53 protein-coding genes, 1 tRNA gene and 2 pseudogenes are annotated in these 55745 nt (G+C 39.6%); 18 read left to right on the top strand and 38 right to left on the bottom strand.

Translation table 11 applies throughout. From position 1 onward, the window contains the following. Positions 1 to 260: 260 nt before the first annotated feature. The 3 genes from CYP26_RS01865 to CYP26_RS01855 all read right to left on the bottom strand — a co-directional run bounded on the left by CYP26_RS01865 (position 261) and on the right by CYP26_RS01855 (position 2150). A complete protein-coding gene (locus CYP26_RS01865) occupies positions 261 to 1151 on the bottom strand; it encodes a glutamate--tRNA ligase family protein (protein ID WP_103630154.1) in 891 nt (296 codons plus the stop codon). After that, complete coding sequence (locus tag CYP26_RS01860) at positions 1129 to 1374, bottom strand: RNA recognition motif domain-containing protein (RefSeq protein WP_035142802.1); 246 nt, start codon at positions 1372 to 1374, stop codon at positions 1129 to 1131. Before CYP26_RS01860 ends, CYP26_RS01865 begins: the two co-directional genes overlap by 23 nt. 224 nt (positions 1375 to 1598) lie before the next feature. After that, a complete protein-coding gene (locus CYP26_RS01855) occupies positions 1599 to 2150 on the bottom strand; it encodes a DJ-1 family glyoxalase III (protein ID WP_103630153.1) in 552 nt (183 codons plus the stop codon). An 81-nt stretch (positions 2151 to 2231) separates the two neighbouring features. On the opposite strand from CYP26_RS01855, the gene CYP26_RS01850 reads away from it, so the two are divergent. Next, positions 2232 to 2489 (top strand): SelT/SelW/SelH family (seleno)protein, encoded by a 258-nt coding sequence (locus tag CYP26_RS01850; protein ID WP_257639680.1) that lies wholly within the window; start codon positions 2232 to 2234, stop codon positions 2487 to 2489. 44 nt (positions 2490 to 2533) lie between these two features. Here CYP26_RS01850 and CYP26_RS01845 read toward each other — a convergent pair whose 3' ends face one another. The 9 genes from CYP26_RS01845 to pheS all read right to left on the bottom strand — a co-directional run bounded on the left by CYP26_RS01845 (position 2534) and on the right by pheS (position 12993). Further along, a complete protein-coding gene (locus tag CYP26_RS01845; protein WP_103630152.1) occupies positions 2534 to 3145 on the bottom strand; it encodes a DUF4304 domain-containing protein in 612 nt (203 codons plus the stop codon). 24 nt (positions 3146 to 3169) lie between these two features. Further along, entirely contained in the window at positions 3170 to 3736 is a 567-nt protein-coding gene (gene efp, locus CYP26_RS01840; RefSeq protein WP_103630151.1) for an elongation factor P, read from the bottom strand. A gap of 21 nt (positions 3737 to 3757) precedes the next feature. After that, a complete protein-coding gene (gene serA, locus CYP26_RS01835) occupies positions 3758 to 5338 on the bottom strand; it encodes a phosphoglycerate dehydrogenase (protein ID WP_258031367.1) in 1581 nt (526 codons plus the stop codon). Further along, a complete protein-coding gene (locus tag CYP26_RS01830; RefSeq protein ID WP_103630149.1) occupies positions 5332 to 5814 on the bottom strand; it encodes a hypothetical protein in 483 nt (160 codons plus the stop codon). Before CYP26_RS01830 ends, serA begins: the two co-directional genes overlap by 7 nt. Before the next feature lie 5 nt (positions 5815 to 5819). Continuing rightward, positions 5820 to 7496 carry a 30S ribosomal protein S1 gene (locus CYP26_RS01825; protein ID WP_103630148.1) on the bottom strand — a complete coding sequence of 559 codons (1677 nt, stop codon included), beginning with the start codon at positions 7494 to 7496 and terminating at the stop codon, positions 5820 to 5822. Positions 7497 to 7576: 80 nt separating this feature from the next. Continuing rightward, the gene (locus tag CYP26_RS01820) at positions 7577 to 8401 is read right to left on the bottom strand and encodes a 4-hydroxy-3-methylbut-2-enyl diphosphate reductase (protein WP_103630147.1); all 825 of its coding nucleotides are present in this window, start codon (positions 8399 to 8401) and stop codon (positions 7577 to 7579) included. Then, complete coding sequence (gene aroA / locus CYP26_RS01815) at positions 8382 to 9668, bottom strand: 3-phosphoshikimate 1-carboxyvinyltransferase (protein ID WP_103630146.1); 1287 nt, start codon at positions 9666 to 9668, stop codon at positions 8382 to 8384. Before aroA ends, CYP26_RS01820 begins: the two co-directional genes overlap by 20 nt. Continuing rightward, positions 9665 to 12001: a phenylalanine--tRNA ligase subunit beta gene (pheT, locus tag CYP26_RS01810; protein ID WP_103630145.1), complete on the bottom strand. Its 2337-nt coding sequence runs from the start codon at positions 11999 to 12001 to the stop codon at positions 9665 to 9667. Before pheT ends, aroA begins: the two co-directional genes overlap by 4 nt. Beyond that, positions 11998 to 12993: a phenylalanine--tRNA ligase subunit alpha gene (gene pheS, locus CYP26_RS01805; RefSeq protein ID WP_103630144.1), complete on the bottom strand. Its 996-nt coding sequence runs from the start codon at positions 12991 to 12993 to the stop codon at positions 11998 to 12000. The genes pheT and pheS overlap by 4 nt, the downstream gene beginning before the upstream one ends. A gap of 118 nt (positions 12994 to 13111) precedes the next feature. Between pheS and CYP26_RS01800 the strand changes: the two genes are divergently transcribed. Further along, complete coding sequence (locus CYP26_RS01800) at positions 13112 to 13465, top strand: histidine triad nucleotide-binding protein (protein ID WP_004317216.1); 354 nt, start codon at positions 13112 to 13114, stop codon at positions 13463 to 13465. 72 nt (positions 13466 to 13537) lie between these two features. On the opposite strand, the gene CYP26_RS10645 is transcribed toward CYP26_RS01800, so the two are convergent. From CYP26_RS10645 to argH, 3 genes and pseudogenes are all read right to left on the bottom strand, one after another. After that, the gene (locus CYP26_RS10645) at positions 13538 to 13846 is read right to left on the bottom strand and encodes a CZB domain-containing protein (protein WP_430747071.1); all 309 of its coding nucleotides are present in this window, start codon (positions 13844 to 13846) and stop codon (positions 13538 to 13540) included. 54 nt (positions 13847 to 13900) lie between these two features. After that, positions 13901 to 14212: pseudogene (locus tag CYP26_RS10640) on the bottom strand (methyl-accepting chemotaxis protein); the annotation flags it as partial. A 454-nt stretch (positions 14213 to 14666) separates the two neighbouring features. Continuing rightward, positions 14667 to 16067, bottom strand: a complete 1401-nt coding sequence (gene argH, locus CYP26_RS01790; protein ID WP_103630142.1) for an argininosuccinate lyase — start codon at positions 16065 to 16067, stop codon at positions 14667 to 14669. 269 nt (positions 16068 to 16336) lie between these two features. On the opposite strand from argH, the gene CYP26_RS01785 reads away from it, so the two are divergent. Further along, positions 16337 to 16726: a hypothetical protein gene (locus tag CYP26_RS01785; protein WP_103630141.1), complete on the top strand. Its 390-nt coding sequence runs from the start codon at positions 16337 to 16339 to the stop codon at positions 16724 to 16726. Positions 16727 to 16729: 3 nt separating this feature from the next. Here CYP26_RS01785 and CYP26_RS01780 read toward each other — a convergent pair whose 3' ends face one another. Genes CYP26_RS01780 through CYP26_RS01765 form a run of 4 tightly spaced genes read right to left on the bottom strand, consistent with a single transcriptional unit; the run spans position 16730 to position 20205 of the window. Beyond that, positions 16730 to 17269: an oxidoreductase gene (locus tag CYP26_RS01780; RefSeq protein ID WP_103630140.1), complete on the bottom strand. Its 540-nt coding sequence runs from the start codon at positions 17267 to 17269 to the stop codon at positions 16730 to 16732. A gap of 2 nt (positions 17270 to 17271) precedes the next feature. Next, positions 17272 to 19449: a heavy metal translocating P-type ATPase gene (locus CYP26_RS01775; protein ID WP_103630139.1), complete on the bottom strand. Its 2178-nt coding sequence runs from the start codon at positions 19447 to 19449 to the stop codon at positions 17272 to 17274. A gap of 1 nt (position 19450) precedes the next feature. After that, entirely contained in the window at positions 19451 to 19654 is a 204-nt protein-coding gene (locus tag CYP26_RS01770) for a heavy-metal-associated domain-containing protein (RefSeq protein WP_004317198.1), read from the bottom strand. Then, positions 19651 to 20205 carry a GNAT family N-acetyltransferase gene (locus CYP26_RS01765; protein ID WP_103630138.1) on the bottom strand — a complete coding sequence of 185 codons (555 nt, stop codon included), beginning with the start codon at positions 20203 to 20205 and terminating at the stop codon, positions 19651 to 19653. The genes CYP26_RS01770 and CYP26_RS01765 overlap by 4 nt, the downstream gene beginning before the upstream one ends. A gap of 151 nt (positions 20206 to 20356) precedes the next feature. Between CYP26_RS01765 and CYP26_RS01760 the strand changes: the two genes are divergently transcribed. The 4 genes from CYP26_RS01760 (at position 20357) to CYP26_RS01745 (ending at position 23792) form a co-directional block, all read left to right on the top strand. Further along, positions 20357 to 21064, top strand: coding sequence for a YebC/PmpR family DNA-binding transcriptional regulator (locus tag CYP26_RS01760; RefSeq protein WP_021093135.1), 708 nt, complete (start codon positions 20357 to 20359; stop codon positions 21062 to 21064). 10 nt (positions 21065 to 21074) lie between these two features. Further along, entirely contained in the window at positions 21075 to 21569 is a 495-nt protein-coding gene (locus CYP26_RS01755) for a peptidylprolyl isomerase (protein WP_103630137.1), read from the top strand. 11 nt (positions 21570 to 21580) lie between these two features. Next, positions 21581 to 22936, top strand: a complete 1356-nt coding sequence (locus tag CYP26_RS01750) for a cation:dicarboxylate symporter family transporter (protein WP_103630136.1) — start codon at positions 21581 to 21583, stop codon at positions 22934 to 22936. 163 nt (positions 22937 to 23099) lie between these two features. Then, positions 23100 to 23792 carry an aspartate/glutamate racemase family protein gene (locus tag CYP26_RS01745; RefSeq protein WP_103630135.1) on the top strand — a complete coding sequence of 231 codons (693 nt, stop codon included), beginning with the start codon at positions 23100 to 23102 and terminating at the stop codon, positions 23790 to 23792. Between the two features lie 621 nt (positions 23793 to 24413). Here CYP26_RS01745 and pckA read toward each other — a convergent pair. The 7 genes from pckA to CYP26_RS01710 form a co-directional block, all read right to left on the bottom strand. Further along, on the bottom strand, positions 24414 to 25988 hold the full coding sequence (pckA, locus tag CYP26_RS01740) for a phosphoenolpyruvate carboxykinase (ATP) (protein ID WP_181000839.1): 1575 nt from the start codon (positions 25986 to 25988) through the stop codon (positions 24414 to 24416). A gap of 105 nt (positions 25989 to 26093) precedes the next feature. After that, complete coding sequence (locus CYP26_RS01735) at positions 26094 to 27896, bottom strand: biotin/lipoyl-containing protein (protein ID WP_103630133.1); 1803 nt, start codon at positions 27894 to 27896, stop codon at positions 26094 to 26096. 122 nt (positions 27897 to 28018) lie between these two features. Beyond that, positions 28019 to 29407 carry a TRAP transporter large permease gene (locus tag CYP26_RS01730; RefSeq protein ID WP_103598946.1) on the bottom strand — a complete coding sequence of 463 codons (1389 nt, stop codon included), beginning with the start codon at positions 29405 to 29407 and terminating at the stop codon, positions 28019 to 28021. After that, positions 29395 to 29916 carry a TRAP transporter small permease subunit gene (locus tag CYP26_RS01725; protein ID WP_021085810.1) on the bottom strand — a complete coding sequence of 174 codons (522 nt, stop codon included), beginning with the start codon at positions 29914 to 29916 and terminating at the stop codon, positions 29395 to 29397. The genes CYP26_RS01730 and CYP26_RS01725 overlap by 13 nt, the downstream gene beginning before the upstream one ends. Next, a complete protein-coding gene (locus CYP26_RS01720) occupies positions 29909 to 31261 on the bottom strand; it encodes a sodium-dependent transporter (protein WP_103630132.1) in 1353 nt (450 codons plus the stop codon). Before CYP26_RS01720 ends, CYP26_RS01725 begins: the two co-directional genes overlap by 8 nt. After that, on the bottom strand, positions 31261 to 32592 hold the full coding sequence (locus tag CYP26_RS01715; RefSeq protein WP_103630131.1) for a sodium-dependent transporter: 1332 nt from the start codon (positions 32590 to 32592) through the stop codon (positions 31261 to 31263). Before CYP26_RS01715 ends, CYP26_RS01720 begins: the two co-directional genes overlap by 1 nt. Then, positions 32592 to 33935, bottom strand: coding sequence for a sodium-dependent transporter (locus CYP26_RS01710; RefSeq protein ID WP_103630130.1), 1344 nt, complete (start codon positions 33933 to 33935; stop codon positions 32592 to 32594). The genes CYP26_RS01715 and CYP26_RS01710 overlap by 1 nt, the downstream gene beginning before the upstream one ends. Before the next feature lie 206 nt (positions 33936 to 34141). Here CYP26_RS01710 and CYP26_RS01705 point away from each other — a divergent pair, with 206 nt between their 5' ends. The 3 genes from CYP26_RS01705 (at position 34142) to CYP26_RS01695 (ending at position 35500) form a co-directional block, all read left to right on the top strand. Continuing rightward, the gene (locus CYP26_RS01705) at positions 34142 to 34444 is read left to right on the top strand and encodes a F0F1 ATP synthase subunit C (RefSeq protein WP_004317263.1); all 303 of its coding nucleotides are present in this window, start codon (positions 34142 to 34144) and stop codon (positions 34442 to 34444) included. Between the two features lie 48 nt (positions 34445 to 34492). After that, a tRNA-Leu gene (locus tag CYP26_RS01700) sits at positions 34493 to 34577 on the top strand. A gap of 59 nt (positions 34578 to 34636) precedes the next feature. After that, a complete protein-coding gene (locus CYP26_RS01695) occupies positions 34637 to 35500 on the top strand; it encodes a VIT1/CCC1 transporter family protein (protein ID WP_103630129.1) in 864 nt (287 codons plus the stop codon). On the opposite strand, the gene ribD is transcribed toward CYP26_RS01695, so the two are convergent. The 10 genes from ribD to CYP26_RS01640 form a co-directional block, all read right to left on the bottom strand. Further along, complete coding sequence (ribD, locus tag CYP26_RS01690; protein WP_103630128.1) at positions 35497 to 36558, bottom strand: bifunctional diaminohydroxyphosphoribosylaminopyrimidine deaminase/5-amino-6-(5-phosphoribosylamino)uracil reductase RibD; 1062 nt, start codon at positions 36556 to 36558, stop codon at positions 35497 to 35499. The genes CYP26_RS01695 and ribD overlap by 4 nt on opposite strands. Before the next feature lie 53 nt (positions 36559 to 36611). Beyond that, entirely contained in the window at positions 36612 to 38261 is a 1650-nt protein-coding gene (locus CYP26_RS01685) for a formate--tetrahydrofolate ligase (protein WP_103630127.1), read from the bottom strand. Position 38262: 1 nt separating this feature from the next. Then, the gene (gene rimP / locus CYP26_RS01680; RefSeq protein ID WP_103624995.1) at positions 38263 to 38679 is read right to left on the bottom strand and encodes a ribosome maturation factor RimP; all 417 of its coding nucleotides are present in this window, start codon (positions 38677 to 38679) and stop codon (positions 38263 to 38265) included. Further along, complete coding sequence (gene rbfA / locus CYP26_RS01675; RefSeq protein ID WP_004317240.1) at positions 38672 to 39037, bottom strand: 30S ribosome-binding factor RbfA; 366 nt, start codon at positions 39035 to 39037, stop codon at positions 38672 to 38674. Before rbfA ends, rimP begins: the two co-directional genes overlap by 8 nt. Beyond that, positions 39034 to 41691: a translation initiation factor IF-2 gene (infB, locus tag CYP26_RS01670; protein ID WP_103630126.1), complete on the bottom strand. Its 2658-nt coding sequence runs from the start codon at positions 41689 to 41691 to the stop codon at positions 39034 to 39036. Before infB ends, rbfA begins: the two co-directional genes overlap by 4 nt. A 262-nt stretch (positions 41692 to 41953) precedes the next feature. Next, a complete protein-coding gene (gene thrB, locus CYP26_RS01660) occupies positions 41954 to 42838 on the bottom strand; it encodes a homoserine kinase (protein ID WP_103630125.1) in 885 nt (294 codons plus the stop codon). 8 nt (positions 42839 to 42846) lie between these two features. Next, a complete protein-coding gene (locus tag CYP26_RS01655) occupies positions 42847 to 43209 on the bottom strand; it encodes a glycoprotease (protein WP_087582679.1) in 363 nt (120 codons plus the stop codon). Between the two features lie 80 nt (positions 43210 to 43289). After that, positions 43290 to 44174, bottom strand: coding sequence for a UDP-3-O-acyl-N-acetylglucosamine deacetylase (gene lpxC, locus CYP26_RS01650; protein ID WP_004317248.1), 885 nt, complete (start codon positions 44172 to 44174; stop codon positions 43290 to 43292). 60 nt (positions 44175 to 44234) lie between these two features. Beyond that, a complete protein-coding gene (locus CYP26_RS01645; RefSeq protein WP_004317224.1) occupies positions 44235 to 45605 on the bottom strand; it encodes a M23 family metallopeptidase in 1371 nt (456 codons plus the stop codon). Positions 45606 to 45666: 61 nt separating this feature from the next. Beyond that, positions 45667 to 46497, bottom strand: a complete 831-nt coding sequence (locus CYP26_RS01640; protein ID WP_103630124.1) for a prephenate dehydrogenase — start codon at positions 46495 to 46497, stop codon at positions 45667 to 45669. 89 nt (positions 46498 to 46586) lie between these two features. Between CYP26_RS01640 and bamA the strand changes: the two genes are divergently transcribed. From bamA to recO, 7 genes are all read left to right on the top strand, one after another. Further along, complete coding sequence (gene bamA, locus CYP26_RS01635; protein ID WP_021087566.1) at positions 46587 to 48842, top strand: outer membrane protein assembly factor BamA; 2256 nt, start codon at positions 46587 to 46589, stop codon at positions 48840 to 48842. A 129-nt stretch (positions 48843 to 48971) separates the two neighbouring features. Beyond that, the gene (gene accD, locus CYP26_RS01630) at positions 48972 to 49889 is read left to right on the top strand and encodes an acetyl-CoA carboxylase, carboxyltransferase subunit beta (protein ID WP_103630155.1); all 918 of its coding nucleotides are present in this window, start codon (positions 48972 to 48974) and stop codon (positions 49887 to 49889) included. A gap of 2 nt (positions 49890 to 49891) precedes the next feature. Further along, positions 49892 to 50347 carry a 23S rRNA (pseudouridine(1915)-N(3))-methyltransferase RlmH gene (locus tag CYP26_RS01625; protein WP_009294328.1) on the top strand — a complete coding sequence of 152 codons (456 nt, stop codon included), beginning with the start codon at positions 49892 to 49894 and terminating at the stop codon, positions 50345 to 50347. A gap of 11 nt (positions 50348 to 50358) precedes the next feature. After that, positions 50359 to 50715, top strand: coding sequence for an RNA polymerase-binding protein DksA (gene dksA, locus CYP26_RS01620; RefSeq protein WP_103630123.1), 357 nt, complete (start codon positions 50359 to 50361; stop codon positions 50713 to 50715). Positions 50716 to 50724: 9 nt separating this feature from the next. Beyond that, positions 50725 to 51723, top strand: a complete 999-nt coding sequence (locus CYP26_RS01615) for a uroporphyrinogen III synthase HEM4 (protein WP_103599559.1) — start codon at positions 50725 to 50727, stop codon at positions 51721 to 51723. After that, the gene (locus tag CYP26_RS01610; protein WP_103630122.1) at positions 51720 to 52643 is read left to right on the top strand and encodes a tRNA dihydrouridine synthase; all 924 of its coding nucleotides are present in this window, start codon (positions 51720 to 51722) and stop codon (positions 52641 to 52643) included. The genes CYP26_RS01615 and CYP26_RS01610 overlap by 4 nt, the downstream gene beginning before the upstream one ends. Next, positions 52644 to 53258: a recombination protein RecO gene (gene recO / locus CYP26_RS01605; protein ID WP_103630121.1), complete on the top strand. Its 615-nt coding sequence runs from the start codon at positions 52644 to 52646 to the stop codon at positions 53256 to 53258. Here recO and CYP26_RS01600 read toward each other — a convergent pair. Then, on the bottom strand, positions 53255 to 54403 hold the full coding sequence (locus CYP26_RS01600; RefSeq protein WP_103630120.1) for a Cj0814 family flagellar-dependent secreted protein: 1149 nt from the start codon (positions 54401 to 54403) through the stop codon (positions 53255 to 53257). The two genes, recO and CYP26_RS01600, sit on opposite strands and share 4 nt — an antisense overlap. A 135-nt stretch (positions 54404 to 54538) precedes the next feature. Here CYP26_RS01600 and CYP26_RS01595 point away from each other — a divergent pair, with 135 nt between their 5' ends. Next, positions 54539 to 55582 carry a Cj0814 family flagellar-dependent secreted protein gene (locus CYP26_RS01595; protein WP_103630119.1) on the top strand — a complete coding sequence of 348 codons (1044 nt, stop codon included), beginning with the start codon at positions 54539 to 54541 and terminating at the stop codon, positions 55580 to 55582. A 34-nt stretch (positions 55583 to 55616) separates the two neighbouring features. Here CYP26_RS01595 and CYP26_RS10405 read toward each other — a convergent pair. Next, positions 55617 to 55745: pseudogene (locus CYP26_RS10405) on the bottom strand (cell surface protein); the annotation flags it as partial.

The raw sequence follows: 55745 nt of genomic DNA, 5'->3' as shown, positions 1-55745 counted from the left end.
GCTTTAAATTTAATAATCAAAAAGCTTAAACAAAAATGCATGCAGTGCTTTAGTACAATTGCATGCGTTTTGTGTAATAGAAAGTCAGGCAAATTTTAAAATTTCATGAACGAGTAATTTCGGCTCTAAAATTTGAGCTAAACTGTAAGTAAAGTCAAATTTTAGTAGTCAATTCTTAGGGGTGAATAGAATTTTAAAACTTGTAAAATAGTGCAAACAATAGCACCAATACACTACATAACTAAATTTTCTATCAAATTTTAAGAGCCTATCAACCTCTCGGCTATATTTTTAAGCCTAAATTCATAAAGCAGGTTTGAAATTTTATCTGCTGAGTTTAAATTTAGTCCAAGATCATTTGCTAACATTTTGTAATAAATTTGAGGATTTTGGCTTAGATCAATAGGTGGCGATTTCGAACTTTTAGAAAGCTTTTTGGCTCCGTCTAAAAGTAGCTTGTGGTGGATAAATTTAGCATTTAAAAAGCCAAAATTTAGCCTTTTTGCAAGGTATCTTTGAGCTAGCGCGCAAGACAGCAAGTCCTTGCCTCTAACAACCAAATTTACCCCCATATCCTCATCATCAATGACGCTTGCGAAGTTGTAAGCTGGGGTAAAATCCTTTTTATAAATGACAAAATCGCCCATCTGCGCTGCCACGATCCTGCCAAGTTCATCGTTTTCATCCACGCTTAGTCTAATAGCGGTTTTATCTTTTATAAATTTTAGCTTTTTATCTTTGCAAATTTTAGTGTAAATGCCGTTTTCATAGGCATCTTTCGTGGCTCTTGTGCATTCACAAATGTAAATTTCGCCCACCTTTTCAAGTGCGTTTTCATATCTTTTGGCTCTTGTTTTAAAGCTAAAATTATGCTCAAAGTCGCTAACGCTTGTAGCGCCTTTATCGTAGCAAAGCCCCAGAAATTCTAACACATCAAAGATATTTTGAACAAAATCGCGCCGGTATCTGCCAAGATCATAATCATCAATCCTTAAGTGCAAAACGCCGCCCAGCGAGCGCGTCAAAAGATAAGTCAAGATGAAGTTGTAGGCGTTGCCAGCGTGTAGATAGCCGCTTGGCGTCGGAGCTATGCGAGAGACCATGCCACCAGATGGTGGCAAATAGTCATTAATCTCTTGGTCTAGCCTCATTTACTCTTAAAGTGCGTCCGCCGAGTTCTTTTTCATTTAGTGCGTCGATCGCCTTTTGGCCCTCGTTCGCATCGTCCATCTCAACAAAGCCAAAGCCCTTTGAGCGGTCTGTCTCTCTATCTTTTACGATCTTTGCGCGCTTTACTTCACCAAATTGTGCAAAAGCTTCCTTCAACTCTGCCTCTGTCGTTCTATACGACAAATTTCCTACATAAATATTCACAGGATTATTCCTTAAAAAAATTATCGATCTGATCGATTAGAGAAATAATAGCTTATTTCCGTCAAAAAGATGTAAAAATCAAGAAAAATATTACAATTTTTTAAAAAATATCCTTAAATGCAACAAATCGCAACAGCAAGGTGTTATAATATCTATCACTAAACAAAATTTATCCTTAAGTTTAAGTAGAATAATTAAATAAAAAATTACAATTTTTTTATAAACTATTTATAAAGTAAATCATTTTTTACTTTATGGTAAGCCTCTTCGCCAAGCAGATTTTTCACTATAAAAAGTGCAAATTCCATAGAAAAAGCAGGTCCCTTGCCAGTTATGATGTTTTGATCTTTTAGCACGTTTTTATCGCTTACGTAGCCTCTTTTATCGCTTCTTACATTTTCTTCAAAGCCAGGGTAGCAAACAAAGCTATCTTTTAGCACCCCAGCTCGCTCAAGCACCATAGGAGCGGCACAAATGGCACAAATTAGCTTGCTCTCTTTATCAAATGCTTGCAAAATTTCTCTTAGTTTGGCGTCATTTGCAAGATTTTCTGCACCAGGCAGACCTCCTGGAAGCACGATCGCATCATAACCTAGCTCCTCCACCTCACGAAGTGTGACATCAGCTTTTACATTTATATTGTGAGCACCTCTGATCTGCGCGTCCTTCAAGCTAGCGATAGATGCTATCGCGCCTGCTCTGCGTAAAACATCGACGGAGGTTAGCGCCTCGATCTCCTCAAAACCATCAGCTAGGATTACGGCTACCTTTTTCATAAAATCGTCCTTTATCGTGTTATCTGTTTGTTAGGATAAATTTTATATAATCAAAGCTTATTTCACAAGAAAGGACAGAGCATGCAAGTAAAAATTATTTACTGCAACTCTTGAAACTATCGTCCGGTAGCTTCTCGTGTAGAAGATGAAATAAAAGCGAACTTTAGTGATGCAAGAGTCGAGTTGGTTGTAGGAGATGGTGGAAATTTCATCGTCGAGGTTGACGGAAACGTTATCTTTTCTAAAAAGGATCGCATCGGAAACGATGAGTCAAGGTTCCCACACGGCGAAGAGATCACAACTCTTATAAACAAATATCTCAAAGAAAAGTCGGCTTAATGCTAACTAGCGGGGCAGGCAACTGCCTCGTTCTTCCATCAAATTTACTCTTTAAAATTTATCTCGTCTTTTTTAAATTTTTTAAGTAGCTCATTTATATGGTTTTGAAATTTACTCCACCTTGCTTCACTGCCATGCTTTGCGAAGAGCCTTTTGGCATGAGAGATCAAAATTTCACTTTTATCTTTTATCAAAAGATATTCGTAGAGCTGATTTATCGCTGCAAGGCCATTTTGTTCAAGCATTAATTCTATTAAATTTGCTTCAGAGCTATTTTGCTCAAAAAATTTAAAAACAAAACCAAGATCATTTGCTACATTTTCATAAATTTTAGCCATGTCACTATCTGGCTCTATCTCGTAGTGTGAAGCAACTGTGCGAGTGATTTCATGTGCTCTAGCTCTAAAATGGCACTCATACTCTTTTGGCTTGCTAAGCGCTTCTTTGCCAAGAGTAGCCTCTATAAAAGGGGCGTAAATGCCGCAATTTATATAAAATCTCGTGCGCTCTAAGCTATTGCCACTACTTTTTTGAAAATTTACAACATAGATAAAATTTGGGGTATTTTTGTAGAAATTTAAAGCGCTCTTACTAAAGCCATTATCCTTAAATAGCGGCTTTAGCAGAGCAATGAGCTCGTCAAATTCCTCTTTCATAAATTTAACGTGCCAAATGTATGGTTATTTATTTGCGCGCTCGATGTACTCGCCACGAACTGTATCAACGCGGATGACCTCGCCTTCTAGTACGTGAAATGGTATCTGAACTACCGCGCCACTCTCAAGGGTAGCTGGCTTTTTGCCACCTTGTGTATCGCCCTTGAAATTTGGTGGAGTTTCAACTATCTTTAGCTCGACTACTTGTGGCACTTCAACGCCGATAGCATTGCCGTTGTGAAATAAAATTTCAACCATCATACCATCGATCATCCATTTTTTAACATCGCCCACATCCTCATCGCTGATCGCAACTTGCTCGTAAGTAGCCGTGTCCATAAACTGGCAAAACTCGCCGTCGTCATAGAGATACTGCATCTCTTTCTCTTCAAGATGCGGCTGCTCGCACTTGTCACCTGCGTGAAAAGTCTTTTCAAGAACCTTTCCATCGACAAAAGATTTGATCTTTGCACGAACAAAAGCTGCACCCTTGCCCGGCTTAACGTGTTGATATTCTACGATTTTATAAGGAACGCCATCGATCTCGATCTTTAGTCCCTTTTTTAGATCGCCCATTGAATATGAAGCCATTTTTTATCCTTTCGTAATTTGTTATATAACTGCGTATTGAGCCCAAACACAAGCTTCAAGTGCGTTTAATCTCTCTAGCGTTTCTGTTTTTATATGTTCATCGACCAAGATGACCGCAAGCGCCATGCCGTGCTCATCTCTGCCAAGACGGAAGTCTGCGATGTTTATCTTCTCATCAGCCAAAATTTTACTGATCTGAGCAATAACGCCCGGTACATCGTGGTTTTTGAAGATGATCATCTTACCTTTTGGCTTGAAGTCAGTCTTAAAGCCATTGACGGTTACGATGCGTTGTTGATTTTCACCAAACACCGTGCCGCCAACGCTTACAATGCCATTTTCAGTAGTAAGACGAACCGTGATCTTATTTTTAAAGATACTATCTCCACCTGTGCTAGTTTCAGTAGTTATGCCTTTTTCGTCGCATAAAAATTTAGCATTTACATAGTTTATCGCATCGCCAAGACTCTCTTTTAGAGCGCCCACTATGGCAAATGTTAGCAGTGAGTTTGCATATTCGCTAATCTGCCCGTGAGTCTCTATACGAATAGCCTTGATGGCACTTTTGTTTATCTGAGCTGCAAGAAATGCCATCTTGCTTGTAAGATCAATATAAGGCTCAACAAACGGCGGTAGATCTTCTGTTTTGATCGGTAAATTTAGAGCGTTTGGATAGCTTATGCCGCGTGCTGCCAAGATAGCTTGCTCGACTGCCTCTACTGCGATGTTGCGCTGCGACTCAAGGGTATTTGCCCCAAGATGTGGCGTGACGCTTACATTATTTAGATCAAGAAGCGGATGACTTGTTGCTGGCTCTTTTGTGAAAACATCGATACCAGCAAAAGCCACCTTGCCGCTTTTTAGCCCCTCATAAAGCGCCTCTTCGTTATAAAGGCCGCCCCTAGCGCAGTTTATAAGTCTTACGCCATCTTTCATCTTTGCTATCTCTTTAGCGCCGATCATATCGGTTGTCTCTTTGGTCTTTGGAGTGTGGATCGTGATGAAGTCACATGCCAAGATGTCATCAAAATTTTTAGTATAAGTGCCGCCCATATCGATGACCTTAGATGGATCGATGTATGGATCGTATGCGATGATATCCATGCCAAAAGCTTTTGCGCGTGCTGCCACTCTTGAGCCGATATTACCAAAGCCGATCACGCCAAGCTTTTTCTTAAATAGCTCAACTCCATACCACTTCTCACGCTTCCAAATTCTATCTAGCTTTAGGTCGTTGTGAGCGTACTCGAGCGATCTTGCAGCCGCTAGCATGTGAGCCATAGTTAGCTCAACCGCTGCGATAGTGTTTGCAGTCGGGACATTCATAGCAATGATGCCTCTTCTTGAACAGCCATCTATATCAACGTTATCCACGCCAACACCGGCTCTAACGATAGCTTTTAGCTTTTTGCCAGAATTTAAAAAGTCCTCATTTACCTCAGTCGAGCTTCTAGTGATCACTACATCGGCCTCACCTAAAATTTTTAAAAGCTCGTCTTTTGGGGTATTAACTGCGTCTATTATATTTATATCTTGCTCTTTTTTTAAAAGCTCAAAACCTACTGGGTGTATTGCGTCGCAAACAATGATAGTTTTCATAATTTTACCTCTCTTACACTTGAGTGGATGTCGTAAACTCTTAGCTGCAGTATGATATTTTGAAGCAACTTTGAGTCTTGAGTATTTAAAAAGATCTGGCTTTTGGCGCCGTCCTTTACAACAGTGAAATCAACCTCGCTACTTCGCAAAGTCTGCATCAAACAGAACATAGAGTAGATATCGTTTTTATCTATCAAAAGTTCGTATGCTGTGATCTTTGGCTTTTCTATCTTAGGTCGGTTGTATTCTATAAAAATTTCATTTACAGGCAATACGTAATCTTTTTTCTTAATAGTTGCCAGCTCGTTGATCCAGTTTTCACTGCCGGCTGTGTTTTTGGTTATATTTTGCTCGTTTGTTATATTGTTTTCTGGGATCTGGCTGAAATTTACACTTGCAAATTTAACAAGATAAATTCCAACCAAACCTAATATCACAAAGAGCAGAACAACTACTGATAAAAGCGTGCGTCTGCCCATTTATACTAGCGTAATTGTTCTTTTATGATGTCGCCAAGTGTTACTTTGTCGTCGTTGTCATTGATCTCATTTAACACTTCACGCTCTTTTTGTTTTGCTAAACGGCGTATGCTTAGGCGAATTCTGTTTTTCTTCTCATCGATAAATGCGATAGCAGCCTCGATCTCATCGCCGATCTTTAACGTGCTAGCATCTACGCTACCTAGATCTTCTTTGCGGATTAGCGCATCGACATTATCACCAAGCTCAACAAATACGCCAAACTCTTTAATGTCACGGATCGTTCCTTTTACGATGTCGCCTACACTAAATTTATTAGCAAATGCCTGAACTGGACTTTGTTTTAGATCTTTTAGGCTTAGAGAAATTTTTTGCTCAGCGCTGTCAATTTTGATGATTTTTACCTCAAGCTCGTCGCCAGCTTTGAACATATCTTTGCATTTGTAGTTTCTATCCCAAGATGCATCTTCGTTGTGTAGCAAGCCCTCAACGCAGCCTACTCTAACAAATGCACCGAAATTTGTGATAGTTGTTACAACGCCTTTTACTACGTCACCCTCTTTAAATTTAGCTTTAAATTCATCAAATGGCTTTGGAAGTAAATTTTTAAGGCTCACTCTTAAACGGTGTCCTTTTGCGTCTATTTCGATAACCTCAACATCGATCTCTTGACCTTCGCTGATGTGATCTTTTGGATTTTTGATATTTTTGTCCCATGAAATTTCAGATATATGTAAAAATCCTTCAATATCATTTCCAAGATCGACAAATGCACCATAAGGCTCTATATTGCTAACTGTTACTTTTATAGTGTCGCCAACTTCTAGGCCGTCGCTTATGATCTCTTCCCAAGGATCTGGAGTAGCTGCCTTGATAGATAGAGATAGGTGGCGTTTTTCGTTGTCATAGCTGATAACTTTAACTAAAACTTTATCGCCTTCTTTGTATAGTGAGCTAGGATTTACCGGACCCTTGTAACTTATTTCGCTGTAATGCACAAGTCCGTCTACACCGCCAACATCAACAAACATACCATAAGTTGTGATTTTCTTAACTGTGCCCTCTATAACGCTATCGTTTTCTACTATGTTTGATAGAGCTTCTTTGCGTTTTTTGCGGTCGTCATCTAAAATTTTCTTTCTTGAGACAACGATGCTGTTCTCTTCTTTATCAACTTTTATAACTCTTACTTTGTATGATTTTCCAACTACGCCCTCAGCGTTTTTAAATCCGCTGTGCGTTCTTGGTAAGAAAAATTCTACGCCATTTGCGTCTTGAGTGATAAAACCACCTTTATTTTTTCCAACTACTTTTACGTCGATTTCGCCAGAATTTTCAGGATCGTAAGCTTCGATGAAAGCTTTAACTTTCTCTTTTCTAAGTGCTTTTTTGTGCGACACTATAGGTCTTCCATTTCTTGATCCAGTTATTACAACTTTGATCGTATCACCAACTTTATGCGTCAGGTTGCCGTTTGCGTCAGTGATCTCAGAAACATTTAAAATGCCTTCTGACTTCTTGCCAACGTCAATTAAAACCTCATCACCATTGATACTGACGATCTTTGCGTCACTATCTTCTTCAGTCTTTTTAAAAGACTCCTCTAACATCGCAGCAAAATCGATATCTTCGATATCTTCGTCTTTTGCTTTTCCTAATTGAACACTTTTGTTCACAGCCATCTTGATCCTTTAAATTTTATTATGCCAATAGAGGCAAATTGGCTTATTATAGTTAATTGTGGCTTTAGCTAGGATAAATTTTATACTTTTTTGATTCTATCAACGACTTTTTGTATGATCCAGTCAGGTGTGCTAGCCCCCGCACTTATACCACACAAATTTTTGCCCTCAAACCATGATCCATCAAGCTCTTCTTCGCTTTCTATTAGGTAGCTATCTTTGCAGAAATTTTTAGATATTAGGTAGAGTTGTTTTGTGTTTGAGCTGTTTTTTCCGCCGATGATTATCATCACATCTGCTCGTTTGGCTAAATTTTTAGCAGCCTCTTGGTTTTCAAATGTCGCGTTGCAGATCGTGTTAAAAACGCGTAGCTCTTTTACATGAAGCATGAGATAGTTTGCGATCTGCATAAATTTCTCAACTTTTCTAGTCGTTTGGCTGACAAGCGCGACCTTTTGCTTAAATTTAATGCCCTCTAGCTCGCTCTCTTCAAGCACGACATAGACGTTGCCCTTAGCATATGACTTCACCCCTTTTACCTCTGGGTGGTGCATGTCGCCAAAGATCACTACATCATAGCCCTCTTCGCTCATTTTTTCACAAATTTGTTGTGGCTTTGTCACAAACGGACAAGTTGCGTCGATCACTTTTATATCAGTTTTTTTTAGCTCCGCAAGGTCGTTTTTAGTGATGCCATGAGTGCGGATGATCGCCTTTTTCTCATCTTTTAGCTCGTCTATGCCCTCAAGCGTCTTTACATTGTAGTTTTTCTCAAGCCTGTTTATCTCTTCATTATTATGTATGAGCGGACCGATAGTTGCGGCATCTCCAGCGTTTTCAGCTATCTTTATCGCCCTTTTTACGCCAAAGCAAAATCCATAACTACTAGCAAGCTCGATCTTCAACTCTAGCTCCCATTTTCTTTAAAATCTCAGCAAAATTTGGAAACGAAGTAGCGATAAATTCACTCTTTTCTATCTGCATGCCACATTTTAGTCCAAGTATGGCAAAGCTCATGGCGATCCTGTGATCTCCATGGCTATCTATCGTGGCAAATTTTGCCTCAGAGCCATTTATAATAAATCCATCTTCAAGCTCACTAGCATCGACACCGCACTGCTTTAGCGCATTTATCGTGACAGCTATCCTGTCGCTCTCTTTTACGCGAAGCTCTTTTGCATTTGTTAGCTTGCTTTGACCCTTAGCGCAGGCAAATGCGATGGCTAAAGCTGGGGCTTCGTCGATGAGCCACGAGATATTTTCACTAACCTCTACACCTTTTAAATTTGGCGAGTACTTGACTTCAATATCGCCGATATCTTCATATTTGCTTGAGGTTTTGTGAAATTTTATCTCAGCGCCCATTTTTTCTAAAACTCTGTAAGCTTCGATACGAGTTTTATTTAACAAGATATTTTTTAAAATGATATGCGAATTTGGGATGATTAAAGCTGCGACTGCGAAGAAAAATGCCGAGCTTGGGTCATTTGGCACGTCTATGTCAAGTGGTGCAAGTGGGCCTTTCATAGGCTCTAGCGTGATCTCTAGGCCGTCACGCTTTATATTAGCTCCCATGCCTGCAAGCATACGCTCAGTGTGGTCTCTGCTTAGCTCTGGCTCGCTAAATTTGCAGCCATTTGAATAAAGAGCCGCTAGCAAGAGCGCGCTTTTTACCTGAGCTGAGGCGATCTTGCTATCAAAACTAAATCTTTCAAATTTAGTCCCTCTTATGCAAAGAGGAGCGTTGTTTGCGTTGTTTGCACCATCTATCTTTGCACCCATATCATTTAGAGGCTTTGCTATTCTAGCCATCGGACGAGAATTTAAGTATTTATCGCCACTTAGCACAAAAAAACCATCCTGTACGGCTAGTAACCCCATAAAAAGCCTCATCGCCGTGCCAGAGTTGCCACACTCCAAAATTTCTTTTGGCTCTTTTATCTTTTGTGGCGGAGTGATCGTTATTTCAGCGCCGTTATCTTCGACATTTGCACCTAAGAGCCCAACGATCTTTAAGGTATTTAGCGTATCGCCTGCTCTTAGGTAGTTTCTAACGCGAGATGGCTTGTCGCTTAAAAGCGAAAACATCGCACATCGATGTGAGATAGACTTATCAGCCGCGATGTCATCGATGGTTAAATTTAGACTTTTTTCTAGTGGATAAATTCTCATCTTATTCCGATATTTAGTTTCTCTTTTAGCTCGCTTAAAATTTTATCCATAAGCGCGTTTATATCGTCATCTTCGAGCGTTTTTTCCATATCTTGGAATGTAAATTTAAGGCTAAGGCTGATCGCGCCGTTTAGTTTCGCATCTTTATAGATATCAACCGGCAAGAACTCTTTTAGCTCTTTTAAATTTAGCCCTCTTATGCACTCATAAATTCGTCCAGCCTCGAAATTTTCAGGTACGATTAGGCTAAGATCCCTTGTAGTGCTTTGGAATTTTGAGTAAGGCACTGCTAAGATCGGCTCAAATTTAAGCTTTGCAAAATCAATCTCGCAGACATAAGTTTTAGGCAAATCCCTTTTTGCCTCTACTCTTACATCAACTCTGCCGATATAGCCGATCTTTTCGCCATTTTGATAGATGTGTGCCTGCTCGTATGGGCTAAGATACGATATCTCACGGCAAGGTTTTAGCTCAAATTTGCCTATGACATTTTGCACCATCGCTGCAAATGCGTAGAAATTTGCCTCTTCGCCCTTTGCGCCGTTTATAAGTGTTGGCTCTTTTAAGAGACCTGATACGACAAAGCCTAAATTTAAGCCTTGGTTTGCATTTTCGTCAAAAACTTCGCCAAGCTCAAAAAGTCTAACTGAGCGTTTTGAGTTTTTGATGTTTTTCTCGCTTGAGCTTAGAAGGTGATTAACAAGTGCTGGTCTAAGCGTGTTTAGCTCGTTGTTTATAGGATTTAGTATCTTGATCTTGCAAGGTTTGAAATTTAGCTCACTTAGCTCATCAAGGCTGTCAAATACGTAGTGCACACTTTCAAAAAAGCCATTGTCGGCTGCACGGTGCCTTAAATTTAAAGCATTTTTATAGTCAAAATATGTCTTATTTAGCCTATTTTTCTCAGAGAAATTTAACGGCGTTGAGGCGATATTGTCGATGCCTATTATCCTTACGATCTCCTCGCAGATATCATGCGAATTTACGATGTCATGGCGAAATAACGGCACTTTTACATTAAAGCTCTCTTGCTCAACATTTACCGCGATCTCAAAGCCAAGTTTCTTTAAAATTTTAACGACATCGTTTCTAGCAACCTCTTGACCGATCATATTTTTAAGCTCGCCAAGCGAGATGCTAAGCGTGATAGGCTCGGTGTTTAGAAGTGATTGCTGTGAGCCAGCAAAAAGACTTAGGCTATCTTTAAAGCCAGCTAGCCTTTTGAAAAGATAGTCCGCCCCGTAAGTTAAATTTGGCTCGCTACCACGGCTTGAGCGATAAACTTGATCGCCTTTTGGTAAATTTTTATTTTCAAAAATGGCTTTTGAGACAACATCTGGTTTTACGTAGCTAGCCTCTACCAAGATCACCTTTGAGCCCTCATCGACCCTAGCCTCATCGCTTTGGTAAATTCCAGCAACGCCTAAATTTCTATCCTCACAAAAGACCACGCACTCGCCATTTTCGCCATTTTTGATGTCAAAAACTGCTTTTTCGCCCTCGCCCACAAGCTTAGCGTGATCATAAGCTCTAAACAAGACGCCCGTGCAAAATGTCGCGTATTCAAGCAGTCTTTCTACTAAATTTGTCTTTTGACAATCAATTAGAGCTAGCCTCAACCTAGTTAGTAAATTTTCGCTTAATGCATTTTTTAGCTCAAAGGCTTTATACAAAAACGAGCCATTTACCTTATCTTCAGTTCGCACAGACGCGATCCTGCCAATGCCTAGTAAATTTTCGCTATCTTCATTTTCGTGGCTATCTTTCATATTTAGATCAAGTGCGGTGCAAATTTCTCTTGCGATGCCGTGTAAATTTTGGCAGTCGCCCCTATTTGCTGTGACATCAACCTCGATGATCACATCTTTGAACGCTTCAAATTCACCAAGACTTGTGCCAAGTTTTAGCTTGCCGATACTATCATCAAGTGGCAAAATGCCGTCATTTGTCTTAGGTAGTCCTAGCTCAGTTGAAGAGCAGATCATACCGCATGACTCGATGCCTCTTAGCTTTGCCTTTTTGATCTCAAGACCATTTGGCATCGTCGTGCCAATGAGCGCAACTGGCACAAACTGACCAGCCTCGACGTTTTTAGCCCCACAAACGATCTGAAGCGTTTCGCTGCCAACATCAACCTGACAAACGCTTAGCTTATCGGCATCTGGGTGCTTTTCTCTACTTTTTACGTAGCCAACTACGATGCTCTTTGGTAAATTTATCTCTTTATAGCTATCAACTTCTAAACCGATAGAGTTTAATGTCTTTGAAAGTGTCTCGCCGCTAACCTCGCTAAGGTCGATCCACTCGTTTAACCAATGCTTTGAAATTATCATTTAAACTGCTCCAACAATCTTAAATCTCCCTCAAAAAGTGACCTTAGATCAGGCACTCTATGAAGCAACATCGCAAATCTCTCAACCCCAAGGCCAAAGGCATATCCGCTTACATTTTTATAGCCAACTGCCTTAAATACATTTGGATCGACGACGCCGCATCCAAGCACCTCGAGCCAAGTAGTCTGCTTGCACACCCTGCAACCCTTGCCGTGGCAGAATATACAACTAATATCAACTTCAGCGCTAGGCTCCGTAAATGGAAAGAAGCTAGGGCGAAAACGCACTTCAACATCGCCAAACATGTGCTTTAAAAAGCCTTCAAGCATTGATTTTAAATTTGCAAAGCTAACTTTCTCAGCGTCCTCCACCACAAGGCCCTCAACCTGATGAAACATCGGTGTATGCGTTAGGTCCATATCGCGTCTAAAGACAGTGCCAGGCGCTATCATGCGGATAGGTGGCTTTTGATTTAACATAGTTCGCACCTGAACTGGGCTCGTATGCGTCCTTAAAAGTCTAAAATCATCTAGGTAAAATGTGTCTTGCATATCCCTTGCTGGGTGGTATTTTGGTAAATTTAGCGCCTCAAAGTTGTGAAAATCATCTTCTATAAGCGGCCCAGTCTCGAGCGAGAAATTTAGAGCTAAAAAGTATTCAATTATCTTATCCATCGTGGCCATCACAGGGTGCAGTGCTCCACTAGCAACAGGCTCGTTAAAGAGCGTGATATCAGCGGCCTCTTTTTTCATCTTATTATCTATCTCTTGCTCGCTAAGCTCGGCTTTTTTAGCTTCTATAAGCGCGCTTAGCTCATCTCTTTGCTTGTTTAAATTTGCTGCAAATTCCTTTTTTTCATCCTCGCCAAGCTCTTTTAGCTTTGCAAAACCTTGCGCCAAGATGCCCTTTTTGCCAAAAATTTCTACCCTGATCTTCTCCAGATCATCAAGAGTTGAAATTTCATTTTTGATTTTATTAATGAAATCTTGCAATTTTTTACCTTTATGAATTTTTGCATCGATTTTATAGAAAAAGAGTTAAAATCAAGATAAAAAGCGCGAAATTTAAGCACACTTTGATATAATTTCTCAAACTTTCAAAGGAGCTAAAATGACCATATTTGAAAAGATCGTTGCTGGTGAAATTCCTTGTAACAAAGTGCTGGAGAGTGAGAAATTTCTAGCTTTTAACGACATCAACCCAAAAGCGCCGATCCACATCCTCATCATCCCTAAAAAACACTACAAAAACTTCCAAGAGATGGACCCAGTTTTGATGGGTGAGATGACTAAATTTATCCAAGAAGTGGCGAGCTTAATGGGCGTTGATAAGAGCGGATACCGCCTCATAACAAACTGCGGTGAAAACGGCGGTCAAGAGGTCATGCACCTACACTTTCACCTACTTGCTGGCGCAAAACTTGGCTGGAGCGAAGGTGTAGCTGATCCACAAAGCACATTTTAAAAACAAAATTTAGACTCTTTTTGAGTCTAAATTCTTTAAATTTTCACTTCAAACATCTAAATTTAAATAAATTTATTTCCTAGCAGCTTTTACCGCTTCAAGTAGCTCTTCAAAGCCAGCTTTGCTTGAGTGTTCGACATCTTTTAGTATCTCAACACCTGCTAAATGTCCCTTATCTTTGTCAGCAAAAATCGCCATAGCCTTATCTAGTCCGTGATGGACATTTTCGTGGTGCGCAGCTATACTTGAGAGGGTTCTTGGATCTTTTATGATGGTATTTTTCACATCTTTTTCATACCACTTGCCAAATCTACACTCATGCACGTCTTGAATTCTATTTATCTCGCCAAGGAGCACGCCTCGATAGCCATTTAGCTTCATGTTGATGTGATCTATCTTGCCGTTACTTACATTTACTTCGTTTGTGACATTTAGAGCTTGGTTTAGGATATTTTGCGTGTTGGCATTTACGCTTGAGATGTTGCCCTCAAAACCGCCTAAAATTTGCATCGCATTTGCTGAAATTTTAGAGAAATTCTCGCTCATTTCGATCATTGTGTTCGCACTTTGTTTAAGGCCATTTATATTTACTTCAACCTCAAGTGTCGCCTTTTGCGTGCGTTCTGCAAGCTTTCTAACCTCATCTGCAACGACCGCAAAACCTCGTCCATGCTCGCCCGCACGAGCCGCCTCGATAGCAGCATTTAGCGCTAGCAAATTTGTCTGATCTGATATGTCTTTTATGAGATTTATGATCTCAACGATAGAATTTACGCTTCCATCAAGCGAAGAGGCATCGTTTGAAAGATCGCCGCTCATCTGGCTTACTTGCTCGATCGAGCTTAAAATTTCAGCCGTTTGAGACTTGAGCTCGCCTGTTTCTTTGAATGTTTTTTCATTTAAATGGTTTATATTTTCAAGCATTTTTAGATTTTCTTCGATGGTTGATTGTAAGAAATTCATACCATCTTGATAGCTAGTAAGCAGCAAATTTACAGCCTCTTGCTTATCCTTAGCTTGCTCTTTTGGCTCGCAAGTTTTGGCATTTTTTAGCTCATTTTTAAGTGCTAAAATCTCAGCCTTTAAAGCTTCATTTTCTCTTTCTAAAGCTTCATTTTTACTACCAAGCTCTTTATTTTTGCTGTCAAAAAACATTTTTCATCCTTTAAAATTTGTAAATTCTGCGTAATTATAACTCTTTTTACTTAAGCCAGTCGTCTAAAATTTTAATTTGCTCTTCAACGCTTTTGTTTGCCGTGCCACCTTTTGAAGTGCGGGCCTCTTTTGAAGCGTGCAGATCTAGAAATTTAATGGCATTTTCATCTAAATTTTCATCGACACTTTTTAGCTGCTCTTTATTAAGCTCACTTAGATCAAGTCCCAAGCTTTCAGCCTTTGCGACAGCCTTGCCGGTGATAAAATGCGCCGTTCTAAATGGGATATTTTTCTCACGTACTAGGTAGTCCGCTAGATCAGTGGCACTTAGATGGCCGGTTTTTGTCGCTTTTAGCATATTTTTTTCATTAAATTTAGCCGTTTTTATCATCTCATTTAGGATAGTAGCCGAGCTTAAAATGGTCGCAACGCTATCAAAAACGCCTTCTTTGTCTTCTTGCATATCTTTGTTGTAAGCAAGTGGCAAGCCCTTCATCGTCGTTAGCAGCGCCACTAAATTTCCATTTACACGCCCAGTTTTACCGCGTATAAGCTCAGCGACGTCTGGGTTTTTCTTTTGAGGCATGATGGAGCTGCCTGTGCTGTAAGCGTCACTAATGCTTACAAAGCCAAATTCTTGCGAGCTCCAGAGTATGAGCTCCTCGCAGAGCCTAGAAGCGTGCGTCATAAAAACGCTAATGTTAAACAAAATCTCCAGCGCATAGTCACGGTCACTCACGCTATCCATCGCATTTTGCGTGCAGCCTGCAAAGCCAAGCTCGCTTGCAACGATAGTTCTATCTATCTTGTGTGGCGTGCCTGCAAGGGCTGCTGAGCCAAGCGGACTTAGGTTGTTTCGCTCGTATGAGCTAACAAATCGCTCAAAATCCCTCTTAAACATAAAGGCATAGGCTAGCAAATGGTAGCTAAGGCTTACTGGCTGAGCGTGCTGAAGGTGCGTGTAGCCTGGCATTAGCGTATCTTTGTGGTTTTTGGCTAAATTTGTAAGCGTGGCGATGAGCTCTTTGATGAGTGATGAAATTTCTAAATTTTTCTTCAAAACATAAAATTTAAAATCAAGCGCAACCTGATCATTTCTACTTCTAGCTGTGTGTAGTCTGCCGCCAAGCTCAGCTCCGATGATCTCGCTAAGGCGCTTTTCAACGGCCATATGGATATCCTCATCTTCTATCTTAAAAGCAAATTTACCAGCTCTTATCTCAGATAAAACCTCATCAAGCCCTTTTATGATCGCCTCTGACTCATCTTTTTTCAAAATTCCGCAAATTCCTAGCATTTTAGCGTGCGCTTTACTGCCAGCGATGTCCTCTTCAAAAAGATTTTTATCAAAATTTATAGAAGCGTTAAATTCCTCGAGCAACTTTGAGCTAGCCTCGCTAAATCTGCCCTCCCACATCTTTTTATGCGCGTTTTCATCTTTTTTCATAGCTTTGCCTTTGATTAGTTTTGCGTGATTTTAACAAAAAGGTGCTTAACTAGGCTTTTACGAGCATTTTAAAAAATAAATTTTTGGTCAAAAAAGTGAAATGTAATATAAAAATTATGCTAGAGTAGTAAAAAAGTTATATATATAATTTACATTTAAGGTTATTAAAATATAATTCGCCCAGCAACTTTTTAAAAACTATTTCAAGTTTTTTGATTTATTGCCGATATAGTTTTAAATGAAGAAATAAACTAAAAAGGAAGGACGATATGCAAATAGATGCAAATATGAACTCAAATGTTTTCTATCATAACGGCTACACATCTATATCATCAAGTAGCGCTAAAACCAGCATATTAGTATCTTCTGGTTATGGTACAAAAGATATCGTTAGAAGTAATGATGTGCATGTTGAACAAAGAGAAGAAGTTAGACAAAAACCTACAATTATTATAAAAGAAGATGTCACAGAGTTACAAAAAAATTTAGAAAAATTACAAGATCAAAGAAGCGATATAGCTGATCAAATTTCAAGCATCCAGCACCTGAAAGATCGTGATTCTATGCAAATGCTTCATCATCTAAATTTAGAACAATCAAGCATTCAAAATAACATTTTAAGTATTAAAACTCAAATGACTGAAATGGTACAGGCTTAAAGACTAAGCCTTACCGATAATAGTTCTTAGAACTAAACAAAAATCCTCTAAAAAATATCCCATCGACTTATAAAAGCTGCTAGCTGCGTTTTGCTCGAGCTCTTTTGCGAGTTGCTCGGCATAAGGCAAGAAAAAAGAGAGGCTAAAAGCAGCAAGAAGCTGCATAGACTCTTTTGTCGCCTCTTTTTTTAAGATATTTGCTATCAAAATGAGCTGATTTGAGATGCTATCCACCTCGCCCATTTTTGGTTCAAAATTTATAGCTTTGTAAAACTGCGCCAAATCATCTTTTGCACTTGAAAAATAATAACTTGCTTCAAACTTTTGTTTCAAAATTACATAATCATCACATAAGGCGGCACTGCTCTCATCTTTGATAAATTTAGCGTAAAGCTCATTTCCTTTTATGTTCGCATCGCTCTTTGTCTGCGTTATCCACGCACTTGTCTTTTTGATACGCATAAAAGATGAGACGTCCAAGATGCCATTAAAATTTGTAGCAAGTGCAGCCGCTACGACGCTGTAAAGCTCTCCAAGTCTCAAATTTAATCCTTAAGCTTCAAATATCTAAGTCTAAGCGCATTTAGCACGACAGTGACCGAGCTTAAGCACATCGCCATAGAGCCATAAACTGGGCTTAGAAGCAGCCCAAATACCGGATATAGCACGCCAGCAGCCACTGGTATGCAAATGGCGTTATACATAAATGCCCAAAACAAATTCTCTTTTATGTTAGCAATAGTCGCATTTGCAAGCTTTACAAGCCCACTTACGCCGCGCAGATCGTTTTTTACAAGCACGATATCGCCAGCGCCTTTAGCGATGTCTGAGCCTGAGTTCATAGCGATGCCAACGCTTGCTTCTTTAAGTGATGGCGAGTCGTTTATGCCATCTCCCACAAAGATCACGCCACCTCGGCTCATTAGCTCTTTTACCTTGTTAAATTTATCCTCAGGTAGCATATTTGCGTAGTATTCGCTCACATTTAGCTTGCTAGCGATATTTGCAACTACTTTTTTATCATCACCTGAGAGGATCACACTTTGTAAATTTAGCCTTGCAAGCTCGTTTATAACGCTATTTGCTTCATTTTTTAGCTCATCGCTTAGCGTTAAAAAGCCACTAAATTTTTGATTTAGCGCGCAAAGTATGACGCCGCTTCCATCATTTGTAGCCTCTTTTATCGCCTCAATATCAGCTTCATTTAGCAAGATATCGTTTGTCGCAAGCAGTTTTTCATTGCCTATTATTATCTTGTTGTTCTCATCTTCGTAGATGATGCCTTGACCAACTACGTTTTGAAATTTGCCATTTAGCTTTTGTAAATTTATGTAATTTTGTTTTGCGTATCTTACGATCGCTTTTGAGATCGGATGCTCGCTTAAATTTTCAGCAGATGCCACTAGCTCTAGCTCTTTTTCGCTCAAATTTGAACTTTTGACGCTAATTAGCCCCTTACTTAGCGTGCCAGTTTTGTCAAATGCTACAAATTTAGCATCTTTTATAAGCTCCAAAACCTCTGGGTTTTTAACTAAAATTCCAGCTTTTGCGCCACGCGCGAGGGAGCTTACGATTGCTATTGGCGTGGCAAGTCCTAGTGCGCATGGGCATGAGATGATAAGCACGCAGATCGCGCTAGAGATCGCATAGGCGAAATTTCCACTAAAAATTATCCATATTAAAAATGTAAGAACTGAGATCGCCACGACGCTTGGCACAAAGATGTTTGCTATCTTGTCAGCCAGCCGTCCGATAGGCATCTTTTTAGAGCTAGCGTCGCTTAGTAGGCTTAAAATTTGAGATAGCAAGCTCTCGTAAGAACTCTTTGTCACCTTGACGCTTATGTAGCCATTTGTGTTTAGAGTGCCGGCAAATACGCTATCTCCCACCTCTTTATAAACTGGCAAGCTCTCTCCTGTAAGCATAGAAGCATCTATCTCAGCGCCACCTTGAACTATCACGCCATCACTTGGGATGTTGTAGCCATTTTTTACGATGACGATGTCGCCTACTTTTAGCTCATTTACATTTACCTCTTTGCTCTGTCCATCTGGCATGACCAAAAAGGCGGTCTTTGGTGAAATTTTAAGTAGCGTCTTTAGGTAGTCGCCTGCCTTTGCCTTTGAGCGCTCTTCAAGATACTTGCCAAGCAAAACAAAGGCTATTATCATCGCTGCGCCTGAGACATAGACATTTTTTAGATCATCTGGGATGAAATTTGAAAAGATCACAACAAAAAGCGAGTATAAAAATGCACTGCCGCTTCCAAGAGCTACAAGCACGTTCATATCGTAGTTTTTGTTTTTAACAGCCTCTATGGCGTGAGCAAAGAAGTCTTTGCCACTAAAAACTAGCACCAAAAACGCTAAAACTAGCATGAGTAAATTTACTAGCAAGTTATGAGGCACGAACATCTCAAGCGCCATTATCACGATGCTTGTGATAAATGCAAATATAAATTTATTTCTTATCGAGGTTATATGCTCGTCTCTTTTGGCTTCAAATTCATCGATATTTGTCGCCACAAAGTAGCCAAGCTTCTTTATCTTTTGCTCTAAAACTTCACGCACGCTGGCGTCTTTTAGGACAAACTCACCGCTTGCATTTGCAAAATTTACATTTGCTTCAAGCACCCCATCTATCTTTTTGGAAACTTTCTCGATAGCGTTTGAGCAGTTTACACAGCTCATTCCCGCTATATTTAGCTTGACTTTTAAAGGCATATCAAAGCTCCTTTATAACGTCAAATCCCAGATCAGCCATTTCTGATTTAAATTTCTCTACATCGCCATCTTTTATATCAAGGCTTACTTGTCTTGGCTCCTTGCTAAGATCGACTTTTATCTCGCCAAAGTCATCCTCAAGTGCGTTTTTTATGGTATTTGCGCAATTTTGGCAATGCACGTTATTTACCTCAAATGTTTTCATATTATCTCCTTTATCATGTGGTCGTATTCGTGTAAATTTATGATCTTTTTGGTGTTAAATTTAAAGCCAAGGCTCTCGTAAAATTTACGAACTTTTGGCTTATTTACATCAACTATCAGCGAGACTTTTTTATGTCCTAGCTCTTTTGCTTTGGCAAATGAGTGCAAGATAAGCTCTTTTGCAAGCCCTTGGCCTCTAAATTTCTCATCTACGGCGATACTATCTATATAAAACTCATCATCAAAACACTCTTTTTCTATCTGGGCATCTTTGCCAAGAGCCTTTAGATGCTGAGAAATTTCTCTATCAAACTGCCACGCGTCGCCACCAAAATAAGCACACATAGCAGCAATTATCTGCTCGTCACGCCTATAGACATAAACATTTTTATAGCTAAGTCTATTTGTCTCGCTTTTAAAAAATTTCTCTAAAATTTCATCGCTTTTTGCAGGATCGTCGTAGCCACTTAGCTTGTAGGCGATGTCCTCCATCGCTAAATTTAGTAGTTTGATGCAGATTTTTGCATCTTGTTTTTGAGCATTTTTTATCATGAGTATGATTATATGCCTTTAGCTTAAATTTTTACCAAATATTATTTTCAAATTTGCAAATTATGCACTTTAGCAGGCAAACTCAAAATGTTTTAAAAAAGTATAAAATTTTTTTAGTTATAATCCGTAAAAAATTTATTTAAGGATATTTATGGGACGAGCATTTGAGTACCGAAGAGCAGCAAAAGAAGCTAGATGGGATAAGATGAGCAAGGTATTTCCAAAACTTGCAAAGGCTATAACAGTAGCGGCAAAAGATGGCGGATGTGATCCGGATATGAACCCAAAACTTCGTGCAGCCATCGCAGCAGCAAAAGCTGAAAATATGCCAAAAGATAACATCGATGCGGCTATAAAAAGAGCAAATGGCAAAGATAGCGCAGATATCAAGACTATCTTTTATGACGGCAAAGCAGCTCACGGCGTGCAAATCATCGTTGAGTGCGCTACTGACAACCCAACAAGAACAGTTGCAAATGTAAAAGCGATATTTAGCAAAAATGGCGGAGAAATTTTGCCAAGTGGCAGCCTTAGCTTTATGTTTACAAGAAAGAGCGTTTTTGAGCTTGAAAAGCCAAGCGCAGATATTGAAGAGATCGAACTTGAGCTGATTGATTACGGACTAAGCGACATTGAAGAAGATGAAAACGCACTATTTGTTTATGGTGATTACGCAAATTTTGGCACATTGCATGAAGGGATAGAGAAGTTAAATTTAGTAGTTAAAAAAGCTTCACTTCAGTACTTACCAAATCAAACCGTGAGCCTAGATGAAGAGCAAATGCTTGAGGTCGAGAGGCTTCTTGACAAGCTAGAAGACGACGATGACGTCCAAGCAGTTTATACAAATATCGAGTAAAAGGAGCAACATGCGTTTTGATGAGTTAAAAGTTTATGATATAAATTTAGACGAGCTAAAAAAAGATAAATTTGCAGTTTTAAAGACAGAAAAAGGCGATATCAAACTTGAGCTTTTTGCCGAGGATGCACCGCAAGCTGTTGCAAATTTTGTCCATTTGATAAAAACAGGATTTTATAATGGCCTAAATTTTCACAGAGTTATACCAAATTTCGTCATACAAGGCGGCTGCCCAAATGGCACAGGCACAGGTGGTCCTGGCTGGAGGATAAAATGCGAATGCGACAATCAAAAGGTAAAGCATGAGCGTGGCAGCCTTAGCATGGCTCACGCAGGTCGCGACACTGGCGGATCGCAGTTTTTCATCTGCCACAGCAAGCAACCTCATCTTGACGGCGTGCATACAGTCTTTGGAAAGTGCGCTGACGATGAAAGTTTAAAGGTGCTTGATGCTATTAGACAAGGCGATAAGATCATCTCTGCGGTGGTCAAAGCTAGCCTATAAAAGGGGAATTTATGGAGAGTGCAAAAACGCAAAAAAGTCTCTTTGTGAGGCTATTTACCAATCTCGCCATTTGGGTTGTGATAGGTATAATTGGCGGTGTTATCGTCGGTATGGTCGCACCTGAGCTTGGCATAGCAAGTAAGCCAGGCATTGATTATTTTATAAAAGCCCTTAAAATTTTAATCGGCCCTATCATCTTTTTAACGATCGTTTCAGGCATCGTCGGACTTGAGAGCTTAAAAGATCTTGGCACTATCGGACTTAAGGCGTTTATCTACTTTGAGATAGTTAGTACGCTTGCTCTTGCTGTTGGTATCATCTTTGGCGAGACGCTTCGTCCAGGACATGGCATGAACCTTGACTACACCCAGCTTGACGCCTCAAGTGTGGCTAAATTTACATCTCAAGCTGGAAATATGGACGCAAATAGCGGCTTTTTAGCACACACGCTTCATCTTTTAAGAGGCGCTGTGCCAGTAGATGACATCTTCCCTTACGTGCATATACTTGATCCATTTATAAAATCAAACACACTTCAAGTACTTTTCATGGCGATTGTCGTTGCCATCGTACTTTCGCTACTTGCTCATGATAAAAAGCAAGCTTGTCTAAAACCGCTTGAATTTATCCAGCACTACGTCTTAAAGCTTCTTACTTGGCTTATGTTATTTAGCCCAGTGGCGGCATTTTCAGCAATGGCTTACTTGATCGGTAAATTTGGCATCGGAACGCTTCTTGGTATGATGGAGCTTCTTGTCGTTATGGCGCTTGCAAGCTGCTTTTTCATCTTTGTCGTGCTTGGCGTCATTTGCTACTTTGCAAAGGTCAATGTCTTTAAATTTATGCGCTTTATCTCAAAAGAGGTCTTGGTCGTTTTTGCGACAAGCTCGAGCGAAACAGCTCTTGCGCCACTTATGCAAAAGCTAGAAGCAGCTGGTATAAATAGAGGCGCAGTTGGCCTTATCATCCCAACTGGTTACTCATTTAACCTTGACTGCACCAACATCTATCTAAGCCTAAGCGTTATCTTCTTGGCTCAAGCATTTAATATACCGCTAAGCTTTGAACATCTAATAAGCATACTAATCGTGCTAATGATCACAAGTAAAGGCGCTGTTGGCGTTACGGGTTCTGGCTTTGTCGTACTTGCTGGCACACTAAGCGCACTTCCAAGCACTGGCATACCAGTCGTAACCGTGGCTGTGCTACTTGGCGTTGATAAATTTATGTCAGAGATGCGTGCTGTTGGTAACCTTTGCGGTAATGCCGTTGGCTGCATGATCGTATCTATCTGGGACAAAAAGGTCGATATGGAGAAATTTAGATACGCACTAGATCATCCGGACGAATTCCACTTCCACTCATAATAGAGTTTTTTAAGGGGCAATCGCCCCTTTTTATCTTAAATTTACTTCAAAACTTAAAGCGCTTACTCCCTATTTTTACAATACCAAATGAAAATTTATAAATTTTATTTTTAAATATAGAAACTAATATTATAATTATTGAAAATTTTAATTTGGAGGAGCTATGAAGACATTAGGCATCATAGGCGGCATGGGACCACTTGCCACGGCTGATTTATACAAAAAGATAATCGATATAACCCCAGCAGCTTGCGATCAAGAGCACCTACACATCGTTATCGACTCATACGCGCAGATAGAAGATAGGACAAAATTTATCATGGGCGAGGGAGAAAGTCCGCTTCCAAAGCTGATTCAAAGTGCAAAACTTTTAAAAAATGCAGGATGCGATGCGATGCTAATGGCTTGTAATACAGCTCACTACTTTGCTCCAAGTATCGAAAAAGAGGCTGGAGTGAAAATTTTGCACATTGCAAAAGTTACCATAGATGCCTTGCAAAAGAAATATCCGCACGCTAAAAATATCGCTGTCATCGCAACAAGTGGCACAAAAAAGGCAGGCGTTTATGATCAAATTTTAAAAGAGCGCGGGCTAAAGAGCGTGGATTTTAGCAAAGAGACGCAAGATGTCATCATGGAGTGCATCTACAAAGGTGTCAAAGCTGGTAAGCTAGAAGAGTATGTGCCGGTATTTTACGAAGTGCTTTCAAACATTGAAGCTGACGTTTATATTGCAGGCTGCACCGAAATACCGATGTTTTTACCATTTATCAGCAGCGAGTATAAATTTATAGATGCGACATTTGAGCTGGCAAAAGCTGGCGTAGAATTTGGCTTAGAAAAGAGAGTATTTTGATTAAATTTAGCCAGATATCTGGCTAAATTTTTGTTTTAACTACAAAAACACTACAACTTATACTAAAAACAACAGCAACTTTTTATAGTTAAAATTTGAGATCAAATTTAGCTGGAGTGTTCTGGCTAAATTTTAAATTTTTAACTGAAAAGACCGCTTTTATTATTTTTTTGAGCTTAGTAAAAATATCTCTTTAGTGAGTTTTCTGAAATAGAGCATTTTGTTTTAAATTTAACATGTGGCGTCCTGACTAAAATTTTAATATTTAACTCCAAAGACCACACTACTTACAATAAATTTAACAATAATTTTTTATATTAGAAATTTTGAGATTTAAAGAGATTACAAAATATTTTAAATTTAACTGGGGCATTCAGGCTGAAATTTGATTTTTAACTAAAAGGATCGCTTGTATTAAAATTTCTGATATTAGGCAATTAAATTTTTCAAGCATTTACAAAAAGCAAATTTTATAGTGAAATCTAGAAAATATCTTTAAATTTGGTTGGGGCATTTTTGCAAAAAGTTTAAAAATTAAATTTAAAAGTGAGCTACGTTTTTACTATTTGAAAGTTTAAATTTAAAAAGCCTTGTAGGCAAAATACCCACAAGGCTATAAATTTAAGCTTTTGGGCCAGCTTTGGCGTACTCAACGCCCTCTTTTACATCTTCATAACGTTTGAAATTTTCAACAAACATCTTTGCAAGCTTGTCGCGTGAAGCGTTATACTGAGCTGGATTTGCCCATGTGTTTATAGGATTTAGCAGTTTTGTCTCGACACCATCAAGCTCTTTTGGGATAGCGAAGTTAAATTTATCAAAATTTTCAAATTCGCATTTTGTGATGCTACCGTCTAAGATCGCATTTATGCAAGCACGAGTTGCTTTTATGCTCATACGCTTGCCAACGCCGTAAGCACCGCCGCTCCAGCCCGTATTTACAAGATAGACATTAACGCCGTGCTTATCGATCTTCTCACCAAGCAGTTTTGCATAGACGGTTGGATGAAGTGGCATAAATGGCTCGCCAAAGCAAGCGCTAAAAGTAGCGACTGGCTCAGTTATACCACGCTCTGTGCCAGCAACTTTTGCTGTATAGCCGCTCAAAAAATAATACATCGCCTGCTCTTTTGTCAGCTTCGCAACTGGAGGAAGCACGCCAAAAGCGTCTGCGCTTAAAAAGATGATATTTTTTGGATGTCCTGCGCTTGAGCTTGGCTCGTAGTTGTCGATGTGATAGATCGGATAGCTCACACGTGTGTTTTCAGTTTTTGAGCCATCTTTGTAATCAACCACTCCGTTTTCATCAGCCACGACGTTTTCAAGTAGCGCATCACGCCTGATCGCTGCGTAAATTTCTGGCTCGCTACTTGGATCAAGGTTGATACATTTTGCGTAGCAGCCGCCCTCAAAGTTAAACACGCCATCATCGTCCCAGCCGTGCTCGTCATCGCCTATTAGTTTGCGTTTTGGATCGGTTGAAAGTGTCGTTTTGCCTGTGCCAGATAGACCAAAAAATAGCGCTGTATCGCCCTTTTCGCCTACGTTTGCAGAGCAGTGCATGCTTAGCTTGCCCTCAAGTGGCAACCAGTAGTTCATCATAGAAAAAATGCCCTTTTTCATCTCGCCGCCATACCATGTGCCACCGATCACTGCGACATTTTCTTCGACATTAAAGATAACAAAGACTTCTGAATGTAGTCCGTCAGCCTTGTAATCCTCATTTTTTGTCTTGCAAGCGTTATATACTACAAAATCAGGCTCAAATTTAGCCAGCTCCGCTTCACTTGGGCGGATGAACATATTTTTTACAAAGTGCGCTTGCCACGCTACTTCGGTGACAAAGCGGACTGATTTTTTGCTCTTTTTACTAGCTCCACAAAATGCGTCTTGGATGAAAATTTCTTTGCCACTAAGCTGCTCTTTTGCTTTTTTAAGAAGCTTATCAAATAGCTCTTTTGTGATAGGCTGATTTATCTTGCCCCAAGCGATGTATTTTTGGCTTGGATCTTGCTTGACAAAGTACTTGTCCTTTGGGCTTCTTCCAGTAAAGATGCCAGTATCTACCATAAATGTGCCGTTACTTGAGACCCTGCCCTCGTTGTTTGCCTTTTCAAGCTCAAAAAGCTCGTCGTAGCTTAGATTGTGATTTATCTTTTTGATCTCTTTTAGACCTAGCTCGTCTAGCTTATTTATCATGTTGTTTCCTTTTAAATTTTCGTTTCTTTATAAATTTGACCTAAAAGTCATCAAAATGTTAATCAAATTTCGCTTAACACTATCTTTTTAAAAGTGGCAAATTTATTTAAATCTAGCCACCACTTGATTGTTTGCAACGCTTTGACCTTTGCTAACCTCAATAGAGCCTATGATGCCATCTTTTGGGGCTTTGACCTCTATCTCCATCTTCATCGCTTCAAGCACGACTATGGCCTGACCTTTTTTGACATGATCTCCTGCACTAACTAAAATTTTATGCACAGCGCCTGGCAAGCTTGCGACGATGTCATTTTCTGTTGCGCCTGCTACTGCACTTTTGGCACTTTTTACGCTCTTGCCTTCAACTTCAGTGATTGATTTTACTTGGATACTGTCGTTAAAACCTTCGCTTACTTCAACGTTGTAGCGACTACCATTTACGACGACGCTATATCTGCCACTTTGAGTTTGTCTGTCATCGTTTGCCTTAGCGTTTGGATCGATCTTTCTTACATTTACTTTGGCCTCACCTTTTAAGAACGCGATGCCTTTTTCTTTACAAGCTGCTGCTATAAAGACGTTTTCTTCGGTAACTTTGATCTTATTTTGTTTTAAAATTTCTTTTACGTGCGCAAGCGACTTACTCTCATCTTTATCAGCTATATCAACTGCGTGTTTTGTAGTTGGTTTTAAGCCTAGCTGCTCGCTAGCAAGCTTGATAATCTCTTTATCAGGCGTAACTGGGGTCTTGCCAAAGTAGCCAAGAACCATTTTGCCGTATCCCTCAGCGATCTTTTTCCACTTGCCAAACATAACGTTATTAAAGGCCTGTTGGAAGTAAAACTGGCTAACGGGGGTCACTGAGGTGCCGTATCCACCCTTTTGCACCACTTCGCGCATCGCAAGGATGACCTCTGGAAATTTATCTAAGATGTTGTTATCTCTCATCATCTGGGTATTTGCAGTGAGTGCGCCACCTGGCATCGGTGAAAATGGTATTAGAGGGCTTACTTGCACAGCTTCAGGCGGTAAGAAATACTCTTTTAAACAATCATTCAAAACGCTTTCGTATTTTAAAATTTTCTCCACGTCAAGTCCGCCAAGATCGTAGTTTTTGCCTTTTACTGCGTGAAGCATGGTTAAGATATCTGGCTGACTTGTGCCGCCACTTACTGGGCTTGCGGCTAGATCTATGCCATCAACGCCAGCTTCAAGCGCTGCAAGATAGCAAGCAACACTTACGCCTGCAGTTTCGTGTGTGTGAAGTCTGATATGAGTTTTTTCTGGGAGTAGTTTTCTAGCCATTTTTATGGTTTCATATACCTTTTGTGGGCTACTTGTGCCGCTTGCGTCTTTAAAACAAACGCTGTGATAAGGGATATTTGCATCTAAAATTTCTCTTAAAATTTTCTCATAAAATTTAACATCATGAGCTCCCACACAGCCACTAGGTAGATCCATCATAGTAACGACAACTTCGTGTTTTAGCCCGTGATGAGCGATCCTCTCGCCTGAATATTTTAAATTTTCAACATCATTTAGTGCGTCAAAATTTCTAATAGTTGTAGTTCCGTGTTTTTTGAAAAGTTTTGCGTGAAGGTCTATTAGCTCGCGGCTACCGGTGTCAAGGGTGACGGTATTTACGCCCCTACTTAGGGTTTGAAGGTTTGCTTTTGGTCCTACGATGCTTCTAAATTTATCCATCATCGCAAAAGCGTCCTCGTTTAGGTAAAAATAAAGGCTTTGAAATCTAGCCCCACCGCCAAATTCAAAATGCTCTATGCCAGCCTCTTTGGCTGCTTCAAGCGCGGGCAAAAAGTCGTTCATAAGCACTCTAGCGCCATAAACCGACTGAAAGCCATCTCTAAAGGTCGTATCCATAACATCGATAAATTTCTTTGCCATATTTCACCTCATTAAATTTATAAATTTACTAAAAAGCGGTCATAAAAAATGGCTAAATTTGACAGAAACTCAAATTAGCCATTTTACTTGTTTTTGGTATTTTACAACCAAAAACTTTTATATCATTTAAAAAGTGAGAGTAAGAAGTTAAATAATCCACCGTGGCTCGCATCAAGCATCGGCTTTATCTCCATCAAAAAGACGCAGAAAAAGACTAAAACTGCCACTTGGATGATGATGTAAGGCACCACGCCTTTATAAATAGCAGCTGTTTTTATCTCAGCAGGTGCGACTGATCTTAAGAAAAATAGACTAAAACCAAATGGTGGCGTCAAGAATGAAGTTTGTAAATTCATAGCAACTAAGATCGCTAGATAGACTGGGTTTATACCTAGTTTTGCAGCTATTGGCACCAAGATAGGAAGCACGATATATGAAATTTCAACAAAATCGATAAAAAAGCCAAGCACAAAGATAACAGCCATACTAAATATGATAAAGCCCCACTTCTCGCCTGGTAAATTTGTCATGAAATTTTCAACTATCTCATCGCCTCCAGTGTAGCTAAAGACCATAGAAAAGGCAGTCGCACCAACAAGTATAGCAAAGACTAGAGCTGTAGTTTTTACGCTCTCAGCCAAAGCCTCTTTCATCATAGAAAATGAAAATGTCCTATAAAATATTGCCAAGATGATAGCGCCAACGCAGCCAAATGCTGAACTTTCAGTCGGTGTAGCGATACCTGCAAAAATGGATCCTAGCACACAAATAACTAGCAAAAGTGGAGGGAAGATCGCAATTAGCGCTCTAACAATCTGCTTAAATTTACTAACGCCGCTCTCATCTTTTACGATAGGAGCGACCTCTGGCTTAAGATAAGCAGCTATCAAAATATAAACTATATAAACTCCAACTAGCGTGAATCCTGGCACAATGGCTTGGTGAAAAAGCTCACCAACTGGCACTGAGAAGATGTCGCCCAAGATGATAAGCACGATAGAAGGCGGGATGATCTGACCAAGCGTACCAGCAGCGCATATCGTGCCACATCCTAGGGATTGGTCGTATTTATACTTTAGCATTACAGGCAAGCTTATAACGCCCATAGCAACAACGCTAGCACCTACGACGCCAGTTGATGCAGCAAGAAGCGCTCCAACTAAGATAGTGCTAATAGCGATACCGCCGCGAATTTCACCAAATAGCATACCCATGCTCTCAAGTAGTCTCTCAGCTAGCTTTGACTTTTGAAGCACGACACCCATAAAGACAAAGAGTGGAACTGCTATGAAAATTCTACTCTCCATGATAGAGAAAATCCTATAAGGCATGAAGTTAAACATATCTTTAAATACTTCTATACTGCCAAGTAGCCCATCGCCATCGCTAAGGCTCTCTACGACACTGCCAACCATGCCAAATATCATCGCAACCGCGCCAAAGGTAAATGCCACTGGAAAGCCAATGCCAAGCATCAATAGCGCGGCTATAAACATTATTAATCCCGCCATATTTTCTCCTTACTAGCTTTCTTATAGCGATTTAAATTTTTTATAAAAAAGCCGATCGCAAAAAATACAAGCACATAAAATGAAAAAGGGATCATCGCTTTTATGATCCATCTATGGGTAAGACCGCCTGGATCTGCGCTGGCCTCTGCCGAGCTGTAAGCATCTCCTACAAATCCAAATGATAAATTTGAAACCAAAAGCGCAAATGGTATGATAAAAAATACAGTACCAAGCATATTTACAAGGGCTTTATTTCTTTCTGAAAATTTAGCATAAAAAATATCAACCCTAACATGTGCATCCTCTTTTAAAGCATAGCTCATGCCAAGTAGAAATATCACAGCAAAAAAGTGCCACTCAAGCTCCTGAAATGCAACGTTGCCGTAAGAGAAAAAGTATCTTGCCACAACGTTAAAAAATACGTCTATTATCATCAAAGCCATAATAAACATACAAATGTAGCCGACTATATCACCAGCTTTGTCAAAAAATCTCTCAATTTTATCCATTAAAAACCTTTAATAGTTCATTTATCATGATGATAAGCACACAAACTGGTGCTACATATCTTAGTAAAAAATACCATGTATTAAATACAAAATCACTCATATATGGGCTAAATAGCACATATAAAGCATCTTTTTTCATAAAATATCCTACAAATATCGCTCCGCCGATACCGCTAATTGGTAGCAAAATATTTGAAGCGGTAAAGTCTAGGAAGTCAAAGAAGCTCTTGCCAAATAACGTAAGTTTATCGCCAACATTTTCTATATTTGATAAAAGACATAAAAATCCTAATATAAATATCCCTGCGCAAACTATGCAAAGCGCTTTTTTCCTGCTCATGCCATACTCTCTGATCAAGAAAAATACAAATGGCTCGACGATGGAGATGGCTGAAGTGATACCAGCAAAGATAAGTGCAGCAAAAAATGCTACAGCCAAAATTTGACCGATCGCACCAAGCTTTGCAAATAGCGTTGGTAGCGAGATAAAGACAAGACCTGGTCCTTGAGACGGAGTAGCGCCAAATTCAAATATAAAGGTAAAAATAACAAGACCTATCATAATAGCAAGCGCGATGTTTATAAAAACGATACTAAGCGTTGAAGTGGCTAAATTTGTATCATCGCTTAGGCTAGCTGAATAAGTAATGATCGCTGCCATACCAAGAGATAGCGTCCAAAATGCAAGTCCAAGAGCCAGTAAAAGTGAGTTAAACGAAATTTTACTAAAGTCTGGGATCAGCAGAAACTCGGCTGATTTCACAAAGCCATCCATCGTCATAGAGTAAAAAAGCATGATCAAAACCATGATAAATAGGCTTGGCATCATCCAAACATTTAGCTTCTCTATGCCGCTTTTTACGCCTTTTGACAGGATGAAAAAGCAAGCTGCAAATGCTATAACAAAGTAAAGTGTCTGCTCGCCAAGACCATGCGTCAAAAGATCGTTAAATATCACTTTTGAGCTATCTATATCGCTTGGGAGACCAGTAAATGAGAGCGTGAAATATTTAAAGACCCAGCCGATGATCACGATATAGTATGATGAGATGATGGCCGCTGTCACCATGGCTAAAATTCCAACTAGTTGCCATAAATTTTTATTTTTAGCTGCTAGCTTTCTAAAAGCATTTACACTGTCGCTCTCGCTAAGCTTGCCGATACTAAGCTCTGCCATAAAGATAGGCACGCCGACTAGAAAAGTTATCAAAAGATATAGGATAATAAACGCCGAACCGCCGTTTTCACCAACCATGTATGGAAATTTCCATGCATTGCCAAGTCCGACAGCCGATCCAGCGACTGCTAGGACATAGCCTATTTTAGAAAATTGTTCTTTTGCCATTATGAGATCTCCCTTATTAACACCACCAGAACTAAAAGTGGAGCCACAAATCTAATTAAAAAATACCAAATTTTAAATACAACCTTGCCCATATAAGGCACAAATAGCTCTTTTAAAAGCTCAAATTTTACAAAGTATCCAACAAAGACAGCAAACAAGATGCCGCCAAGTGGGAGCATGATGTTTGAGCTGAGATAATCAAGCAGGTCAAAAAAACTCTTACCAAAAAATGTAAGTGCATCTTTAAATTCGTTTGTGCCACTTAATGCGCATAAAATTCCTAAAATATAAACCACGCAAGCGACGATTAGGATCGATTTGTTTCTACTAAAATTTAGGCTTTTGCTTAAGAAAAATATAAACGGTTCAACCATCGAGATAACCGAGGTGATGCCAGCAAAAAATAGCGATATAAAAAATGTAAATGCCAAGAAATTTCCAAGCAAGCCAAGCTTAGCAAATAGCGTTGGTAGCGATATGAAAGCAAGCCCTGCGCCTTTTGATGGCTCTGAGCCAAACTCAAATGTAAATGTAAAGACGATAAGGCCGATGATGACGCTTATGATAATGTTTGCAAAAACGACGTAGAGCGAAGAGGTAAATAAATTTGTATCATCACTTAGACTTGATGAGTAAGTAAGTATGCAGCCAATGCCAACGCACATCGTAAAAAAAGCAAGTCCAAGAGCGTTTAAAACAGCTGCTTGATCTATCTTTGAAAAGTCAGGCACTAGTAGAAATTTAGCCGCTTTATCAAAGCCCCCCATGCCAAAAGAGTAGCCAAGCATAAGCAAAAGCAAGATAAAAAGAGCTGGTATAAGATAGACATTTATGCGCTCGATGCCGCTTTTTACGCCTTTTGTAAGGATGAAAAAGTAGGCAAAAAACGCGATACTAAAGTATAAAATTTGCTCGCCAATGCCATTTGAAGTGAAATTTACAAAAAGCGTCTCCGAGCTTGCCATATCTTTAGGCAGCTCGCCAAAGCTTAAAATGACGTATTTTAAAACCCAGCCAATGATGAGCGTGTAAAACGAAGCGATAAATAGCCCAGTCACCATGATAACACCGGCAAATTTCCAAGAGCTTGCCCTCTTTGTTGCTAGGCTTTTAAACGCTCCAACCGTATCAAGACGTGAAATTTTACCCATCGCCATCTCAGCAAAAAATATACTAAGACCAACAGCAAAGGCAAAAAATAGATATATAAGGATAAATGCCGAACCACCGTTGCTGCCGACCATATATGGAAATTTCCAAGCATTACCAAGGCCGATAGCCGCTCCAATTATTGAGAGGATAAAACCTATCTTACTAAATCTCTCTGCCATTATTTACCTGCCATCTGGTAGATCATTATCGCACAAATGGCAACTGGCACGACATATCTTAAGAAAAAGTACCAAATTTCAAAAAATGCTCTTCCCATAAAATCGCCAAAGAGCAGATACAAACTCTCTTTTTTAAGCTTATAGCCAACAAAAAAGCTAAATACGATAGCGCCTATTGGCATCATGATATTTGATGTGAGAAAGTCAAGCGCGTCAAAAAATGGCTTGCCACAAACGCTAAAAGCACTTGAAGTGTCTGAATAATATGAAAGTATGCAAAAGATGCCCAAGATATAGACAAAGGCGCCGATGTAAAGAAGCGCCATCTTTCTTGAAATTTCAAATTTCCTAACCAAATAATAAGCAAAAGGCTCGATCATCGAAACCGCGCTTGTGATGCCAGCAAACAATAGCGATACGAAAAATGCTACCGCCATGACGTTGCCAACAATGCCAAGCTTTGCAAAAAGCGTGACAAGCGAGATAAATATAAGGCCCGGACCACTTGCCGTGCTATCAGCCCCATAAGCAAATATAAATGTAAATACAACAAGCCCCATCATAATGCCTATTAAGATGTTTATAAAGATGATAGAGAGCGTTGATTTTATTAAATTTGTGCGCTCTGGTAAATTTGCAGCGTATGTTGGTATGACTCCAACGCCCATAGAAAGCGAGAAAAACGCAAGGCCTAGAGCCTGCAAGATAACATCTGGCGTGATCGCACTAAAATTTGGTACAAATAAAAATTTAGCCGCCTTAACAAAGCCATCTCCCATGCTTAGTGCGTAAAAAAGCATGCAAACTAGCAAGACAAAAAGGCTTGGCATCATCCATATATTTAGCTTTTCGATGCCACTTTTTACGCCTTTTGAAACGGCAAAAAAGACCATCAAAAAGACTAGACTAAAGCAAAGCACGGCACTGCTTAGATCATTTGATAAAAGTGTGTTAAACTGCTCGCCTGCAGCTTTTGAGTCTGCTAAAAGCGGCGAAAAACTAAGATAGATGTACTTTAATATCCAGCCAATAACCACCATATAAAATGAAGCTATAAGGATCGCACCAATCATGAAAAAGCCAGAGAGCGACCACGCTTTTTTATTTTTTGGAGCGAGCTTGTAAAGAGAGCTTACGATGTCGCTTTCGCCAAGCTTGCCAATGCTAAGCTCTGCCAAAAACGCCACAAATGCGATAGCAAATGTAAGAAGCAAGTATAAAATTATAAATGCCGAACCGCCGTTATTTCCCACCATTGTAGGAAATTTCCAGGCATTGCCAAGACCCACAGCAGAACCAGCCATCGCAAGAACAAAGCCTATCTTTGAAAATTTTTCGTTCATTGAAAACCTAAGATTAAGAATAAATTAAATTCTTTCAAAGATAGCATAAAAAAACTTTCATTTTTCTAAGCCAAGAATTTTTTATAGGCAATTTAAATTTTTAGTGTTTTTATTTGAAACAAAGTTTTGTTTTTGTAATATTACGGCTCATGAAGTTCAAGTAGGGGACAGATCCGAAAGAGCTTTAAAATTTTAAAGGAGCAACGATGAAAAAGATCGTGTTTTTAATTCTTGGTCTTGCTGCATTCGCATTTGGCGCTGACGGCGAGATGATCAGATCATATTCAGTTATCGCTGGCGGTATCGGCCTTGGCCTTGCAGCTCTTGGCGGTGCTATTGGTATGGGTAACACAGCTGCTGCAACTATCAGCGGAACAGCTAGAAACCCAGGTGTAGGTAGCAAACTTATGACTACAATGTTTATCGCTCTTGCGATGATCGAAGCACAAGTTATCTACGCACTTGTTATTACACTTATCGTTCTTTACGCAAACCCGATGCTTGGCTAAGCGTAAAGCTTAAATTTAGCCCCTCTTTTGGGGCTTTTGTTCTTTTTTGCGATCATGGTGGAATTGGTAGACACGCTATCTTGAGGGGGTAGTGCCGCTAGGTGTGCGAGTTCGAGTCTCGCTGATCGCACCATCTTATCTCTCTTTCTAAATCAAAATCTTAAATTTCTAAGCTATAAAAAGGAAAATTTTATGTTAGACAAAAAACGTGCCTTAAAACAATTACAAAACGAAGCAGACGATACTGCTATATACTCACTTCTTGAAGCTAGCGAAAAAGACAATGAGAATAAAAAAATACTTCGCAAATTAGTCACCGAAGAGAGACGTCATTATGCTTTTTGCCAAAAGATAACTGGTGAAAGCAGAAGTGCAAATTTATTTAAAGTCATTTTCTATACGATACTTGTTAAAATTTTTGGCACATCTTTTACCCTAAAATTTATGGAGTCGCGCGAAGAAAATGCGGAGAAATTTTATCTTGACATCGTAGATGAATATCCTGAAGCTCGTGATATTTATGAAGAGGAGATGAACCATGAAAATAGTCTAATCTCCATGTTAAAAGACACAAAACTCGTAAATGCTGGTGGCATCGTGCTTGGCATGAATGATGCTTTAGTTGAGCTAACAGGCACACTTAGCGGCATTGCGCTTGCTTTTTCAAATACAAAATCAGTTGGCGCAACAGGCCTTATCATGGGCGTAGCAGCTGCACTTTCTATGGCTGGCTCAGCATATCTTGAGTCAAAAGAAAATCCAAGCGACGAGATCAAACCGCTTACTTACTCGCTCTACACAGGCGGTTCATACATCATAACAACGGCATTTTTGATACTTCCATTTTTCATCTTTACAAGCGGTCTTTACGCCGTTTTGTCGATGTTTTTCTTTGCTTTAGTTGCCATCATCACTTACAACTTTTACATAAGCGTGGCAAAGGAGCTTAAATTTTTACCAAGAGTGGTTGAGATGTGCATGATAACTTTTGGCGTTGCGATCATATCTTTTGGCATCGGCTTTTTAGTTAAACACTATTTTGGACTAGATATTTAATCCAAAATTTCATACCAAGTGTAGCTATCATCTCCGAAATTTCCACTAAAAAGCGGTTTTAGATTTAGATCAAGCCTTAAATTTTCACCATTTTTAAAATTTGAGCTTTGATAGATAAGTAGCCACTTTACATTTGCTAGCTTGCCCTCTTTTGCGAGCTTTAAAAACTCACCAGCTCCTTCAAACATGGTAAGACCTTTTAGATCAAGCTCTTTTTGAATGCTGACTTTTCGACCTGGCACGCTAAAAAGTGGCAATGTTTCATCAAATTTATCACTTCTTGAGTAGATTATGACATCTGGATTTTTACCGCCACTTACTAGCCTGCTATCAAGCTTTGGGCGGTCTGTCCGCACTGTGTTACCACCGATCACCAATGCATCTATGACGCTTCTAAGTTTATGGACGTGAGTTCTGCTAAGCTCATTTGTGATGATGCCGCCACTTACCACGCCGTTTTTACTAAGAGCTATTTTTAAAAAGCTAAATCCACCACTTTGATATGCCAAAAATGGCTCAAGAAGCTTATCACAGCACTCTTTTAAAATGCCAAATTTAACTCTCACTCCAGCACTTTGCAGCAAATTTGTGCCACCACTTGCTATTTTATTTTCATCACGGCTGCCAATTATGACCTCGCTAAAGCCAAGCTCTTTTAGCAAATTTGCACAAGGTGGCGTTTTACCGTGGTGCGAGCAAGGCTCAAGTGTGACATAGGCTTTTGCATTTTTTAATAAATTTGAGTGGTTGTTTAGTATAAATTCATAGGTAAATTTTGGCTCTAAAAGGCCAAATTCGCCATCTTTTATATCGGAGCTAAATTTAGCATTATACGCTTTTATAAAATCATCTTTAAATTTTTCACTTTTTTTACAAAGCGCAAAGAGTATCGCTGTCGGTTCAGCGTGTAAATATCCAGCCTTTTCATGAGCCTTGCAAGATAAAATTTGCCCATTTTCATCAAGAATAAGGCATCCAACGGCTGGATTTGGGTAGGTCAGGATCTGAAATTTCCAAGCCTCACTTAAAGCAAGACCCATGTAAAATTCGTCGTTCATCCATGCTCTTTAAATTTAAACACACCAGCGTTTGCCAGTGTGTTTTCATAAATTTACGACAAGCCGTCGATCTTGCCCTCTGCGTCTATCTTCATATTGACCGCAGCTGGCACTTTTGGAAGTCCTGGCATAAGCATGATCTTGCCGCAAACCGCGACGATAAAGCCAGCTCCCGTTCTAATATCAAGGTCTTTTACGCTAAATGTAAAGCCCTTTGCCCTACCCAAAAGCTTCGCATCATCGCTAAATGAGTACTGTGTTTTTGCGATACAAACTGGCAAATGGCTCAAATTTAGCTCTTTTATCATCTCGATCTTTTTAAGAGCAGCCTCTTCAAAGACCACCTCGCCAGCTCCATAAATTTCCTTAGCGACCTTTTCTATTTTAGTTTTCGTATCGTCGCCCATCTCATAGGTGAAATTTATCTTGCTTGGCTTGTCGCACGCTTTTAAAACTAGCTCAGCTAGCTCAAGCGCACCTTTGCCACCTTTTACAAAATTCTCGCAAACTGCCACTTCTACGCCAAGCTCACGGCAGTACTCTTTTACAAAATTTATCTCTTCATCAGTGTCAAAGCCAAATTTATTAAGCGCCACAACTACGTTTTGACCAAATTTGACTTTTAAATTTTCGATGTGTCCGCCAAGGTTTTCGATGCCTTTTTTAAGGGCATTCATATCTGGTTTTGTGATCTCATCTTTATTTGCTTCGCCGTTATATTTTAGCGATCTAATCGTACTTACAAGCACCACAGCGCTTGGTTTGATGTCAGCAACCCTGCACTTTATATCTAAAAATTTCTCCGCTCCAAGCTCCGAGCCAAAGCCAGCTTCAGTGATGACGTAGTCAGCTAAATTTAGAGCTGTTTTTGTTGCGATGACCGAGTTGCAGCCGTGTGCGATGTTTGCAAATGGGCCGCCATGCACGAGTGTAGGAGTATGTTCAAGTGTTTGAAATAAATTTGGCTTGATCGCATCTTTTAAAAGTATGCAAACAGCATCCTCGCAGCCTAGATCACGCACGTAGATAGGCTTTTTATCGCTATCATAGGCGACCATGATGTTTGCCACGCGCTCTTTTAGATCAGAAAGGCTTGTAGCTAGACAAAGCACGGCCATGATCTCGCTTGCAGCGGTGATGTTAAAGCCATCTTCTCTTGGCATGCCATCAGTCCTGCCGCCCTGACCAACGGTGATAAATCTTAGCGCGCGGTCGTTCATATCCATACAGCGCTTCCATAAAATTTTCTCTATTTTTAGTGGGTTTTCTTGATAGAGGCTATTATCTATCATCGCTGAAATTAGGTTATTTGCCGATGTTATCGCATGAAAATCGCCAGTGAAGTGTAAATTTAGATCCTCCATCGGCGCAAGCTGCGAGTAGCCACCACCTGCTGCTCCACCCTTTATGCCAAAAACTGGCCCAAGAGATGGCTCGCGAAGTGCTAGGCAGACCTTTTTATTAAGTAAATTTAGTGCGTCAGCTAGACCGATCGACATAGTCGTTTTGCCTTCGCCGTATGGGGTTGGATTAGTCGCGGTGACTAAGATGAGCTTTGAGTTTGATGGCTCAAGTCTAGGGGAAATTTTAGCCTTAAATTTGCCGTAAAGCTCAAGCTCATCTTCGTTTAAGCCTAATCTTGCGGCAACTTTACTGATGTGTTCTAACTTCGTTTGGTGAGTTATCTCGATGTCGCTTAGCATTTTACCACTCCAAATATGTTTTTGCTTTTTTTATCTCACTGATGTTGATCTCAAAAATTCCCTCTTCGTTTTCTACTGCGATGCTCTCTTCGTCCGCTTTTACAAGCCTTCCTGCAAATTTCTCAGCCTCGGTTTGAACTTTAACTAGCTCACCAACGCTCGCTTTAAAATGCGAAGGCTTGCTAAGCTTTCTCTCAAGGCCAGGTGAGCTAACCTCAAGGTTATAATCTCCACTAACTGGCGGTGTCACGTCAAAGATAGGCGAGAGCAGACGGCTCACTTTTTCGCAGTCATCAAGGCTAACTCCGCCATTTTTTGTGATATAAACTCTAAAAATAGCTCTGCCATTTTCATTTGCGATCTCGCTATCGTAAAGCTCAACGCCGCATTCGCGTACTAGTTTGTCTAAATTATCCATTTTTGTTTAAATCCTTTGAAATTTTATCAAACAACTTATCCATATGGTTTTGATATTCTAATCTATCATCAAATTTAAAGTGAAAATTTGGACATCTATACCAGCCCTCAGCTGCCATGCAGTGGTTTTGCAAGTGCCTGCAAACGCGCTTTAAATGCCCCAAAATATACTCTTGCTCGCGCTCGTCAAACATCATCTTGTCAAGATAGACAAAGGCGTCGTATCTGCCCTTTTTGCACTCGACGTCAGTGACGCAAAGCCCCTTTAAAATGCTATCTTCAAGAGTGGCTAAAGCCTCTGGTATGAGCTCTTTTAGCACGCTCTCTGTTCTCATACGCTTTATTTCGTTAGCGTTCATAGAGTAGCTTTCTCCTTGACTTCTTTGAAGCTTTCGATGTAGTCATTTTCTCTGATGTCGTTGAAATTTTCGATACCAACGCCACACTCGTAGCCTTTAGCAACCTCTTTGACGTCATCTTTGAAGCGTTTTAGTGAGCTAACTAAGCCCTCATAAACGACCACACCTTCTCTAATAAGACGAATTTTTGCCCCTCTATTTATCGTGCCCTCAGTGACGATACATCCAGCGATAGTGCCAACTTTTGGCACATGGATCACTTGGCGAACCTGAGCTTGACCAAGCTGCTCTTCTCTGATGATCGGCGACATTAGTCCGCCCAAAATCGCCTTCACATCGTCGATTAGGTTATAAATAACGTTGTAAGTTTTTATCTCGACGCCACTCTCTTTTGCCTTCTCTTTTATCTCGCCAGTTGGTCTGATGTTAAAGCCAAGGATGATACAGTCGTTGCTTGCGCTTGCAAGCGCAACGTCGCTTTGCGTGATACCGCCAACGCCTGAGTGGATCACATTTACTCTGATCTCGTCATTTGCTAGTTTTTCTAGGCTCGCTTTTAGCGCCTCGAGTGATCCGCCAACGTCAGCTTTGATGATGACCGGAAGTGTTTTTAGCTCGCCCTCAGCGATCTTAGCACTAAGCTCATCGATACTAACTTTCGTGCTCTTGCTAAGCTCTTTTTGGCGGATATACTCAGCCTTTTTCTGTGCGTACTCACGAGCTTCTTTATCAGTTTTTACGCCTATTAGCGTCTCGCCAGCCTCCGCTATCTCGCTAAGACCCACTATCACGCCACATTCGCCTGGCTTTATCTCTTTTAATGGCCTACCCTGATCATCAAGCAAGCTTCTTATCTTACCGTATGCAACTCCAGCTACAACGGTATCTCCGACATGAAGCGTGCCGTTTTCAACGATGATGGTAGCTACTGGACCACGGCCCTTTTGAAGTGAGCTCTCGATGACAGTAGCCTTTGCGTTTGCCTTTGGATTTGCCTTTAGCTCCAGAAGATCAGCTTGCAAAAGTACGATCTCAAGTAGATCATCTATGCCCATGCCTGTTTTTGCAGAGATCGGCACAAATTCATACTTGCCACCCCACTCTGTTGGCATGATGTCAAGCTCAGCAAGACCGGTTTTTACTAGATCAGGATTTGCTGACTCTTTATCCATTTTATTTATTGCGATGATTATTGGCACGCCAGCGGCTTTTGCGTGGCTAACTGCCTCTTTTGTCTGTGGTTTTACGCCGTCATCTGCTGCAACAACGATGATAACTATATCAGTTACACCAGCGCCCCTTGCACGCATAGCCGTAAATGCCTCGTGGCCTGGAGTGTCGATAAATGTGATGTTTTTGCCGTTTTTATTTACCATATAAGCACCAACGTGCTGTGTGATACCGCCAGCCTCGCCTGCTGCTACGCGAGACTTTCTTATGTAGTCAAGTAGCGAGGTTTTGCCGTGGTCTACGTGACCCATGATGGTTATGACTGGTGCTCTTGGCTGGAGATTTTCATCATCTTTTATCTCCTCTTCATAGGCTGCAACGTAGTCAAATTCTTTTTGATCATCGATGATATTTACCTCGACATTGAACTCATCAGCCAAAATTTCTATCGCATCTTCATCCAAAAAGTCGTTTTTAGTTGTCATCATACCAAGCATAAATAGCTTGCCTATGACCTCGCTAGGCTGTTTGTTTAGCTTTTCAGCAAATTCGTAAACGCGAATTTCTTTTGGGATATTTATCGAAGTTACAGCTTCGCTGTTTTGTTTATTTTCAGGCTTTTTGTGTTTTTTTCTAGCTCTTCTTTGTATGCCGCCTTCGCCAAATGAATTTATCGTGTTATTGACGGTTGTTTTCATCGCATTTGGCTGTTTTGTCCTTTGCATAGGAGCTGGTGCTGGTGTTTTGAAGCTAAAATCAGGCAACACCACCACATCTTCATCTTCAAGCACGATGTCACCAAAGTCGCTTCCACCAAGCAAGTCCATCTTCTCGGCGTTATCTTTTTTACTTACGACTGTTATCTTTTTCTCTTTTTTCTTTTTTCTAGCCAAATTTTCATCGCTAGCAGAGAACATACTCTTAAAATCACTAATGTTAGTAACAGCCGCCTCAGCCTTTTTCTCCTCTTTTACTAGAGCTGGCGCCTCATAATCTTTTTTCTTTTTAACTATCACAAGGCCGCGTCTTTTTTGGGTCACATCAGCCAAACTCTCTTTTGGTTTTGGTGCTTCAGCTGGCTTTTGCTCAACCTTTACTGACTCTTCTTTTTTAGGCTCAGTTTTAGGTTTATCCTCTGAAATTTGCACCTCTTTTTTAGGCTCAGTCTTCGCCTTTTCAGGCTTTGACTCAGCCTTAGCAGCTGCCTTTTTAGGCTCAGTTTTAGGCTTTTCTTCTTTTTTAGCTGGCTCTTTTTCTGCCTCTTTTTTAGGCTCTTTTTTTGCTTTTGGCTCGCTCTTTTTCTTTTTAAATTTCTCTGGTATTACACCAGTTTGAACGTACTCATATATTGCTTCAGCCTCTTCAAGGCTCACAGCATTTGAGTGAGTTTTGACCTTTAGGCCTAGTTCTTGAGCTTTTTCGACTATCTCTTTACTTGGGTAGCCAAGCTCATTTGCGATCTCTGAAATCCTAACATTGCTCATTTAAGAGTATCTCCTTTAACTTCGGTGCGTCAAGTCCGAGGGCACCTTTAGTTTGTTTATCAATTATTTTTTTTAAAATTTTGTCGTCTTTTTGCAAACAGCCATCACACAGATAGAAACTGCGACCATTTCCTTTGCCGCACTCCAAATTCTTGCCTACCAAGCGGTATCTTTTTAGCAAGTTTTGAGAAAATTTGACTTTGCAAGCGACGCATGTCCTTACTGGATTATTTTTATTCATTATACCTTTTTAAACTTGTTTCTAGCTTTGCGTGATTTCGTATCCATCGTTATCAAATGAAAAAATTTCCACTCTAAAATCACTAAATTTACTCTTTAAAACATCTTGTAAATTTTTAGCGTCGTCTTTATATGCGATGTTTAAAAAGCTTGAGCCTGAGCCTGAAAGTGTGCTCATTAGCGATCCATTTTCATAAGCTACCTTTCGCACCTCAAAAAGCTCTTCTAACGCGCTCATTCTGCGCTCTTCGTGCATCATGTCCTCACTTGCTACCCTTAAAAGATCATATCTTTTTTCATAAAAACAAGATGTCAAAAATGCAGCGTGAGAGAGGTTATTTACGCACTCTTTAATGGTGTAGTTTTTTGGTAAAATTTGTCTTGATGATGCCGTGCTCATCGGCTTATTTGGGATGACAACAACCGCTTTTATATCATCGCTTAAATTTATTTTATTTGCATAGACACTGCCATTTTTCACGATCGCGCTAATAAATCCGCCGTGAACTGCTGGCGAGATATTGTCTGGATGGGTTTCATAGATGATCGCTTTATTTAAAACGACGCTTTTACTAGCCTTAAACCCAGCCATCTCGTAAGCTGAAGCGATAGCACCGACTATCACTGCAGAGCTGCTGCCAAGCCCTCTTGAAAATGGGATATTGTTTTCAAAAACGACTCTAAAATTTTCATTTTTGCCGGTTAGCTCTAAAAAAATTTCATTAAAAATGCTTAGAAAAATGTTGTTTCTTTTTAAATTTGTGCTATCACTTCCCTCGCCATTTATAGAGACTGAGCTAAATTTAGATGGTTCGATCTTTACGCTATTAAAAAGCTTTAAACTAAGTCCTAAAGCGTCAAAACCAGGTCCTAAATTTGCACTTGTGGCAGGGATTAAGATATTCAAATTTTCTCCTAAACAGCTTGAATGATATAATTTGGAAGTGTATCTGAATTTAGTTTTAATTCATCTAAATTTAAAGGCAACACAAATCTCACTGGCTCAACTTTTTCAAGCGAAATTTCACCATTTTTCAAGACAAAGCTTAAATTTTTATTTGCCCTGATCGCTTGGCCGCCATTTAGACTAAAGCCACTAACCGCGTAAAATTCACAGCCCTTTGCCAAAGAAAAAGTCTTTAAGATGACGTAGGCCACCTTTAGCCCCATAAAACTGCCTGGCGTGTTTGCGTAGATGATCTTTGTGATGTTAAATTTAGAGGATAAATTTTCTAGGATTTTTATCAGAGCTTCGCTGACATGTTCGTCAGTTGTGATCTCATCAAATTTTACGCCATCTTTATAGACTCCAACTAAAAGTGGAGTCGATAAAGAGACTACTAAAATTTCAATATTTTTTATGCAAATACCTTTTGATACTCTTTTAAAAGCTCGCCACTAAGCGTTGCGATCTCATAATTTTTCTCATCTGCCATTAAAGCAAGTGTTAGTTTGTGGTTTAGATCGTGGCTACCCGCAAATGCTGTGTAATCCCCAAGTAAAGGTGCTCCAAGCAAGCTCAAATCACCAACTGCGTCTAAAATTTTATGTCTTACAAACTCATTTTCAAATCTCAAACCCTCTGGGTTTAAAATATGCGTATCATCGATAGCCACGGCATTATCAAGCGATGCACCAAGGGCTAAATTTTGAGCTTGCAAGCGTTGCAAATCTTTTAAAAAGCCAAAAGTTCTAGCACGAGCGATATTTTTTACAAATGAGCTCTTGCTAAATTCAAAAACATATCTTTGCTCGCCGATAACTGGGTGGTCAAATTTGATCGTATAGTCAAATTTTGGATTTCTTGAAGGCGAAGTTCGCACAAATTTTGACCCCTCAACCACCTCGACCTCGCGGCGGACAAGGATGACTTTTTTACCAGCGTCAAGATGTCTTATACCAGCTTCATCAAGCAACATACAAAAGCTTATCGCACTGCCGTCCATGACAGGAATTTCATTTGCATCAACTGAAATTCTAATATTATCAATGCCGTATCCATTTACAGCTGCCATTAGGTGCTCTATCGTGCTGATAAAGCCCTTTTCGTTGCCAACGACGGTTGCCATTTGCGTATTTATAACGTTTTTAGGCTCAGCTTTAAAACTAATACCAAGATCTTCGCGGTGCAAAATAATACCTGAATTTGCATCAAGAGGTTCTAGTATAAGTCTTATCGGCTCACCCTTATGAAGCCCTATACCAACGGTCTCAACGCGTCTTGCGATAGTAGTTTGTTTCAAAAATTTTCCTTATATTTTTTTGTTCGCTTATGATAGCACTAAAAAATCAAATTTGCAAATTTAATTCTTATCTATCATCGCCTTTGCGGCATCCAAGACACTTGTCACATTGTCTTTTATCCACTTTTTATCCATCCATTGTTGAGGTCTTACCTCTTCGCCTTGGACCAAAATTCCAAAGTGAAGGTGATCTCCAAGCGCAAGACCGCTCGTTCCAGTTGTGCCTATTTGATCGCCAGCAGCAACCATGTCGCCCTCTTTTACCTTCGCACTTGAGCAGTGACCATAGAGCGAATAAAGTCCAAACCCATGATCGATCACAATGTTTAAACCATAAATTCCATTCTCAGATGCTAGCACAACGCGGCCTGCATTGCTGGCTATTATCGGAGCTGATGCCACGCTTGCAAAGTCAATACCCATGTGCCATGACTCACTTACTTGCTCATTATTATATGTATAGAAGCGGTGGTCGGCAAAATCAGCTACTTTCTTGCCATTTCTAAGCGGGTAAAATGGAATTATATTAAAGCCATTTGTGATGTCGGTATCGACATTTGAAGTAAGTGCTGTTATCTTCTCTTCGTTTGAATTTCTTAGTGTTTCATTGACAAATTTCATCTTCTCAAGCCTTGAAAGAGCGTTTGGATCTTTGGCGTATTGATCTGTTAGATCAACGATCTTTCCGTCTAAAAATCTATCATTTAAAGCAATGGTTGAAGTTTTGTATTTTACATTTTCATAAAAATATCTCACGTGAGATTTGCTCTCATTGCCCGCAAAGTCTCTTGCGATGACCTCAGCGCTAAAGTTTTCAACTTGCACTGGCCAAGCAACAAGTGCTGCATAAAAGCCCTCTTTGTAAAATGGCACAGCCTTAAATTTCTTACCAAAATTTGTCTGGACATAAACCTCTTTTAGCTGATTATCAGTCGCTCTAAAGACGACAACTGCACTACCGCCTTTTGAGATAGAGTAAGACTGAGAAAGCACATAAAGATCAGGCTTTGAGGTGTCGAGCACAACCTCAACTTTTTTGCTTGCTTTATTGCCAGTAAAAAAGCCCCATTTGCTAGTATCGACCGCTTCTATGCTCATCTCATAAGTATCTTTTTGAGCAAAGAATCCAGTCTTTGGGAAGGTTAAATTTACATCAAGCTCAGTGCTTGGATTTTGTATGATTTGATTTAGTAAATTTAGGTCATTTTTGCCGTCATTTATGCTAATGCGCACAAATTTTATGCCGCTGTCATCTTTAAATTTGATATTCATAGGCGAGCGAAGGTTCCAATAAACCTTATCAGCAACGCCGATAATTGGCTCATTTCGCTCAAAGTCTTTTGACATCAAAGCATAACCAAAGCCACCAGCCAATATCAAAACAAGTAAAACCACAACAATGCCAAAACCACCTATTCCACGTCTATACATATATTATTACCTTAAATTTTATTTGCGAAATTTTACATATAATCAATAAATTTTTAGTTAATTACAAAATTTCTCTTACAGCTCTAGCTTCGCTCATCCAATCAAAAAGCTCATCCCAGCGCTCGTCTTTTATAAGATCTTTGCATAAATTTAGCTCTTTTTCAAACATATTTATCGCGGCAACGACATTGTCTTTATTTTGCTTAAATATATCGCTCCACATAAATGGCGAGCTCTTTGCAACACGTATCATACCCTTAAATGTCGGTCCGCCAAGTGCAACGATGTGCCTTTTATCCTCTTCTTTTAAGATCCCGCTAGCAAGCGAAAATGCAATAGCATGAGGCAGATGCGAGATGAGACCCACGTGATGATCATGCTCTTTTGCACTCATGAAAATGATCTTCATGCCAAGGCAAGAAAATAGCTCAACGCTTCTTTTTACATGTTTTTCTGCACTCTCAGCAAAGTCACAAACTATGACAGTTGCGCCTGTGTAAAGTGACTTAAAGGCAGCCTCAGGACCAGAGTACTCAGTACCTGCCATCGGGTGAGCTGGGATGAAATTTTTACGAATTTTTTCTGGCACGGCTTCTATTATCTTTTGCTTTGTCGAGCCAAAGTCGATGATCGTCGTATCTTCACTAATGTCAGTTAAATTTTGCACGATGCTTACGATAGCCTCAACTGGAACAGCCAAAAAGATGATGTCACACTTCTTTTTCATCTCATCAATGCTTAAAATTTCATGTACCAGTCCAAGCTCGAGTGCTTTTTTGCTGTGATTTTCATCTTTATCATATCCGCTGACACATGAGATCAGCTTCTCATCTTTTAATGCAAGACCAAGCGAGCCGCCCATAAGACCAAGTCCGATGATACCTATTTTCATAAAAAACCTTTAAAATTATAAAATTTAAATTTTTTAAAAATAAAATATGATATTATACGCACTTATACTAAAACTCTAGGTTAAATTTAATGAAAAAGAAATTATTTTTACTAGCACTAGCTTTAAGCGGTCTAAATGCGCAAACGATTCAGTCAATAAATTTCAAAGGTCTAATCCACCTTTCACCTGATGTAGCCACTCAGATAATGGGACTAAAAGTCGGTCAAGAGCTAACTCCAAAGCTTAGCGATAAGGCTATCACAAATTTATACAAGCAAAATTATTTTGATGATATCTACATAGAAGATACAGGTAATGGCAATCTTTTAGTAAAAGTAAAAGAGAAGCCAAGCGTAGCTAGAGTCGATCTAAAGGGTGTTGTGACAAACGACAAAACTGCGATCGAATCGCTAATCAACATAAAACCTGGCAATATGTATGATGAGCTAACTATAGAAAAAACAAAAGAGAGAATTCGCCAGTATTACGAGTCAAAAGGCTATTTTGACACAGTTGTCGACGTAGAAAAACAGCCAGTTGCAGACAACGACAGCTCACTTTTCATCACTCTAAACATAAACCGCGGCGAAAATATGATAATCAAAAAGGTAAATTTAGTCGGGGCAAAAGAATTTGACTATGACGATATCGAGCCAGTAGTCGCAAACAAAAGTAGAGAATTTATGGGCTGGCTTTGGGGTAGAAACGACGGAAAAGTTAAACTTTTTGAGCTTGAAAACGACCCAGCAAGGATTCAAGATAAGTACTTTCAAAAAGGCTACCTAGACGCGACAGTTTCGTCACCTTACCTAAATGCGTCATTTGATAACTACACAGCTGATCTTACCTACTACATCCACGAGGGCGAGCCTTATAAGGTTTCAAATGTAAGCATCACAGCGCCTGAAGAGCTAGGACTTGATACTAAAAAGATCATAGATGATTTTAGACTTGAAGCTGGCGATACGATGAACTCAGCAAGACTTCGCCAAGATATGAAAAAGCTTGACGATATGGTCGCTGACAAGGGATATGCATTTGTTAAGGTCTATCCAAAGACTGATAAATTTGATGAAAATAAAACAGTTGATATCGACTACGAAGTAGATCCTGGCGAAAAAGTATATATAAGAAATGTTCAAATTTCAGGAAACGATAGAACAGTCGATCGTGTCGTAAGACGTGAGCTATATCTAACTGAGGGAAATTTATATAGTAGAACCGACCTTCAAGACTCAAAAGATGCATTAAAAAGAACAAGTTACTTTGACGATGTCGAGATAGAAGAGGACCCGGTTGATAAAAATACAGTCGATCTAAAAGTAAAGGTAAAAGAGGCCTCAACTGGCTCAATAAGTGGCGGTATCGGATACGGAAGTAGCGATGGCTTGCTACTTAACGCTGCACTTTCTGACACAAACATCTTTGGCTCTGGTCTTCAAGGACAAGTAAGTGTAGATAAGAGTGATAGAGAGCTTTCAGGTCAGATAAGTCTTACAAATCCAAGAATTTTTGACTCAGAGTATAGCCTTGGCGGAACACTCTATGCAAATGACTATGACTGGAGAACATATAAAGAGAGAAGCTATGGCTTTAGCACAACACTAGGTAGAAAATTAACCAGAAATTTAAGCGCATCACTTACTTATAATATCGAGCAAAGTAAAGTTACTCTAAAAGATGACGAACTAAGAAATATAAATAAAGACACAGGCAAAGAAATTTATAGAGAAGGCAAGGCTATAAAAAGCGCTATAACTCCGGCTTTGACATATAACAGCACTGATGACTACTACTTGCCAAGACGCGGTATCATAGCTAGCACATCATTTGAGATAGCAGGACTTGGTGGTGATATGGATTTTGTTAAAAACCGCACAAATTTCAACTACTATCTAGGTCTTAGAGAGTACATAGACTACGATCTTATCCTAAGATATAAAGCAAGCTTTGGCAAAATTTGGGAGAGAGGCTATACTCCGATCAACGAAAGACTTTACCTTGGTGGCATAAGAAGCTTACGTGGTTATGAGAGCAGAACCGTATCTCCAAAAGTAAAATACAAAGGTGACTACTATGAATACGGCGGCGAAACATCATTTAACAACTCAGTTGAGATGAGCTTCCCTATAATAGAGCGTGTCAAAATGCGTGGCGTTGTATTTTATGACTATGGCATGATCGGCGAAAATAGCCTAAATGAGATAAAAAGATCATCAGTTGGCACAGGTATCGAGTGGATAACACCGATCGGACCACTTCAACTAATCTTCGCAAAAGCTCTTAAACCTAAAGAGGGCGATGATACAAATACATTTGAATTTACTATCGGAAGACGCTTCTAATAAAATACTTTTAAGGGGCTAGTTTGCCCCTTAAATCCCCCGCAAACAAACAAACTTTAAGTCATATAAGAAAAAGCAAGGCTAACATTAGATATAATCCCACAATTTTTAATATAAGTGGGTAAAAAGATGAATTTCTCAGACATTTTTTCAAAGATAAGAAAAGCTCAACCTCGTCCAGAAGAAGCACCTACACACTGGGTAAAATGCGACAACTGCCACTCACTGATGTATTACAAAGAAGTTGAAGCTTGTTTTAATGTATGCCCAAAATGTGGCTACCACATGAGATTAAAAGCTGATGATCGCATAAATTTAATCTGCGATGAAGGTAGCTTTGTAGAATTTGACGCAAATTTAAAACCAGTAGATCCTTTAAATTTTGTCGATAAAAAATCATACAAAAAAAGAATTACAGAAAATAAAGAAAAAACAGGACACACAAGCTCAGTGATATGCGGCGAAGGCAAATGCAACGGACAAGAAATTCAGCTAGTTGTTTTTGACTTTGGCTTTATGGGCGGCTCACTAGCTTCAGTCGAGGGCGAAAAGATTGTAAGAGCGATAAAACGCGCGATCGAAAAACGCCAAGCCTTGATCATCGTAAGCGCATCTGGTGGCGCTAGAATGCAAGAGAGCACATTTTCTTTGATGCAGATGTCAAAGACTTCAGCAGCCCTAAAACTTCTTGATGAAGCAAGACTGCCATATATTTCTATACTTACAGATCCTACGATGGGCGGCGTTAGTGCATCGTTTGCATGGCTTGGAGATCTAATAATCGCTGAACCTGGCGCGCTAATAGGCTTTGCAGGGCAAAGGGTCATCAAACAAACCATAGGCGCTGATCTTCCAGAGGGCTTTCAAAGGGCTGAGTTTTTGCTTGAACATGGTCTTATAGATGACATCGTACCAAGAAGCGAGCACAAAAAATATATAAGCGATATGGTTAAATTTCTTACAAACAACAAAGCTATGATCTCTAAAAGCGAAGTAACTACTCCTAGCGAAGCTGGCTTTGAACTAAAGCTAAAAACCAAAGGGTAAGTTTGGAAATTTCGGTTTTTAGCATTCAAAAATCATCGCGTGACAACTTTGAAAACGAGATACAAGAATATATAAAAATGAGTGCAAAATTTGCCAAGATAAACGACAAAATAATATTTAATGAAAAGATAGCAAAGGCTCAAAGCAGTGGCAGAAGCGATGCGCTAAGAGCTTACGATGAAATTTACGAGCCAAATTTAAAAGGCTTTTGCGTGATGCTTGATGAAAATGGCTCACAGCTTGACAGCCAAGAATTTGCTCAAATTTTAAACTCAAATTCACAGATCAATTTTTTCATAGGTGGAGCTTATGGGCTTAGCCAAAATTTAAAAAACAAGGCACAAAAAGTCGTAAGCTTAAGCAAGATGACTATGGCGCACAAAGTCGCCAAACTCGTACTTTTTGAGCAAATTTTTAGAGGGCTTTGTATCAATGCAAACCACCCATATCACAAATAAAGGAATATAAAATGACTCAAAACGAGCTAAATTTTTTCAAAAAACTACTTGAAGATAGAAAGTTACAAATCAAAAAAAATATTTATGACTCATCAGTTGAAGTAAGCGGCCTAAGAGATAGTGGAGTAAGCGATGAATTTGACATCGCTTCAGTAAATACCGACCAGCTTATAGAGCAGTCTATATCAACCCAGCAAAGAGCCGAGCTTCACGAGATCGACGAGGCGCTTGAGAAGATATCAAACAAGACTTATGGAATTTGTGACATGTGTGAAGAGGAGATCGGCGTCCCTCGCCTAAAAGTAAAACCGCATGCAAAATACTGCATAGCTTGTCGTGAGATAATAGAAAAAACAGCAAAAAACTAAGGAGAAAATATGAAAACCAGAAAATTTCTCGTCTACTGCATCATCTACACAGCAGTTGTTGCAGGACTTACCTATTCTCTTAATAGTTCAGACTTCACCTTTGAGCTCTTAGGTCAAGCCATAACCTTGCCAGTAGCTGTCTGGGTGGCACTTCCAGTAGCCATTTTGGCACTCCTTGCCCTACTTCACATCGCATATCATGGATACGCCTTTTATAGATATAAAAAATGGATCAAAAAAGATAGCCAACTCTACAAAGACCTTGCAAAAGAGACGCTTCTTGGCTTTGAGAGCAACAAAGACTTCAAAACCGACACTTACAAGATCGCCTCACAGCTCACTCGCTCTATCTCACCAGTAGGCGAGCTTAAGGACGTTGGCGTTGATGACGGCGAGATAAACAACATCTTACAAACCATAAAAAGCATAAAAAACAAAGAGATCGTCGATCTAAAAAAATTTAGACTAGCAAAAGATAGCAAACTAAACATCCTAAACGAGCTAAACAAGATCGAGCAGATGCCTACTTACTATCTTGATGTGCTTAAAAATCAAGAGCAAAACGATAGCCTTAAAAAGGCAGCCTTCGATAAGCTCATAAAAACAGCTTCATTTAATGAGATCAAAAAAATCGATCCAGAGCTAGCAAGCGAAGATATAATGACCATTATCACGCGTTTCGTAAATGATGAGATCGACCTAAGCAGCGATGAAATTTTTGATCTTTTAAACAACGCAAAAGTAACAAAAGCACAATACGACAAAGCAGCTATAATGCTTAAAAATAAGCTAAAACCAGACGCATTTATCGGCATCTTTGAGAAGCTAAAAAGCATCCATGCTGACGCTGATGAAGCCTACGTATATGCGCTATTTGAGCTTCAGATGCTTGATAAAGTAAGAGAAGCTATCGAGGGCAGCGACCCAGATGAGTTTAAAGAGATAAAGGTTTTACTATTTTTGCGAGATAACGGCAAAATGGTGCCTAGCTCGCTATTTTTTAAATGATAGACTTTAGTAAAAAGCCACTTTTCTTAGCGCCACTTGCTGGTTTTTCTGACCTGCCATTACGAAGCGTCGTCAAGAAATTTGGCTGCGATGTCACTGTCAGTGAGATGATCAGCGCAAATGCCTTGGTCTATGAGAGCAGTGACAAAACCCTTGAAATGCTTAAAAAATCCCCAAACGAAGAGCCCTACGTCGTCCAAATAGCTGGTAGCGATATAGAAAATATAAAAAAAGCCGTGCAGATAGTCAATAAATTTGATGGAATTTATGGGCTCGATCTAAACTGCGGCTGCCCTGTGCCAAAGGTCGTTAGACAAGGCGCGGGATCTGCGTTACTAAACGATCTTGACAAACTTCAAAGTATAATCGAAGCCATAAAAAGCGTCTCAAACAAAGAGAGCCTAAGCGTTAAATTTAGACTTGGCTTTAACGACAAAAATGAAGAGAAAATCGCAAAAGCCTGCGAAGAAGCTGGCGCAGACTACATCGCAGTACATGGTCGCACCAGAGCCGGTGGATACAGCGCAAAGGTTGATTATGAAGCGATCGCTAGAGTAAAGGCGAGCGTGAAAATCCCAGTCGTTGCAAATGGCGATATAAACGCGAAAAATGCAGATGAAATTTTAAATCTCACAAAATGCGACGCCCTAATGATCGGCAGAGCAAGTATAGGCAATCCTTGGATATTTCACGAGATAAAGACCAAAAGTAGCGTGGATAAGGCACTAAAACAAGAGATCATCCTAGCTCACTTCGACGCTATGATCGAGCACTACGGCGAGCACGGACTTTGCATCTTTAGAAAGCACCTCCACCAATACAGCAAGGGCATAGATGGCGCTACGAGCTTTAGAAATGAGGTAAATTTCATCAAAGACGCCCGCGTGATGAGAGAACGCATAAGGGAGTTTTTTGCCTAGATGCAAGGCTACATCCTGCGCGTGCAAAAGGTCAGAGACGAGGACCTTTTAGTCTTTGTGCTAACGCCAAATTTGCTCGTAAAGTCATATAGATTTTTTGGCGCTCGCCACTCAAACATCATGACTGGCTACAAGATCGACTTTGAGCTCGAGCAAGAGGCTAAGTTTCTACCAAAGCTTAGAAGCATACTCCACCTTGGCTTTAAATGGCTGCTAGAGCGCGACAAACTCATCATTTGGCAGCAGTTTATGCGCCTACTTTATGATCATCTAAAAGAGGTCGAGCAGCTAGATGAAATTTATTTTAGCGAGCTTGATCGCTGCGCCAAACAGATGCAGCTGCAAAATCCAAAGCGCCTTATCATCGAAAGCTACGTCAAAATTTTAGAGTATGAAGGCAGGCTTCACAGCGAGCTTGAGTGCTTTATCTGCGACGAGGAGATAGAAAGCGAGCTTTGCTTAACTCGTGGCTTTTTACCATCACACAAACACTGCCTTGATAGGAGCGAATTTGACGCTGGCAAGATCAAAAATTTGTTTGATACAAAAAGCACGATCGAGCTAAATGACGATGAGATAAACCACCTTTATAAAATTTTACTTGACGGACTTTAGGCTTTTACCTTCGTCCTCTCATCAAATTCTTTTAAAACATCCATTATCTTACTTGCTAGCCCCTCAAGTGTGTGATCTTTTTTAAGCTCTAAATTTCTAAGCTTTAAAATCCTAGCTAGTATATCTTTTAGATCTTTCTTGCCAGATAGTATCTCATCATAATAAGCCTTTGGTATGCCTATTTCACTTCTATCTTGTTTTGTAAGTATTAATGAACTTTTATACACACTAAGAGCCTCGTCAGTTATCCTTGTTGTGCCACCTTGTAGCACAAGACCTTGCTCGTTTTTTAAAAATGCTACAAAGATTTGCTCCTTTGTATAACCTTGTTCGTTATCATATACAGACATATCAGGTTTAAAGTCATATCCAGCACTACTAACCCACATATAAGGGATAGTATGCTCAGTTGTCATCACTTCTGGAGAAAAGTCAAGGAAATTTCCATTGACTTCTACATTTATATCACTTAGATCATCCCACAGTCTATGTGCATCGTCTGCCTCTTGGGCTGTCCTAAAGATATGAGTTATCTTCTCATTGCTTCTATCGGTTAGTCCATCTAGCTCATCGCTAGTCATCCTGTCCATTAGGTATTCATAATGCTCTATTTTTTTATCTTTTGAAAAGTAGCCCTTTGGCATCTTTGCCAGATCTTCATTTGAGTAAAATTCTTTACCCTTGCTAATAACTCCAGCTGAAATTTGATCAAAAATTTTATAGTATTGCTTTATAGTGTCTGCTAGATCGATATTTGCAAAGCTATCCTCTCCAAATAGCACATTATCTTTTTTTGTATTCATTGAAAAATTTGTAAAGTTTGGATGTTTTTGATTGTGTAGCACTATCGCATCAAGTGTGCTTTTGTGGATTTTAAAGTCCTGTGGCAGACCTGCAGCTTTGTTAAAGTCAGCTCCCATAAATCCTTTAGCATCTACACTATATCCGTAACCCTCTTGTGAAGTAAATTTGGCCTGGTAAAGAGAGTCGATACTGCTAGATAAAACAAAGTCATTTTTAGGAGTAGTGGTTTGGCTGATAGAATTTATATTTGGAGTGTTAGGTAAGAAGCTTGCAAAGCCTTCGTTTTTTGTCTGTTTTTGGTAGTGCTGTTTTGTTAAGATGGAGTTATAAGAGACTTTCATAGCTTACTCCTTGAAATTTAGCTTCAAAGAGTAAGCAAAAGTTGTGCCGAAAATTTCCTTCTTATCTATCTTTTGCAAATCAAATCACTGGAACACCTTTTGCTTTAAACATAAAAGAAGCTAGGAGGTCAAACCGTGAATGATATTAGCATCTTAAGCACAAATGTAAATTCATATATCAAGCAACAACACAAGCAAAATAGATCTGCAAATTTTAGTGATGTTTTTAACCAAAAAACCAAAGAAAAGAGTAGTGAGCCAAGCCAAGAGCCTGCTAAATTTACCTATGTCTATTCTTCACAAAACGGCCTCATCTCTTTAAATTTCAGTGATCTTCAAGCTTATGGCTACACAGTGGATAAAGCAGGCTTTATGGGAGCTGATTTTAACAAAGCTGCAGGTTTGCCACAAGACTTTAAAATCCACAAAAGCACGCTTGATGAGATAGTTAGATACAACAACAAAGCATATCTCTTTACGCAAGATAGAAGCAAGGCTGTCTTTGAAAAGATAGACGTAGCTGATACCACAAGACACTACTATAACCTTTTTAAAAGCATTGTAGGGGACGAGAAAGATAGATATAGCGAAGCTGATCTAGCAAATTTGCCAAAAGGCTTTAGCATGGATACTAACCAAAAAACCTTTGGTAAAAATGCAAATTTTTTAAAAGATGTGAGCCTAATATCTGTTACAAATGCATATAAAACATTTGATCAAATTAACGATGCAAAAAGCGTTAGAGATGAGCTTAGAGGCTTTGGAGTAAGCCACGAGGTCTATGAGCTAAATTTTAGCAAAGAATATCTTGACGCAAGAGCCAGCGACGAATATACATTTAACCCTGATATGTCAGTATATCAAGCAGATGATACTTATAGCAATGCTGGTGTGTTTGTGGGATTTTTAAAGAGTTTTAGCCCTATCGCTAGTGATAGTGGCGAGACGAAGCTTAGTGTGGAGGCAAGCTCTTACTCAAAGCTAATGAACGAGCAAAGCTTGACTGATGATATAGTGCCTCTCTCAAGGCTTTTAAAAAATGAGAAGATGATCAAATTTATTTTAGAAGAGCTACTAAAAAGAAATTTACTCACTTCAAAAGATGGCAAAAGCGCAAGCGAGATAGTAGATAGTGTGCTAGCTCATGCCACAAAGCTTCAAAATGAGACAAAAGTTTAAATAGATAAATTTAAAAGGTGGCTATCTTCATTTATTAAGCCATCTTATTTAAAATTTGCTTCTTATCTATCTTTTGCATAAGCTCTAAGACGTCTATGCCTCTTTTTTCTTTGAAATTTAAAAGCTCTCTTGCATAGAGAAATTTCTGATCCTTGTTTATATC

Origin of the sequence: Campylobacter concisus (assembly GCF_002913225.1) — a bacterium.
GTDB lineage: Bacteria > Campylobacterota > Campylobacteria > Campylobacterales > Campylobacteraceae > Campylobacter_A > Campylobacter_A concisus_J.
The sequence above is the reverse complement of the archived record's forward strand: the minus strand, read 5'-3'. Positions and strand labels throughout refer to the sequence as shown.

Excerpts from the sequence above, each read along its gene's own strand:
- CYP26_RS01760 (WP_021093135.1), top strand. The coding sequence starts at position 20,357 with ATGGGACGAGCATTTGAGTACCGAAGAGCAGCAAAAGAAGCTAGATGG.
- CYP26_RS01645 (WP_004317224.1), bottom strand. The coding sequence starts at position 45,605 with ATGTATAGACGTGGAATAGGTGGTTTTGGCATTGTTGTGGTTTTACTT.
- recO (WP_103630121.1), top strand. The coding sequence starts at position 52,644 with ATGCAAGGCTACATCCTGCGCGTGCAAAAGGTCAGAGACGAGGACCTT.
- CYP26_RS01785 (WP_103630141.1), top strand. The coding sequence starts at position 16,337 with ATGCAAATAGATGCAAATATGAACTCAAATGTTTTCTATCATAACGGC.
- CYP26_RS01865 (WP_103630154.1), bottom strand. The coding sequence starts at position 1,151 with ATGAGGCTAGACCAAGAGATTAATGACTATTTGCCACCATCTGGTGGC.
- CYP26_RS01855 (WP_103630153.1), bottom strand. The coding sequence starts at position 2,150 with ATGAAAAAGGTAGCCGTAATCCTAGCTGATGGTTTTGAGGAGATCGAG.
- CYP26_RS01735 (WP_103630133.1), bottom strand. The coding sequence starts at position 27,896 with ATGGCAAAGAAATTTATCGATGTTATGGATACGACCTTTAGAGATGGC.
- CYP26_RS01770 (WP_004317198.1), bottom strand. The coding sequence starts at position 19,654 with ATGAAAACATTTGAGGTAAATAACGTGCATTGCCAAAATTGCGCAAAT.
- CYP26_RS01685 (WP_103630127.1), bottom strand. The coding sequence starts at position 38,261 with ATGCTAAGCGACATCGAGATAACTCACCAAACGAAGTTAGAACACATC.
- infB (WP_103630126.1), bottom strand. The coding sequence starts at position 41,691 with ATGAGCAATGTTAGGATTTCAGAGATCGCAAATGAGCTTGGCTACCCA.
- aroA (WP_103630146.1), bottom strand. The coding sequence starts at position 9,668 with ATGAGAATTTATCCACTAGAAAAAAGTCTAAATTTAACCATCGATGAC.
- CYP26_RS01705 (WP_004317263.1), top strand. The coding sequence starts at position 34,142 with ATGAAAAAGATCGTGTTTTTAATTCTTGGTCTTGCTGCATTCGCATTT.
- CYP26_RS01600 (WP_103630120.1), bottom strand. The coding sequence starts at position 54,403 with ATGAAAGTCTCTTATAACTCCATCTTAACAAAACAGCACTACCAAAAA.
- CYP26_RS01725 (WP_021085810.1), bottom strand. The coding sequence starts at position 29,916 with ATGGATAAAATTGAGAGATTTTTTGACAAAGCTGGTGATATAGTCGGC.
- CYP26_RS01695 (WP_103630129.1), top strand. The coding sequence starts at position 34,637 with ATGTTAGACAAAAAACGTGCCTTAAAACAATTACAAAACGAAGCAGAC.
- CYP26_RS01825 (WP_103630148.1), bottom strand. The coding sequence starts at position 7,496 with ATGGCTGTGAACAAAAGTGTTCAATTAGGAAAAGCAAAAGACGAAGAT.
- CYP26_RS01610 (WP_103630122.1), top strand. The coding sequence starts at position 51,720 with ATGATAGACTTTAGTAAAAAGCCACTTTTCTTAGCGCCACTTGCTGGT.
- CYP26_RS10645 (WP_430747071.1), bottom strand. The coding sequence starts at position 13,846 with ATGAAGCTAAATGGCTATCGAGGCGTGCTCCTTGGCGAGATAAATAGA.
- CYP26_RS01765 (WP_103630138.1), bottom strand. The coding sequence starts at position 20,205 with ATGATAAAAAATGCTCAAAAACAAGATGCAAAAATCTGCATCAAACTA.
- argH (WP_103630142.1), bottom strand. The coding sequence starts at position 16,067 with ATGAAAAAAGATGAAAACGCGCATAAAAAGATGTGGGAGGGCAGATTT.
- efp (WP_103630151.1), bottom strand. The coding sequence starts at position 3,736 with ATGGCTTCATATTCAATGGGCGATCTAAAAAAGGGACTAAAGATCGAG.
- CYP26_RS01745 (WP_103630135.1), top strand. The coding sequence starts at position 23,100 with ATGAAGACATTAGGCATCATAGGCGGCATGGGACCACTTGCCACGGCT.
- bamA (WP_021087566.1), top strand. The coding sequence starts at position 46,587 with ATGAAAAAGAAATTATTTTTACTAGCACTAGCTTTAAGCGGTCTAAAT.
- CYP26_RS01755 (WP_103630137.1), top strand. The coding sequence starts at position 21,075 with ATGCGTTTTGATGAGTTAAAAGTTTATGATATAAATTTAGACGAGCTA.
- pheT (WP_103630145.1), bottom strand. The coding sequence starts at position 12,001 with ATGATAATTTCAAAGCATTGGTTAAACGAGTGGATCGACCTTAGCGAG.
- CYP26_RS01720 (WP_103630132.1), bottom strand. The coding sequence starts at position 31,261 with ATGGCAAAAGAACAATTTTCTAAAATAGGCTATGTCCTAGCAGTCGCT.
- CYP26_RS01830 (WP_103630149.1), bottom strand. The coding sequence starts at position 5,814 with ATGGGCAGACGCACGCTTTTATCAGTAGTTGTTCTGCTCTTTGTGATA.
- CYP26_RS01775 (WP_103630139.1), bottom strand. The coding sequence starts at position 19,449 with ATGCCTTTAAAAGTCAAGCTAAATATAGCGGGAATGAGCTGTGTAAAC.
- dksA (WP_103630123.1), top strand. The coding sequence starts at position 50,359 with ATGACTCAAAACGAGCTAAATTTTTTCAAAAAACTACTTGAAGATAGA.
- accD (WP_103630155.1), top strand. The coding sequence starts at position 48,972 with ATGAATTTCTCAGACATTTTTTCAAAGATAAGAAAAGCTCAACCTCGT.
- rbfA (WP_004317240.1), bottom strand. The coding sequence starts at position 39,037 with ATGAACGCTAACGAAATAAAGCGTATGAGAACAGAGAGCGTGCTAAAA.
- CYP26_RS01800 (WP_004317216.1), top strand. The coding sequence starts at position 13,112 with ATGACCATATTTGAAAAGATCGTTGCTGGTGAAATTCCTTGTAACAAA.
- CYP26_RS01715 (WP_103630131.1), bottom strand. The coding sequence starts at position 32,592 with ATGGCAGAGAGATTTAGTAAGATAGGTTTTATCCTCTCAATAATTGGA.
- CYP26_RS01730 (WP_103598946.1), bottom strand. The coding sequence starts at position 29,407 with ATGGCGGGATTAATAATGTTTATAGCCGCGCTATTGATGCTTGGCATT.
- CYP26_RS01615 (WP_103599559.1), top strand. The coding sequence starts at position 50,725 with ATGAAAACCAGAAAATTTCTCGTCTACTGCATCATCTACACAGCAGTT.
- CYP26_RS01640 (WP_103630124.1), bottom strand. The coding sequence starts at position 46,497 with ATGAAAATAGGTATCATCGGACTTGGTCTTATGGGCGGCTCGCTTGGT.
- CYP26_RS01710 (WP_103630130.1), bottom strand. The coding sequence starts at position 33,935 with ATGAACGAAAAATTTTCAAAGATAGGCTTTGTTCTTGCGATGGCTGGT.
- ribD (WP_103630128.1), bottom strand. The coding sequence starts at position 36,558 with ATGAACGACGAATTTTACATGGGTCTTGCTTTAAGTGAGGCTTGGAAA.
- rimP (WP_103624995.1), bottom strand. The coding sequence starts at position 38,679 with ATGGATAATTTAGACAAACTAGTACGCGAATGCGGCGTTGAGCTTTAC.
- CYP26_RS01750 (WP_103630136.1), top strand. The coding sequence starts at position 21,581 with ATGGAGAGTGCAAAAACGCAAAAAAGTCTCTTTGTGAGGCTATTTACC.
- CYP26_RS01845 (WP_103630152.1), bottom strand. The coding sequence starts at position 3,145 with ATGAAAGAGGAATTTGACGAGCTCATTGCTCTGCTAAAGCCGCTATTT.